Source organism: Roseburia sp. AF20-18LB (assembly GCF_003461185.1).
GTDB lineage: Bacteria > Bacillota > Clostridia > Lachnospirales > Lachnospiraceae > Roseburia_C > Roseburia_C amylophila.
In genome coordinates this window covers 170,068-227,738 of the sequence record NZ_QTWP01000001.1, presented here as the reverse complement: position 1 = coordinate 227,738, position 57,671 = coordinate 170,068, and the positions used below count along the sequence as shown (strand labels likewise).

At 40.7% G+C, this 57,671-nt stretch carries 51 protein-coding genes (1 of these 51 running past the window's edge); 48 read left to right on the top strand and 3 right to left on the bottom strand.

Going from position 1 to position 57,671, the window contains the following annotated elements; translation table 11 throughout:
* On the top strand, positions 1 to 2,061 hold the full coding sequence (gene recG / locus DWX65_RS01140; protein ID WP_118057435.1) for an ATP-dependent DNA helicase RecG: 2,061 nt from the start codon (positions 1 to 3) through the stop codon (positions 2,059 to 2,061).
* Between the two features lie 142 nt (positions 2,062 to 2,203).
* Positions 2,204 to 4,270, top strand: coding sequence for a methyl-accepting chemotaxis protein (locus DWX65_RS01135; protein WP_118057436.1), 2,067 nt, complete (start codon positions 2,204 to 2,206; stop codon positions 4,268 to 4,270).
* Between the two features lie 130 nt (positions 4,271 to 4,400).
* On the opposite strand, the gene DWX65_RS01130 is transcribed toward DWX65_RS01135, so the two are convergent.
* Complete coding sequence (locus DWX65_RS01130; RefSeq protein ID WP_022243767.1) at positions 4,401 to 4,604, bottom strand: alpha/beta-type small acid-soluble spore protein; 204 nt, start codon at positions 4,602 to 4,604, stop codon at positions 4,401 to 4,403.
* 186 nt (positions 4,605 to 4,790) lie between these two features.
* On the opposite strand from DWX65_RS01130, the gene DWX65_RS01125 reads away from it, so the two are divergent.
* From DWX65_RS01125 to DWX65_RS01035, 19 genes are all read left to right on the top strand, one after another.
* Positions 4,791 to 6,173: an isopropylmalate/homocitrate/citramalate synthase gene (locus DWX65_RS01125; protein WP_022243768.1), complete on the top strand. Its 1,383-nt coding sequence runs from the start codon at positions 4,791 to 4,793 to the stop codon at positions 6,171 to 6,173.
* A gap of 17 nt (positions 6,174 to 6,190) precedes the next feature.
* Positions 6,191 to 6,850, top strand: a complete 660-nt coding sequence (locus DWX65_RS01120) for a GntR family transcriptional regulator (RefSeq protein WP_117698399.1) — start codon at positions 6,191 to 6,193, stop codon at positions 6,848 to 6,850.
* A gap of 18 nt (positions 6,851 to 6,868) precedes the next feature.
* Positions 6,869 to 8,077 (top strand): NADP-dependent isocitrate dehydrogenase, encoded by a 1,209-nt coding sequence (locus DWX65_RS01115; protein WP_117841030.1) that lies wholly within the window; start codon positions 6,869 to 6,871, stop codon positions 8,075 to 8,077.
* Between the two features lie 115 nt (positions 8,078 to 8,192).
* A complete protein-coding gene (locus DWX65_RS01110; RefSeq protein ID WP_118057437.1) occupies positions 8,193 to 10,181 on the top strand; it encodes an ABC-F family ATP-binding cassette domain-containing protein in 1,989 nt (662 codons plus the stop codon).
* A gap of 77 nt (positions 10,182 to 10,258) precedes the next feature.
* Complete coding sequence (locus DWX65_RS01105; RefSeq protein ID WP_118172605.1) at positions 10,259 to 10,909, top strand: redox-sensing transcriptional repressor Rex; 651 nt, start codon at positions 10,259 to 10,261, stop codon at positions 10,907 to 10,909.
* Positions 10,910 to 10,921: 12 nt separating this feature from the next.
* Positions 10,922 to 11,575: a hypothetical protein gene (locus DWX65_RS01100; RefSeq protein WP_118172604.1), complete on the top strand. Its 654-nt coding sequence runs from the start codon at positions 10,922 to 10,924 to the stop codon at positions 11,573 to 11,575.
* A 3-nt stretch (positions 11,576 to 11,578) separates the two neighbouring features.
* Positions 11,579 to 13,066, top strand: a complete 1,488-nt coding sequence (locus DWX65_RS01095; RefSeq protein WP_118172603.1) for an NAD(P)H-hydrate dehydratase — start codon at positions 11,579 to 11,581, stop codon at positions 13,064 to 13,066.
* Positions 13,067 to 13,087: 21 nt separating this feature from the next.
* Positions 13,088 to 14,257: an alanine racemase gene (alr, locus tag DWX65_RS01090; protein WP_118172602.1), complete on the top strand. Its 1,170-nt coding sequence runs from the start codon at positions 13,088 to 13,090 to the stop codon at positions 14,255 to 14,257.
* 64 nt (positions 14,258 to 14,321) lie between these two features.
* Positions 14,322 to 14,669, top strand: coding sequence for a type II toxin-antitoxin system PemK/MazF family toxin (locus tag DWX65_RS01085; protein ID WP_022243776.1), 348 nt, complete (start codon positions 14,322 to 14,324; stop codon positions 14,667 to 14,669).
* A 66-nt stretch (positions 14,670 to 14,735) separates the two neighbouring features.
* Complete coding sequence (locus DWX65_RS01080; RefSeq protein ID WP_022243777.1) at positions 14,736 to 15,644, top strand: hemolysin family protein; 909 nt, start codon at positions 14,736 to 14,738, stop codon at positions 15,642 to 15,644.
* A 33-nt stretch (positions 15,645 to 15,677) separates the two neighbouring features.
* The gene (locus DWX65_RS01075; RefSeq protein ID WP_118172601.1) at positions 15,678 to 16,406 is read left to right on the top strand and encodes a YebC/PmpR family DNA-binding transcriptional regulator; all 729 of its coding nucleotides are present in this window, start codon (positions 15,678 to 15,680) and stop codon (positions 16,404 to 16,406) included.
* Between the two features lie 90 nt (positions 16,407 to 16,496).
* Entirely contained in the window at positions 16,497 to 17,780 is a 1,284-nt protein-coding gene (locus DWX65_RS01070; protein WP_118172600.1) for an O-acetylhomoserine aminocarboxypropyltransferase/cysteine synthase family protein, read from the top strand.
* Positions 17,781 to 17,798: 18 nt separating this feature from the next.
* Positions 17,799 to 19,256: a glycogen synthase GlgA gene (glgA, locus tag DWX65_RS01065; protein WP_118172599.1), complete on the top strand. Its 1,458-nt coding sequence runs from the start codon at positions 17,799 to 17,801 to the stop codon at positions 19,254 to 19,256.
* 106 nt (positions 19,257 to 19,362) lie between these two features.
* Complete coding sequence (locus tag DWX65_RS01060; protein WP_118172598.1) at positions 19,363 to 20,190, top strand: ClpP family protease; 828 nt, start codon at positions 19,363 to 19,365, stop codon at positions 20,188 to 20,190.
* A 96-nt stretch (positions 20,191 to 20,286) separates the two neighbouring features.
* Positions 20,287 to 21,159, top strand: coding sequence for an undecaprenyl-diphosphate phosphatase (locus tag DWX65_RS01055; protein WP_197420804.1), 873 nt, complete (start codon positions 20,287 to 20,289; stop codon positions 21,157 to 21,159).
* Positions 21,160 to 21,172: 13 nt separating this feature from the next.
* Positions 21,173 to 23,779 (top strand): DNA translocase FtsK, encoded by a 2,607-nt coding sequence (locus tag DWX65_RS01050; RefSeq protein ID WP_118172597.1) that lies wholly within the window; start codon positions 21,173 to 21,175, stop codon positions 23,777 to 23,779.
* 40 nt (positions 23,780 to 23,819) lie between these two features.
* Entirely contained in the window at positions 23,820 to 25,490 is a 1,671-nt protein-coding gene (locus DWX65_RS01045) for a formate--tetrahydrofolate ligase (RefSeq protein WP_118172596.1), read from the top strand.
* An 8-nt stretch (positions 25,491 to 25,498) separates the two neighbouring features.
* Positions 25,499 to 26,341, top strand: coding sequence for a bifunctional methylenetetrahydrofolate dehydrogenase/methenyltetrahydrofolate cyclohydrolase FolD (gene folD, locus DWX65_RS01040; RefSeq protein WP_118172595.1), 843 nt, complete (start codon positions 25,499 to 25,501; stop codon positions 26,339 to 26,341).
* A gap of 9 nt (positions 26,342 to 26,350) precedes the next feature.
* On the top strand, positions 26,351 to 27,499 hold the full coding sequence (locus DWX65_RS01035) for a chitobiase/beta-hexosaminidase C-terminal domain-containing protein (protein WP_118172594.1): 1,149 nt from the start codon (positions 26,351 to 26,353) through the stop codon (positions 27,497 to 27,499).
* Between the two features lie 68 nt (positions 27,500 to 27,567).
* Here DWX65_RS01035 and DWX65_RS01030 read toward each other — a convergent pair whose 3' ends face one another.
* Positions 27,568 to 28,146 carry a xanthine phosphoribosyltransferase gene (locus DWX65_RS01030; RefSeq protein ID WP_117698389.1) on the bottom strand — a complete coding sequence of 193 codons (579 nt, stop codon included), beginning with the start codon at positions 28,144 to 28,146 and terminating at the stop codon, positions 27,568 to 27,570.
* 46 nt (positions 28,147 to 28,192) lie between these two features.
* Positions 28,193 to 28,672, bottom strand: coding sequence for a hypothetical protein (locus tag DWX65_RS01025; RefSeq protein ID WP_118057445.1), 480 nt, complete (start codon positions 28,670 to 28,672; stop codon positions 28,193 to 28,195).
* A 102-nt stretch (positions 28,673 to 28,774) separates the two neighbouring features.
* On the opposite strand from DWX65_RS01025, the gene rlmH reads away from it, so the two are divergent.
* The 27 genes from rlmH to DWX65_RS00890 all read left to right on the top strand — a co-directional run.
* Positions 28,775 to 29,257 (top strand): 23S rRNA (pseudouridine(1915)-N(3))-methyltransferase RlmH, encoded by a 483-nt coding sequence (gene rlmH, locus DWX65_RS01020; protein ID WP_117841040.1) that lies wholly within the window; start codon positions 28,775 to 28,777, stop codon positions 29,255 to 29,257.
* Between the two features lie 46 nt (positions 29,258 to 29,303).
* The gene (locus DWX65_RS01015) at positions 29,304 to 30,611 is read left to right on the top strand and encodes a pyrimidine-nucleoside phosphorylase (RefSeq protein WP_199535017.1); all 1,308 of its coding nucleotides are present in this window, start codon (positions 29,304 to 29,306) and stop codon (positions 30,609 to 30,611) included.
* A 27-nt stretch (positions 30,612 to 30,638) separates the two neighbouring features.
* Positions 30,639 to 30,929 (top strand): YabP/YqfC family sporulation protein, encoded by a 291-nt coding sequence (locus DWX65_RS01010; protein WP_227700104.1) that lies wholly within the window; start codon positions 30,639 to 30,641, stop codon positions 30,927 to 30,929.
* A 9-nt stretch (positions 30,930 to 30,938) separates the two neighbouring features.
* On the top strand, positions 30,939 to 32,198 hold the full coding sequence (locus tag DWX65_RS01005) for a sporulation protein YqfD (RefSeq protein WP_118172593.1): 1,260 nt from the start codon (positions 30,939 to 30,941) through the stop codon (positions 32,196 to 32,198).
* Positions 32,185 to 33,183 carry a PhoH family protein gene (locus DWX65_RS01000; protein ID WP_022243793.1) on the top strand — a complete coding sequence of 333 codons (999 nt, stop codon included), beginning with the start codon at positions 32,185 to 32,187 and terminating at the stop codon, positions 33,181 to 33,183. The genes DWX65_RS01005 and DWX65_RS01000 overlap by 14 nt, the downstream gene beginning before the upstream one ends.
* On the top strand, positions 33,170 to 34,351 hold the full coding sequence (locus DWX65_RS00995; RefSeq protein ID WP_022243794.1) for a hypothetical protein: 1,182 nt from the start codon (positions 33,170 to 33,172) through the stop codon (positions 34,349 to 34,351). The genes DWX65_RS01000 and DWX65_RS00995 overlap by 14 nt, the downstream gene beginning before the upstream one ends.
* Entirely contained in the window at positions 34,348 to 34,845 is a 498-nt protein-coding gene (gene ybeY / locus DWX65_RS00990) for an rRNA maturation RNase YbeY (protein WP_117946943.1), read from the top strand. The genes DWX65_RS00995 and ybeY overlap by 4 nt, the downstream gene beginning before the upstream one ends.
* 15 nt (positions 34,846 to 34,860) lie before the next feature.
* Entirely contained in the window at positions 34,861 to 35,973 is a 1,113-nt protein-coding gene (locus DWX65_RS00985) for a DUF3048 domain-containing protein (protein WP_117946944.1), read from the top strand.
* Positions 35,974 to 36,002: 29 nt separating this feature from the next.
* On the top strand, positions 36,003 to 37,661 hold the full coding sequence (locus DWX65_RS00980) for a putative polysaccharide biosynthesis protein (RefSeq protein WP_118172592.1): 1,659 nt from the start codon (positions 36,003 to 36,005) through the stop codon (positions 37,659 to 37,661).
* An 85-nt stretch (positions 37,662 to 37,746) separates the two neighbouring features.
* Complete coding sequence (locus DWX65_RS00975) at positions 37,747 to 38,124, top strand: hypothetical protein (protein WP_117841045.1); 378 nt, start codon at positions 37,747 to 37,749, stop codon at positions 38,122 to 38,124.
* Between the two features lie 101 nt (positions 38,125 to 38,225).
* Entirely contained in the window at positions 38,226 to 39,470 is a 1,245-nt protein-coding gene (locus tag DWX65_RS00970) for an NAD(P)/FAD-dependent oxidoreductase (protein WP_118172591.1), read from the top strand.
* Complete coding sequence (locus DWX65_RS00965) at positions 39,467 to 41,074, top strand: NAD(P)/FAD-dependent oxidoreductase (RefSeq protein WP_118172590.1); 1,608 nt, start codon at positions 39,467 to 39,469, stop codon at positions 41,072 to 41,074. The genes DWX65_RS00970 and DWX65_RS00965 overlap by 4 nt, the downstream gene beginning before the upstream one ends.
* A 58-nt stretch (positions 41,075 to 41,132) precedes the next feature.
* Positions 41,133 to 43,757 carry a DNA mismatch repair protein MutS gene (gene mutS / locus DWX65_RS00960; protein ID WP_118172898.1) on the top strand — a complete coding sequence of 875 codons (2,625 nt, stop codon included), beginning with the start codon at positions 41,133 to 41,135 and terminating at the stop codon, positions 43,755 to 43,757.
* Between the two features lie 17 nt (positions 43,758 to 43,774).
* Positions 43,775 to 45,748: a DNA mismatch repair endonuclease MutL gene (mutL, locus tag DWX65_RS00955; protein WP_118172897.1), complete on the top strand. Its 1,974-nt coding sequence runs from the start codon at positions 43,775 to 43,777 to the stop codon at positions 45,746 to 45,748.
* 6 nt (positions 45,749 to 45,754) lie between these two features.
* Positions 45,755 to 46,705 (top strand): tRNA (adenosine(37)-N6)-dimethylallyltransferase MiaA, encoded by a 951-nt coding sequence (miaA, locus tag DWX65_RS00950; RefSeq protein ID WP_118172589.1) that lies wholly within the window; start codon positions 45,755 to 45,757, stop codon positions 46,703 to 46,705.
* Between the two features lie 90 nt (positions 46,706 to 46,795).
* Entirely contained in the window at positions 46,796 to 48,097 is a 1,302-nt protein-coding gene (locus DWX65_RS00945) for a methionine gamma-lyase family protein (protein ID WP_117841050.1), read from the top strand.
* Positions 48,098 to 48,159: 62 nt separating this feature from the next.
* Positions 48,160 to 48,837, top strand: a complete 678-nt coding sequence (radC, locus tag DWX65_RS00940; RefSeq protein WP_117698378.1) for a RadC family protein — start codon at positions 48,160 to 48,162, stop codon at positions 48,835 to 48,837.
* A gap of 19 nt (positions 48,838 to 48,856) precedes the next feature.
* Positions 48,857 to 49,873 (top strand): rod shape-determining protein, encoded by a 1,017-nt coding sequence (locus tag DWX65_RS00935; protein ID WP_022243806.1) that lies wholly within the window; start codon positions 48,857 to 48,859, stop codon positions 49,871 to 49,873.
* Between the two features lie 9 nt (positions 49,874 to 49,882).
* Positions 49,883 to 50,740, top strand: a complete 858-nt coding sequence (mreC, locus tag DWX65_RS00930) for a rod shape-determining protein MreC (protein ID WP_117698377.1) — start codon at positions 49,883 to 49,885, stop codon at positions 50,738 to 50,740.
* A complete protein-coding gene (gene mreD / locus DWX65_RS00925) occupies positions 50,740 to 51,258 on the top strand; it encodes a rod shape-determining protein MreD (RefSeq protein WP_022243808.1) in 519 nt (172 codons plus the stop codon). The genes mreC and mreD overlap by 1 nt, the downstream gene beginning before the upstream one ends.
* A complete protein-coding gene (locus tag DWX65_RS00920; RefSeq protein ID WP_118172588.1) occupies positions 51,251 to 54,112 on the top strand; it encodes a penicillin-binding transpeptidase domain-containing protein in 2,862 nt (953 codons plus the stop codon). The genes mreD and DWX65_RS00920 overlap by 8 nt, the downstream gene beginning before the upstream one ends.
* Positions 54,113 to 54,133: 21 nt before the next feature.
* Positions 54,134 to 54,811 carry a septum site-determining protein MinC gene (gene minC, locus DWX65_RS00915; protein WP_022243810.1) on the top strand — a complete coding sequence of 226 codons (678 nt, stop codon included), beginning with the start codon at positions 54,134 to 54,136 and terminating at the stop codon, positions 54,809 to 54,811.
* Positions 54,812 to 54,833: 22 nt separating this feature from the next.
* Positions 54,834 to 55,625 (top strand): septum site-determining protein MinD, encoded by a 792-nt coding sequence (gene minD, locus DWX65_RS00910; protein ID WP_022243811.1) that lies wholly within the window; start codon positions 54,834 to 54,836, stop codon positions 55,623 to 55,625.
* Between the two features lie 13 nt (positions 55,626 to 55,638).
* A complete protein-coding gene (gene minE, locus DWX65_RS00905) occupies positions 55,639 to 55,914 on the top strand; it encodes a cell division topological specificity factor MinE (protein WP_117698374.1) in 276 nt (91 codons plus the stop codon).
* Positions 55,915 to 55,941: 27 nt separating this feature from the next.
* Positions 55,942 to 57,054 carry an FtsW/RodA/SpoVE family cell cycle protein gene (locus DWX65_RS00900; RefSeq protein WP_118172587.1) on the top strand — a complete coding sequence of 371 codons (1,113 nt, stop codon included), beginning with the start codon at positions 55,942 to 55,944 and terminating at the stop codon, positions 57,052 to 57,054.
* A 4-nt stretch (positions 57,055 to 57,058) separates the two neighbouring features.
* Positions 57,059 to 57,454: a methylglyoxal synthase gene (locus tag DWX65_RS00895; protein ID WP_022243814.1), complete on the top strand. Its 396-nt coding sequence runs from the start codon at positions 57,059 to 57,061 to the stop codon at positions 57,452 to 57,454.
* Positions 57,438 to 57,671 carry the beginning of a D-alanyl-D-alanine carboxypeptidase family protein gene (locus DWX65_RS00890; protein WP_022243815.1) on the top strand. 759 nt of this gene lie beyond the right edge of the window, so the window shows 234 of its 993 coding nt (coding positions 1-234); the start codon lies at positions 57,438 to 57,440; the stop codon falls past the right edge of the window. Before DWX65_RS00895 ends, DWX65_RS00890 begins: the two co-directional genes overlap by 17 nt.

Sequence of the window (57,671 nt, the reverse complement as noted above, 5' to 3'; positions counted from 1 at the left end):
ATGGACAGAAATGCACCCATTCAGGAATTGAATGGAGTTGGACCAAAAACTGAAAAAATATTGCAAAAACTTGGAGTATATACCGTTGGGGATATACTCCTTGCTTTTCCAAGGGATTATAAGCAGATGCCGGAGCCGGAGCATATCAGTGTGGCAGAGCCGGAGAAAGTCTATGCTTTTCATGTACGGCTGTGTTCTTCTCCGGTAACAAGAAGTACCAGAGCCATGCAGATATCTACTGCACAGTTTAGCGATGGAACAGGGAAAGTAGAGGCGGTCTGGTTTCGGATGCCCTATATCTGTAATCAGCTGAACCGGGAACCGGAAGTAATATTATATGGAAAGCTGACCTTAAAAAATAAGAAATATGTCATGGAACAGCCGGCAGTGTGGAAGCCGGATGAATACAGGAAAATGCAGATATCACTTCAGCCGGTATATCCGCTGACTAAGGGCATATCCAGCAAGCAGTTTGGTAAGCTTGTACGTACAGCCCTTGACAGTGTAAAAGAAGATGGTGAATATATTCCGGAAGAAATCTTAGCCCGCCATCAGTTTATGGGATTGAGAGAGGCATTGGAAAAAGTGCATTTTCCAACAGATTTAGAAGAACTGACCGGAGCAAGAAAACGTCTTGCTTTTGACGAATTTTTCTTATTTCTGCTGCAGATACAGCGGTTTAAGGAACATCACGAGCAGACGCCGAATGGATTTCCGGTAGTAAGGGATGAATTTATTGAGGTGGTGGCAGAACAGCTTCCGTTTCCACTGACAAATGCCCAGAAGAAAACACTGGCAGATCTGGAAAAAGATATATACAGTCCTTATGCCATGCAGCGGCTGATACAGGGGGATGTAGGCTCCGGTAAGACTATTCTTGCATTTCTTATTATGGCAAAATTTGCCCATGAAGGTTATCAGACTGCTATTATGGCACCAACCGAGGTTCTGGCAAGACAGCATTATGAGACCTTTCAGGAATGGATTGCTATGTTTGAACTGGACTTTCCTGTTATTCTTCTTACCGGTTCGTTGACCGCAAAGGAAAAACGTGAAGCATATGCGAGAATGGAAACAGAACAGAATGCCATGATAATTGGAACCCATGCATTGATACAGGAAAAGGCACTTTATCAGAAGCTGGCGCTGGTAGTAACGGATGAACAGCATCGTTTTGGGGTAAGACAGAGGGAGACGCTGGCAGATAAGAGCAGCCGGCTGCCACATGTACTGGTTATGAGTGCGACTCCGATTCCGCGGACCCTTGCAATAATTCTTTACGGAGATCTGGACATCTCGGTAGTAGATGAGCTTCCGGCAGAACGTCTTCCGGTCAAAAATTGTGTCGTTGGACCGAAAATGCGGGAGAAATCCTGGAATTTTATTTTAGATGAAGTTCAAAAAGGACATCAGGCATATATCATCTGTCCTCTGGTAGAAGCCAATGAGGAATTGGAATTGCAGGATGTTACTTCATATGTAAAGAAATTAGAACAATATTATGGAGACAGAATCAGCGTAGGATTACTTCATGGAAAAATGCGCCCGGCAGAGAAGAATAAAGTAATGGAAGCCTTTGTCACTGGTGAAATCCAGGTTCTGGTTTCTACAACGGTAGTGGAAGTAGGTGTAAATGTGCCGAATGCCACAGTTATGATGATTGAGGATGCACAGCGTTTCGGGCTGGCACAGCTCCATCAGCTGCGGGGGCGTGTCGGAAGAGGAAATGCACAATCCTATTGTATTCTTATGAATTCTTCCAATGGAAAGAATGCCAAAGAGAGATTGAATATTCTGGCGGGTTCTAATGATGGATTCTATATTGCCAGTGAAGATTTGAAAATGCGTGGACCAGGAGATTTCTTCGGAGTACGTCAGAGTGGTTTGATGGAATTTAAAATTGCAGATGTCTTTTCGGATGCCGATATGCTTTCTATTGCATCCGAAGAAGCAAAAGAATATGTCGAAAAGTGTAACTTAAACGATTGCGAAAAAGACATGAGACTTGAAACAACACTGAAAAATGCGTACAAAATGACAGAATACAACACAAATATTTAGAAAGTTTCGAAAAATTAAGGAATAATTTGTGAAAAGTTTACGAAAATTAACGCAAAATCCCTCGTTTTTATTGCTAAATTGCCTAAATGTTGATACAATAAGTACAAAATTACAATTTAGTGAAGGCGGGGGATATATTTTTATGGCTAAGAAGAAAAAAGGGAAGAAAATTAGCACGAAAATGTTAAGTGCAATGCTCCCGGTACTGATTCTTGGTATGGCTGTATTAGGGGCAGTCAGTGTATTTTCCAGTAAGCAGATTATTGACGATGAGATTGGGAAGGAAATGACGCTGAGTCTGGAAAACGAGAAGACAGAGGTAGAGTCACAGATGCAGTCTGCGGCAAGCCTTGCAAAACATATGGCTGGAATTGTTGGGATTACTTATGAAAATGAGGAACTGCTGGCATATGTTAATTTCTTAAATACCATGATTTATGAGGAGGATTTTATTTATGGTGCCGGAATTTATTTTGCACCGAATAAGTATGACTCCAAACAACGTTTTGTAGGACCTTATGTATACAAGGATGGAGATACGCCGATTCTGACTTATGACAGGAGCCAGTCCTCTTATGATTATGTAAGCAGGGATTTCTACAAGATTGTTTCGAATGGCGAAACAGAATCGAAGTTTACAAAGGCATATCATGATGAGGTTCTAGACTGTGATATGGTAAACTGTTCTGCACCGATGTATAGTGCAGATGGAACTTATATGGGATGCGTAACTGTTGATATTACGCTGGATGAGATTCAGAATCTGGTCAGCCAGATGTCAGTAGGAAAAACAGGAAAAGCATTTCTGATTTCATCGGATGGAACCTATCTTTATACACAGGATTCCGGTAAAATCATGAATGAGAAAATAACGGATTCTAAAAATAGTTCTCTTGCTAAAGTAGGAACAAAAATGTTAGATTCTGATAGTGGAAAAGCCTGCTTTACAGAAGGGATTACCGGATATACGGTATATTATGAGACAATTCCGGATCTGGACTGGAAACTTGGAATTGCGATTGAAAATTCAGAACTGAATGCACCGGTTATCAGCCTTGGGATTAAGTTGGCAATCATTGCGGCAGTGATTCTTATTATTATGATACTTGTGATTTTATCACAGGTAAAATCAGTTTCCAGACAGATTAATAGAGTTAAGAACTTTGCTGTACAGCTGGCAGAGGGTAACTTTAAAGTACAGTCGCTTGAGAGCAGACGCAGTGATGAACTGGGAGCAATGGGACAGTCTTTAAATGAAATGTATGGAAATAATAAGGACATGATTTCAAAAATCAGTGGTCATGCAAAACTTCTGAGTGATTCCAGCATTGAACTGAAGCGTTCGGTAGAGGAATTAAAGAAGGATTATGAGATGATAGAGTCACTGATGAATCAGGTTAATTCCGATATGACTTCCTCTAGCGCAGCGACGGAAGAAGTAAATGCTGCAGTAGAGGAAGTGAATTCCTCTGTTAATATGCTGGCTTCTGAGACAGAAAAGAGTCTGGAACTGGCAGGAGAAATTAAGAAGCGTGCAAATGGAATTGAAGATACCAGCCGCAGTGCTTATGAACTTGCCAATAAGCTTGCAGCGCAGAACAGAGCTGGTCTGGAGAAGAGTATTAAGAATGCAGATGTTGTAAAATCCATTGGCGCATTGGCAGAAGTGATTTCCGAAATCGCAGATCAGATTAACTTACTGTCCTTAAATGCTTCCATTGAGGCCGCCCGGGCAGGAGAACAGGGAAAGGGATTTGCAGTTGTTGCCGGAGAAATTGGCAATCTGGCAGGTGAGACTACAGCTGCAGTTAATAAGATTAAAGAAACAATTGGCGAAGTAGAACATGCCTTTAGCGGAATTGTGGAACAGTCACAGTCTATGTTAAACTTCGTGACAGATACGGTCGCACCGGACTACGATACTTTCGTCAATGTAGCACAGCAGTATGGAGATGATGCCCAGGCAATTGAAAAATTTTCCAATGATATTGCCCGGATGGCAACAAATATTGAGACAATCATTCACGAGGTCAGCCAGGCAGTGTCCAGTGTGGCGGAATCTTCCCAGAATACAGTGGATAATAGTGGACAGATTATGCAGTCTGTAAATTCAGTATCTGCAGTTGTTGGAGAGGTGTCTGAAATGTCTTCCCAGCAGGAAAAGATTGCCGGAGAATTAAAAGAGGTTGTCGGAAAATTCGTATTGTAATAAGTGTTACTGCATGTGTCATGATAGAAAAATGATATAGAAAGAAAAGGGGGAACCTGAGAAAGGGGCTGTTCACCGATTCCGGTGGACAGCCTCTTCTGACATCTAAGTGGGCAATGAAAAAGATGTGTTAACGTTCAGCCATCTGCTTTTCCTGCGCCTCAATCATTTTCTTTACCATATAACCGCCTACGGAACCATTCTGACGGGAAGTTAAATCCCCATTATATCCCTCAGACAGTGGTACACCTAACTCACTTGCAACTTCGAATTTGAAACGGTTTAATGCACTTTGTGCTTCTGGAACAGAAGATTTTTTCGAACGATTAGACATAGTAAATTTCCTCCTTAGCATTTGTATATAACCGAATGGTTACAATACTATTATCTACCGATAAAAAAGGATAATACTAATAAATATTCACTTTTTTGGAATAATCTTGAAAAAGCTCTTGACACATACAAGTATAATTGTATACAATTATTCAAGAATATTTGTGAATCAAAAGGAGTGTGTTCCATGAGAGAAGTCGTTATGAATGAAAAAACTAATCTATTACAGTTGGAAGAGCATTTTTATCAGCTTGTAGATGTTGAGGAACCAAATGTATTCCGCAATCTTTTTCCATATGAGGAAATTCCGAAAATTGCATTTAATGACAGAATCGTTCCGCATAATATGCCGGAGGATATCTGGATTACTGATACAACATTCCGTGATGGTCAGCAGTCAAGAGCACCATATACCACAGAACAGATTGTAACCATCTATGATTACTTACATAAATTAGGCGGACCAAAGGGTAAAATTCGTCAGAGCGAGTTCTTCCTATATAGCAAGAAGGATCGTGATGCCGTATATAAATGCTTAGAGCGTGGTTATAAATTCCCGGAAGTCACCAGCTGGATTCGTGCCAGCAAACAGGATTTCCAGCTGGTAAAAGATTTGGGACTGCGTGAAACCGGTATTTTGGTAAGCTGCTCCGATTATCATATTTTCTATAAAATGAAAATGACCAGAAGCGAAGTTATGAATCTTTACTTAAGTGTGATTCGTGAATGCTTAGAGACTGGAATCAGTCCAAGATGTCATTTGGAGGATATTACACGTTCTGATATTTACGGATTTGTAATTCCGTTCTGCTTAGAGCTGATGAAGTTAATGAAAGAATACAATATTCCGATTAAGATTCGTGCCTGCGATACCATGGGATATGGTGTAAACTTCCCGGGAGCAGTAATTCCGCGAAGTGTACCGGGTATCATTTACGGACTTACCACACATGCAGGAGTTCCTTCTGAATTGATTGAATGGCATGGACACAACGATTTCTATAAAGCAGTCAATAACTCGACCACAGCATGGCTTTACGGTGCATCCGGCGTAAACTGTTCCTTATTTGGTATTGGTGAGAGAACCGGTAACACACCTCTGGAAGCAATGGTATTTGAATATGCGCAGTTAAAGGGTACCCTGGATGGAATGGATACCAGAGTTATCACAGAACTGGCAGAATATTATGAGAAGGAATTGAATTATAAGGTTCCAAGCCGTACACCATTTGTCGGAAGTAATTTTAACGTTACAAGAGCAGGTATCCATGCAGACGGACTTTTGAAAAATGAAGAAATTTATAACATTTTTGATACCGAAAAATTCTTAAATCGTCCGGCACTGGTATCTGTTTCCAATACATCAGGACTTGCTGGAATTGCACACTGGATTAATACCTATTACCGTCTCAGTGATGACCGTAAAGTAGATAAGAATTCGGAACTGGTAAAGACCATCAAACAGTGGGTAGACGAGCAGTATGATGAGGGACGTGTAACTGTAATTACAGATAACGAACTTGTAGTACAGATAACTGACTGTTGTAAAAAACTCGGAATTGTATTATAAATTAAGGAGGCTTTATCGTGGGCGAAGAAGGATATTCTTTAAGCGGAAGAGTATTTCATACGATTCGTGAAAATATCTTATCCGGAAAATACAAGTGCGATGAAGAATTAAAAGAAAAAACCCTGGGTGATGAACTGGGTGTCAGCCGTACTCCGGTAAGAGAAGCCTTAAGGCAGCTTGAACTGGAAGGACTCGTCAGAATCATTCCAAACCGCGGAGCATTCGTAGAGGGAATTACGAAAGAAGACGTAAAAGATATCTATGAAATCCGTGCACGGCTGGAGGGACTTTGCACAAAGTGGGCGGCAGACAGAATTACCAAGGAGCAGATAGCGGAACTGGAAGAAAACATTTTTCTGGTGGAATTTCATGCTAAGAAGGAAAATTATGCACAGATATTGGAGCTGGATAATAAGTTTCATGAGGTGCTTTATGAAGCTTCCGGAAGCAAAATGTTAAAGCATGAATTGTCTGCATTTCATCATTATGTGGAAAGAGTTCGAAAAATCACTTTGTCAATGCCGGATCGTGTGGTAAAATCAAATGATGAACATAAAAAGATTGTAGAAGCATTGAAGCAGCACAATGCAAAAGAAGCAGAACTGCTTGCGACAAGTCATATGTTAAATACTATTGAAAATATGGATAATTATGGCTGGGACAATCTGCTGAAATAGTAAATGGAGGATAGAAAGATGGACAAAATTAAAATGACTACCCCTTTGGTTGAAATGGACGGAGACGAAATGACAAGAATCCTTTGGAAAATGATTAAGGATGAACTGTTATTACCATTTATTGATTTGAACACAGAATATTATGACCTGGGTCTTGAACATCGTAATGAAACGGATGACCAGGTAACTGTAGATTCTGCAAATGCAACAAAGAAATACGGTGTTGCAGTAAAATGTGCTACCATTACACCAAATGCAGCACGTATGACGGAGTACAACTTAAAGGAAATGTGGAAGAGTCCGAATGGAACTATCCGTGCAATGTTAGATGGAACGGTATTCCGTGCACCAATCGTTGTAAAGGGAATTGAGCCATGTGTTAAGAACTGGAAGAAACCGATTACCATTGCAAGACATGCTTACGGTGATGTATACAAGGCTTCTGAAATGAAGATTCCGGGACCGGGAAAATGTGAACTGGTTTATACAGCAGAGGACGGAACGGAAACAAGAGAGCTGATTCATAACTTTACCGGAGCAGGTGTTGTCCAGGGACAGCATAACTTAAATGATTCTATCGAAAGCTTTGCAAGAAGCTGCTTTAGCTATGCACTTTCTACCAGACAGGATTTATGGTTTGCAACCAAGGATACCATTTCCAAAAAATATGACCATACTTTCAAAGATATTTTCCAGGAAATCTTTGATGCGGAATATAAAGAAAAATTCGAAGAAGCAGGAATTACCTACTTCTATACCTTAATCGATGATGCGGTAGCCCGTGTGATGAAAGCAGAGGGCGGCTTTATCTGGGCATGTAAGAACTATGATGGAGATGTTATGAGTGATATGGTATCATCTGCATTTGGTTCCCTTGCCATGATGACTTCCGTACTGGTATCACCGGCAGGATATTATGAATATGAAGCTGCACACGGAACAGTTCAGCGTCACTATTATAAACACCTCAAGGGAGAAGAAACATCCACCAACTCCGTAGCAACTATTTTTGCATGGACCGGAGCACTTCGTAAGAGAGGTGAATTAGATGGCAACCAGGAGTTAAGCACATTTGCCGACAAACTGGAAAAAGCCTGTGTAGATACGATTGAATCCGGAAAGATGACCAAAGACCTTGCACTGATTACTACAATTGAAAATCCGACTGTATTAAACAGTGAAGACTTTATCAAGGCAATCCGTGCTACATTAGAGAAAATGTTATAAATTTTATACTCCGGGAGGGCAGAATAGTGTGCCGTCCCGGAATTTTCAGCTATAAAAAGCCCCTTGTAAAGAATGCTTTACTTATGGGGCGAAGAGAAAAAGTGAGGAGACTTCCATGATTTTAGCCTGTCAGAATATCAGTAAATCCTTTGGGACAGACACCATAATACAGAATGTTTCTTTTCATGTAGAAGATAATGAGAAAACAGCAATTGTCGGCATCAATGGTGCCGGCAAATCTACGTTATTGAAAATTATAGTGGGAGAGCTGGCACCGGACAGTGGCGAGGTAACCGTTGCAAAAGGAAAAACCATCGGTTATCTTGCCCAGTATCAGGATAAAGACAGCAACGAGACCATTTATAATGAAGTGCTTCATGCCTGCGATGCATTAATCGAAAAAGAAGAAAAGCTTCGTAAAATGGAAGAAGACATGCAGCATGTAAGCGCAGATGAATTAGAGAAATATATGGAGCAGTATAACCGTTTCAGCCATGCCTTTGAATTAGAGGGCGGACTGACTTTTCGCAGTGAGATAAACGGTGTGTTAAAGGGACTTGGTTTTTCGGAAAATGATTTCGGAAAGAAAATGTCAGAGTTATCCGGAGGACAGAAGACCAGAGTGGCATTAGGCAGACTTCTGGTAACCAAGCCTGACATTATCATGCTCGACGAGCCGACCAACCACCTTGATATGGCATCGATTGCATGGCTGGAAAACTATCTTTTGAATTATAAAGGAGCCGTAATTATCGTAGCCCATGACCGTTATTTCTTAGACCGGATTGTTACGAAGGTAGTGGAAATATCCCGCCATACGGCAACGGTATTTCCGGGAAATTATACCGCATATGCGAGGCAGAAGGAAATACAGCGGGAAAGTCTTTTGCGACAGTATTATAACCAGCAGCGGGAAATCAAGCACCAGGAAGAAGTAATATCCAAGTTAAAATCCTTTAACCGGGAAAAGTCCATTAAGCGTGCGGAAAGCCGTGAGAAGGCATTGGATAAAATAGAACGTATTGAGAAGCCAATCGATGAAAAAACAGATATGCATATTACATTGGAGCCGGAAATTACCAGTGGAAATGATGTACTTTCGGTGAAAGGTCTTTCAAAATCTTACGAGCATAAACTGTTTTCAAACATTGATTTTCAGATTAAGCGAGGGGAAAAAGTTGCTTTAATCGGAAATAACGGTACCGGGAAAACCACCATTTTAAAGATAATCAATGGAATTGTAGACGCAGATGCCGGGGAGATAAAGCTTGGAAGCAATGTGGAAATCGGATATTACGATCAGGAGCATCAGAACTTAGACCCGGATAAGACGTTATTTGATGAAATTGCAGATGCTTATCCGAATCTGAAGGCAACGAAGATTCGAAATGTGTTAGCAGCATTTTTATTTACGGATGATGATGTGTTTAAGCGGATTCGTGATATCAGTGGTGGAGAAAGAGGCCGTGTTTCACTGGCAAAACTGATGTTATCCAATGCTAACTTCTTAATTTTAGACGAGCCGACCAACCACCTTGATATTATGTCGAAGGAAATTTTAGAGTCAGCCATCAATTCCTATACCGGAACGGTGCTTTATGTATCCCATGACCGTTATTTTATTAATAAAACTGCCAGCAGAATTCTTGATTTAAAGAATGAAACAATTTTAAATTATATTGGAAATTATGATTATTATCTGGAGAAAAAGGAAGTTCAGGAGTTGGCGGCATTTGGCACAGCTACACAGGAACGTGCAGAAAATTCAGCAGCAAAAGGAAATGTCATTGTTTCCGATGGAACTGGAGAAAATAATGGAACAGAGCAGATATCCGGCGGAGGAAAACAGAAGTTAAGCTGGGAAGAAATGAAGAAACAGCAGGCAGCAAAACGTAAGCTGGAAAACGAATTAAAGCGTACAGAAGATGAAATTGCTAAGAGAGAGGCAAAGATAGAAGCATTAAATGATGAACTGTCAAAGCCGGGGGTAGCATCAAATTCCTATGAATTAAACAAAATCCATGAGGAGCAGATGCAGGAAGAGGCAGCGCTGGAAGAACTCTATGCAAAATGGGAAGAATTAAGTTTACAGAAAGATTGTTAAAGTTGTAACACATTGACATCCTTTCGGCAAGAAACTATAATTATTGTAGGGTATTGAGAGCAGGAGGAACTGGCAGAATGAGCAAAGAAATATCACAGGCAGTAATTCGTAGAATGCCAAGATATTACCGATATCTGGGGGAACTTTTAGATGAAGGGGTAGAACGTATTTCATCGAATGAACTGAGTGCAAGAATGAAAGTGACCGCATCGCAGATCAGACAAGATTTAAATAATTTTGGTGGTTTTGGACAGCAGGGATATGGTTACAATGTACAATTTCTGTATGAAGAAATCGGAAAGATTATGGGATTAAATGAACAGCATAATATTATTATTATTGGAGCTGGTAACTTAGGACAGGCACTTGCCAATTATGTGAAGTTTGAAAAACTCGGCTTCGTCATAGTAGGATTGTTTGACGTGAATCCGGAGTTATGCGGAAAATCCATTCGTGGCAATAAAATCGAAATGATTGATAAACTGGAAGAATTTGTAAAGACACATAAGGTAGATATTGCTACACTGACTATGCCGAAAGAAAAGGCAGATGCTGTGGCAAACCAGCTGGTAAGCCTTGGTGTACATGCAATCTGGAATTTTGCCCATGTGGATCTGGAAGTATTGGATGAAAATGTTGTAGTAGAAAATGTACATTTATCAGACAGCCTGATGCAGTTATCCTATAATATGACAAAGAACAAAAGGGAAAAGGAAACGCTGGAATAGAGGTGTTTTTGCATGAAAGATGACAAGGAATTTCTGGAAGCATTAGAAAGCAGAAAAGTACCAATACTTGTATTGGATCAGAAATGGCACAGACTTTTTGCGTTAAGCGGAAAAACCAGTGAAATCAAGCGGCTGGAAGAAAAGGTAAATCAGTTGTTAGAACAGCAGGGAAAGCTTAATAATGATTTGAAAGAGCTGAAAAAGACAAAGAATCAGTTAATGAAAAGCATTGTTGTCAACATGGAAGGAACTCATGAAGAAAATGAGGGGGATCTTTCTTCCAGAAAATTAGATGAAGACAAGAGACTGATTGATGAAGTCAATGTCAAAATGGAAGAAATTGAGGATGAATTAATTGAACTTCCACGAAATATAAACAGTGCAAATCAGGAACTTATGTTAGAAAGCATGCGTTACTGCTATGAGAGACTAAGACAGAACAGCAAAGAAGCAGATGAAATTACGGCCTGGATTGATAAGGTAAGGGTAGAACTTAAGAAAAATATCATCAAAAAACAGAACCGTGAAATCAACAACCGGCAGATTTATTCTTATATGCATGATATTTTTGGTGTGGATATTTTAAATATATTTGATCTGCGGCAGGAAGATGAAGACCGTCTGCAGGGAAAAAAAGCGGTGGAAAATGCGGACGAAAGGAATTAATTTATGGAATATCTTGTAAATTCCCGGGAAATGAAAACATGTGATACCAATACAATCGAACATTTTAAAGTGCCATCCATGGTTCTGATGGAGCGGGCAGCACTTTCTGCGATAGAAGTAATACAGGAAAAAGAAATTTCATGTAACCGCGTGCTGGTAGTGTGTGGAACCGGAAATAACGGCGGCGATGGTATGGCAATTGCAAGATTGTTATACTTATCCCACATTCCGGTTGAAGTATATATCTATGGAAATAAAGCACATTTTTCAAAGCAGGCAAAAGAACAGTATGAAATCTTGACATCATATGGTGTACCATTTATTGATGAAATGGAGGATGCAAATTCCTACAGCCTGATTATTGATGCGTTATTTGGCATAGGATTATCACGAAAATTAGATGATGAACTGGTGCACTTGATGGAACGGCTGAACCAGAGCAGTGCCCACCGGCTGGCGGTGGACATACCATCCGGTATCTCGGCAGATAATGGAGCTGTATTAGGTGGTGCATTCAAAGCAGATGATACCGTAACCTTTGCTTACTGCAAAACCGGAATGGTATTATTTCCTGGTGCAGAATACTGCGGAAATATTACGGTTAAGGATATCGGAATTGGAGAAGAAAGCTGGTTAGATAAAAGACCTGCAGCTTATGCAATCACAAAGGAAGATTTAAATTTTTTAAATAATCGTGCTGCTGATTCGAACAAGGGAACCTTTGGAAAAGTCCTTCTGGTTGCCGGAAGCGTGAATATGGCAGGTGCGGCGGTTCTTGCAGCAAAGGCAGCTTATCGCAGTGGCTGTGGTCTGGTGAGAATATATACACCGGAAGAAAACCGTATTATCTTACAGACAGCAGTGCCGGAGGCAATTCTTACTACCTATTCTGCAAAAAAGGCTGATACACAGCAGCTGATAGAATGCCTGTCCTGGGCAGATGTTATTATTTTAGGACCTGGAATTGGCAAAAGTGATGTGGCACACAGTATTGTAAAGACGGTACTTAAGAATGCGGCAGTACCAATGGTAGTAGATGCCGATGCATTAAATATCATAGCAGAGCAGACCGAACAGCTTCTTCGCCCGCATACGGAACTGGTATTAACGCCACATCTGGGGGAAATGTCCCGGTTAAAACAGCTTGCCATTTCCTATATCAAAGAAAATATTGAACAGGTTGCGGAAGATTTTGCAAGGGAATATAATGTAATCTGCGTTTTAAAAGACAGCAGAACGGTAACGGCAATTCCTTATGGAAAAACATTTATTAACCGGAACGGTAACAGCGGAATGGCTACTGCAGGAAGTGGTGATGTACTGAGCGGAATTATCGGAAGTCTGATGGCACAGGGCTTATCTGCAGAGCAGGCGGCACCGCTTGGGGTATATGTACATGCAGCGGCTGCAGATGAACGGAGCAAAACAGTTTCAAAGCATGGACTGACTGCAGGCGAAATTATAAACGGATTATCCGAAGTGTTGTCATAATAATAATTTGAGGTGAATGAAATGAAAAAATATAGCAGGGTATATGCCAGCGTGAATCTGGATGCGGCCATTGAGAATATGGAGGCAATGCACCGGCTTTTAAAGAAAGATACCAGCATGTTTGCGGTAATTAAAACAGATGGATATGGACATGGTGCAACGGAACTTGCCCGTGTATTAGAGCCGCTTCCGTATCTCCATGGCTTCTGTGTAGCCACAGTGGAAGAGGGCGTAATTTTAAGAAATCATGGAATTAAGAAGCCGATTCTGATACTCGGTTTTGCATTCCCGGATGAATATGAGATTATTGTAGAGCAGAAATTAGAACCTGCCGTATTTACGTATGAGATGGCAGTTGCACTTTCAGAAGCTGCAACAAAGAAAAGTCAGGATGTGGCAATACACATTGCAGTGGATACCGGAATGAGCCGGATTGGTTATCAGGTGGAAAAAGAAAATGCAGGAGAGATAGCGCAAATCAGTAAGCTGCCACATATAATAATGGAGGGGATTTTTACCCACTTTGCAAGGGCAGATGAAAAAGACAAAACGGGTGCCCATAAGCAGCTTGAACTGTTTCAGAAAATGATTGCAATGTGCAAAGAAGAAGGCGTTATTTTCCATCATGCACACTGTTCAAACAGTGCAGGAATTATTGATTTGCCGGAAGCAAATATGGACATTGTAAGAGCGGGAATTACATTATACGGACTCTGGCCATCGGATGAAGTGCAAAAAGACAGACTGCCAATGCACCCGTTAATGGAATTAAAGAGTCATGTTTCTTACGTAAAGACACTGCCGGCTGGAAGGGAAATCAGCTATGGTGGAACCTATACCACAACCAGAGAGACGAAGGTGGCAACGATTCCGGTCGGTTATGGAGACGGTTATCCGAGAACTTTATCTAACAAAGGTTCTGTACTGATTCAGGGAAAAAGAGTACCGATTCTTGGCAGAGTCTGCATGGATCAGTTTATGGTGGATGTTACTGATGTGCCGGATGTTGTTGTTGGAACAGAGGTAACACTTCTTGGCAGAGACGGCGATGAAATCATTACAGCGGAAGAAATCGGGGATTTATCCGGCAGATTCAATTATGAATTTGTCTGCTGTCTTGGCAAACGTATTCCAAGAATCTATTTCGAAAACAACAAAGAAGTAGAACATAAAGATTATTTTCAGGATTAGAACAGTATACACTCGATAAAATTGGTAATACTTTCAGTAAAACCTATTCTATGGAGTGTATATTATGATTATCAGACGAGGAGATATCTATTATGCAGATTTAAGACCGGTAGTAGGCTCGGAACAGGGCGGAATCAGACCGGTTCTGATTATACAGAATGATGTAGGAAACCGGCACAGTCCTACGGTTATCTGTGCCGCAATCACATCACAGATGAATAAAGCGAAGCTGCCGACCCATGTGGAGCTGTCCTGTCATGAATATGACATTGTAAAAGATTCGGTTATTTTATTGGAACAGCTTCGTACCATTGACAAGACACGATTAAAAGATAAGGTGTGTCATCTGGATGGAAAAATTCTGTCGAAAATCGACAAAGCACTGAAGATTAGTCTGGAATTATATACATAACTTGACTATTTTTGCCTAAAATGTTATATTTTTCAGAAATATGTATAAAAAGGAGAGTATTCAAAAATGGATGACGGAGGGAGTCCCAATACAGGATTTTTTAAAAAAATTTTTCATAAACTTCCATTCAAAGATTCCGAGGATGTAACAGAGGAAGAAATTATTTCCATGGTAAATGAAGGCCATGAGCAGGGAGTCCTTCGGGAAAATGAAGCGGAGATGATACATAATATCTTTGAATTTGGTGATAAAGAAGCCGGTGATATTATGACACACCGTAAAAATATTTCTGCACTGGATGGAAATGACATTTTTGAAGATGTAATCACTCTGGTGATAGACAGCCATTATTCGAGAATGCCGGTATACTCTGATACCATAGACAATATTATCGGAGTATTACATATCAAAGAGACCTTATCCTACAGCAGACAACCGGAGCTTTTAAAGAAGCCGATTAAGGAAATTGACGGGTTAATCCGTCCGGTGGATTTCATACCGGAGACACGCAACATCAATGCATTGTTTCAGGAGATGCAGTCGGCAAAAGAGCATATGGTAATTGTTGTGGATGAATATGGTCAGACAGCCGGACTGGTCACCATGGAGGATATCTTAGAGGAAATCGTCGGAAATATTTTAGATGAACATGATGAGGAAGATACCTATATAGAGAAGAAACCGGACGGAACATTTGTAATGAATGGAATGACACCGTTAGAGGAAGTAGGGGAAGCACTGAATCTTGATTTTGAAGATGAGGATTATGACACCTTAAATGGCCTTCTGATTTCGCTTATTGATAAAATTCCATCGGAGCACGAAGTCTTTGAAGTAAAATACAAAGGCTATATTTTCGAAGTACTTTCCGTGGAAGATAAGATGATAAAATATGTACATGTTGTTCCGGAAAGGTCAGAATCTGCCGAGTCTGACACTGCGACTTGTCAGCAGGATGAAAAAATGGTAGAATAATACACGAAATACGGATAGAAAAGAGGATTTATTATGTCAGGACATTCCAAGTTTGCCAATATCAAACATAAGAAAGAGAAAAATGATGCGGCAAAAGGAAAAATATTTACAATTATAGGACGTGAAATTGCAATTGCGGTAAAAGAGGGTGGAGCAGACCCTGCTAACAACAGTAAATTAAGAGACGTAATTGCAAAAGCAAAGGCGAATAATATGCCAAACGATACCATCGAGCGTGGTATTAAAAAAGCAGCCGGAGACGGTGATTCCGTAAATTATGTACAGGTTACTTATGAAGGATACGGTCCAAGCGGAACTGCAATTATTGTAGATGCATTAACCGATAACAAGAACCGTACCGCTGCAAATGTAAGGAATGCATTTACAAAGGGTCAGGGAAATATCGGAACACAGGGCTGTGTATCTTACCTTTTTGACCAGAAGGGTCAGATTATCATTGCCAAGGAAGACTGCAATATGGATGCAGACGATTTGATGATGATGGCATTGGATGCCGGAGCAGAGGATTTCTCAGAAGAGGAAGACAGCTTTGAAGTAATTACAGCACCAGATGATTTCAGTGCAGTACGTGAAGCTTTGGAAGCAGAAAATATTCCAATGGCAAGTGCTGAGGTTACCATGATTCCTCAGACTTATGTTTCTTTAACAGACGAGAAAGATATTACCAATATCCAGAGAATCCTAGATCTTCTGGATGAAGATGATGATGTACAGGAAGTATATCACAACTGGGAGGAATAAAACTGATACCTGCATTTATCAGAGACAATGATAGATAGATGCAGGTATTTTCTAATAATATATTACATATGGTATAAAGGAGAAGGAAAGATGGAAGAGAATTATCAGATTGAGACAAAATGTATTCAGTCTGGCTGGAAACCAACCAAGGGGGAACCGAGAGTATTACCGATTTACCAGAGCACTACATTTAAGTATGATACCAGTGACCAGATGGGACGGTTATTTGATTTAGAGGAAGCCGGATATTTTTATACGAGACTTCAGAATCCGACCAATGATGCAGTAGCTGCAAAGATTGCAGATTTAGAGGGTGGTATAGCAGCAATGCTGACCTCATCCGGACAGGCAGCCAACTATTTTGCAGTATTTAATATCTGTGAAGCAGGAGACCATATTGTGGCATCCAGCTCCTTATATGGTGGAACCTTTAATCTGCTGGGAACCACACTTAAGAAACAGGGAATTTCCTGTACCTTTGTGGATCCGGATGCATCGGAAGAAGAGCTTTCAGCGGCATTTTTACCAAATACCAAGGCGGTGATTGCGGAGACTTTATCTAATCCATCCCTTGTAGTACTTGATATTGAGAAGTTTGCACATGTTGCCCATGCACATGGGGTACCACTTATCGTAGATAATACATTTGCAACACCGATTAACTGCAGACCTTTTGAATGGGGAGCAGATATCGTAACTCATTCTACTACCAAGTATATGGACGGACATGCCATGGCAGTGGGTGGATGTATCGTTGACAGTGGTAATTTTGATTGGGAAAAATATAAGGATAAATATCCGGGGCTGACACAGCCGGATGAATCCTATCATGGAATTATATACACTCAGAAATTTGGTAAGCTGGCTTATATCGAAAAAGCAACAGCACAGCTTATGCGTGACCTTGGTTCCATTCCATCCCCAATGAATTCTTTCTTACTGAATGTCGGGCTGGAAACTTTACATTTAAGAGTGCCAAGACATTGTGAAAATGCCCAGAAGGTAGCAGAATATTTAAATGCAAATGATAAAGTGGCATGGGTAGATTATCCGGGCTTAAGGGATAACAAATATCATGCACTGGCAGAAAAATATATGCCAAATGGCACCTGTGGTGTTATTGCATTTGGCTTAAAGGGTGGTAGGGAAGTATCCGTATCCTTTATGGATCATCTGAAATTAGCTACAATTGTAACACATGTAGCAGATTCCAGAACCTGTGTCCTGCATCCTGCCAGCCATACACATCGTCAGATGACAGATGAGCAGTTAATTGAAGCAGGTGTAGCACCGGATTTAATCCGGCTTTCCGTTGGAACAGAAAATGTAAAAGACATCATTGCAGACCTGGAACAGGCATTGGAGAATGTATAAGCAGAAAGGGGTAGCAAAATGAAGAAAATTCTATTTGCAGCATCAGAATGTGTACCATTTATTAAAACCGGAGGGCTTGCGGACGTGTGTGGTGCACTGCCAAAGGAATTTGACCCTCAGTATTGGGATATTCGTGTGGTAATTCCAAACTATAGTTGTATACCGGAACATTTCCGGAGCCAGTTTGAATATGTAACACATTTTTACATGGGAACAGGTTCTTATATCCCAAGCAAATATGTGGGCGTATTAAAATATGAATTAGATGGAATTACATATTACTTTATTGATAATAAAGAGTATTTTGACTGTTTTTCACCTTATGGAAATATCAGACATGATATCGAAAAATTCTGTTTCTTTGATAAGGCAGTATTATCTATGCTTCCTGTTATCGGCTTCCAGCCGGATATTATCCATTGTCATGACTGGGAAACAGGTCTCATTCCGGTATATCTGAAAAACGAGTTTCAGGGAGATATGTTCTTCTGGGGTATGAAATCTGTTATGACTATTCATAACTTAAAATTCCAGGGTGTATGGGATATTAAGACCATGCAGGGGTTAACCGGACTTCCGGCATCACTTTTTACACCGGATAAGCTGGAATATAAGAAAGATGCTAATATGTTAAAGGGTGGTCTGGTTTATGCAGACTACATTACCACAGTCAGTGATTCTTATGCCAATGAGATTCAGACAGAATATTATGGGGAAGGTTTAAATGGTCTGCTTTCCGCCCGTCATTATGATATGCAGGGAATTGTAAACGGTATCGATTATCAGGTTTACAACCCGGCAACAGATAATAAGATTTACTGTAACTATGATGCTGAGTCATTCCGTAAAAAGAAAGTCAATAACAAGCTGAAATTACAGGAAGACTTAGGACTGACCGTAGATAAGAAAAAATATATGATTGGTCTGATTTCCCGTCTGACTGACCAGAAGGGCTTAGATTTGATTAACTTCGTTATCGACCGTATCGTAGATGACTTTACACAGCTTGTAGTAATCGGAACCGGTGAAGGTCAGTATGAGAATATGTTCCGTTATTATGCATGGAAATATCCGGATCGTGTGTCTGCAAATATCTGTTACTCCGATGACCTGGCGCATAAGTTATATGCATCTGCCGATGCCTTCTTAATGCCATCCCGGTTTGAGCCATGTGGACTGACACAGCTTATTTCATTCCGCTACGGAACAGTGCCAATCGTCCGCGAGACTGGTGGATTAAAAGATACTGTTGTTCCATATAATGAATATGAGAATACCGGAGATGGATTCTCATTCAGTAATTACAATGGGGAGGAAATGCTTTCTGTCATTAATTATTCCAAACACATTTTCTTTGACAAGAAGAAACAGTGGAACCAGATTATTGACCGTGGCATGGCAAAAGACTTCTCCTGGAAGAGTTCTAAGTGCCGTTATGAGAACCTTTACAATTATTTAAAGGGCTGGCCGGTATAAAAAAAGAATATCATGTAGATAATAAGACAGACAGTGTAAAACTGCCTGTCTTATTTTTTCGCGAGTAGCGAGAAATAATCCAGACAGAAAGAAGGGAGCATCCGATATGGAGCAGAAAGAAAACAAAGTGCTGCCAAAGAAAAAAGTCCCAAATGTGGAATTGAAAAATGCAGAAAACAAAAATGCAGAATTACAAAATACAGAATCAAAACTAGAAAAAACAGAAAACAAAGAACGGAAAAAAGATGAATCGAAAAAGGAACAGTTAGACGATCAGGAACTGATCAGGGAATCCGGGCAGATTTCCTTATCTGACAGCCGATGGCATCAGAAGATTCATTTATTATCGGTGATTGGTGAGATTGAAGGTCATGAATGTCTTTCTTCCAATACCAAGACAACGAAATATGAGCATGTACTGCCGAAGCTTGCAGAAATAGAAGATTCTGACCAGGTGGATGGTGTTCTTGTGCTTTTGAATACAGTAGGCGGTGATGTGGAATCCGGACTTGCCATTGCAGAAATGCTATCTTCCTTAAGTAAACCGACAGTGTCCCTTGTCTTAGGCGGAAGTCATTCCATTGGTGTGCCGCTGGCGGTTTCAACGGACTATTCTTTTATTGTGCCATCGGGAACCATGGTCATCCATCCGGTGCGTATGAGCGGGACAGTAATCGGAGCACCGCCGACTTATGATTATTTCCAGCAGATGCAGGATAGGATTATTCATTTTATAGCATTCCACAGCAGAGCAGACGAAAAAAGATTAGAGCAGCTCATGATGAATACCACCATGCTGACAAAGGATCTTGGAACCATTCTCGTAGGAGCGGATGCAGTAAAAGAAGGACTGATTGACGAAGTGGGGGGAATCGACCGGGCACTTCATAAATTGCATGAGATTATAAGAGAACAGAAAAACGAATGCCTGTAATGACAAACGCATCAAAATATGGTATACTAATGCACGGTGTTGATAATTTTATACAAGTAACTGTAGTGAGCGATAAGAGATACCAAGGAGGCAGCTATGTCATTATTACAGTCTGTTTTATTAGGTCTGATACAGGGATTAACCGAATTTCTGCCGGTAAGCAGTTCCGGTCATCTGGCAATATTTAAACAGTTTTTTCAAATAGAAACCGGCGGAATGTTTTTTGATATTCTGCTTCACATCGGAACACTGATTGCCGTATTTATTGTATATTATAAGGATATATTCCGCATGATTAAAGAAGGCTTTGCCATTATTGGTGATTCTTTTGTAAATGTGGCAACCTTTTTTAAACGTGTGATAACAAAAGAAGATTTACCATACCGTAAAATCGTGCATAATAGTTACCGGAAATTTGTGATGCTTGTCATTGTTTCCACGATTCCAACCGGAATTATTGGAATTGCAGCGAAAGATCTGGTGTCTGCGGCAGAGCAGATTTTACTGGTTCCTGGAATCTGCCTTATTATTACGGCAGTACTTTTATTTATTGCAGACCGGATTCCGGATGGCGGCAAGACACCAAAGCAGGTAACTTATACCAATGCATTTTTAATCGGTATCAGTCAGGGAATCGCAACCATGCCGGGCTTATCGCGGTCAGGAACCACAATCACAGCATGTCTTTCTACCGGAATGACCCGCAAATTTGCGGTAAAATATTCTTTTATCATGTCTATTCCGGCAATACTTGGAGCATTGGTAGTAGAGATTAAGGATGTTGAATTTGCAGCATTACAGTCTGCAGATATTTTGAATTACATAGTTGGAACGCTGGTGGCAGCGATAGTCGGTTATATCTGCATTAAGACCATGCTGGTAGTAGTGCGCAAAAAGAAATTCACGATATTTTCCATCTACTGTCTCATAATGGGACTGGTATCAATTGGAGGATATTTCTATATGTAAACGGGAGATTGAAATGGCAACTGGAACTAGAAAAAAGACAACTCAGAAGAAAAAAACAACGGGAACAACAGCATCAAAGGCAAGAAAACAGCGGGAACAGCAGGAATCCTTCCGGAATGAAGTGATTCTTTGGATTGCACTGGCAGTCTGTATTGTTTTGCTGCTTGCTAATTTTGGAATCGGTGGAAAAATCGGAAGCGGAGTCAGTTCCTTTTTCTTTGGAATATTTGGATTAATGGCATATGTATTCCCAATCTGTTTCTTTTTAGCCGTGGTGTTCGCAGTGTCTAACCGGGAAAATAAAGTAGCAGCAGTCAAAATTGTAGCGGCGGTATTATTTGTATCCTTTTTATGCCTGTTTGTGCAGATGGTAACAGACAGCAGCAAGGAAGCAGGAGCAATATCCGCTTTCCGCTATGGCTTTGAAAATAAGGCTGGTGGCGGTATAATCGGTGGATTATTAGAACAGCTTCTGTGTCCGAATTTTGGTGTGCCGGGTACTTATGTCATTGATATTATCGTTTTGATAATTTCCCTTGTGCTGATTACGGAACGTTCTATTATGAAGGGCATGCAAAAAGGCGGAAAAGTCATTTACGATTCTGCCAAGGATGATGCAATCCGCCGAATGGATGCAGCAAAGGAACGCCGGGAGGAGCGGGAGAAAGAAAGAGAAAAAGAGCAGGCAAGACGGCGGATGGAGAAGAAGGTAAGTGGTGTGGCATTGGATACCAAATTACCATCCCCGGATAAAAAGAAAGTTAAATCAGATGATATTAATGAAATTACCTTAAGTGATATCGAAGATATGCCTGTGGTACAGGAAGAAAATAAAGTTGTACTTACGGCAGCCAACGGCAGTCAGGGAGTGGAACCGCCGGTATGGCGGGAGCCGGTAATTCACACACTGAATGAGCCGGTGGCAACCATACATAGAACAGAGGTAAAACCGGTAATTGAGCCTGCATTTGAGCCGGAACCTGTTGCAGAAAAGGCAGAAAGCAATCTGCCAAAAGAACCGGCGCATCCTGTAATGGAAGAAGAAAAGCCAAGGAAAAATAAAAAGCAGGACAAGATGGAAATCGAAGATGAAGTGGCGGCAGTAGAAGAATCCATCGTAAAACAGGAAAGTTCCGGTGGCAGATATGTATTCCCGCCGGTAGATTTGCTGAAAAAAGGAAATACAGGTGCTTCTGGTGATACCAGGGATTATCTGAATCAGACAGCAGCAAAATTAAAAGAGACTCTAAAGAATTTTGGAATTAATATTACAATTACGGCTATCAACTGCGGACCAGCAGTAACGAGATATGAATTCCAGCCGGAAATGGGTGTAAAGGTCAGCAAAATCGTAAATTTGTCCGATGATATCAAGATGAATCTTGCGGCGGCGGATATCCGGATTGAAGCACCGATTCCGGGTAAAGCAGCCATTGGTATCGAGGTGCCGAATAAAGAAAGTATTCCGGTTATGTTCCGTGATTTGGTAGAGTCAGAGGAATTTCATGCCAATAAATCACCGATTGCTTTTGCAGCCGGAAAAGATATTGCCGGAAAAGTCATGATTGCGGACATTGCAAAGATGCCGCATCTATTGATTGCAGGAGCTACCGGTTCCGGTAAATCTGTCTGTATCAATACAATTATTATGAGTATTTTGTACCGGGCAGATCCGGAGGATGTAAAGCTTATCATGATTGACCCGAAGGTGGTTGAGTTAAGTGTATACAATGGAATCCCACATCTGTTTATTCCGGTTGTTACAGATCCGAAGAAGGCGGCAGGTGCATTGCACTGGGCGGTAGCTGAAATGACAGACCGTTATCAGAAATTTGCAGAATACGGTGTCCGTGATCTGAAGGGCTATAACCAGAAAATAGAAGGAATCAAAGATATTGATGACCCGGATAAGCCAAAGAAGATGCCGCAGATTGTAATTATTGTGGACGAGCTGGCGGATTTGATGATGGTTGCACCGGGGGATGTGGAAGATGCTATCTGCCGGTTGGCGCAGCTTGCAAGAGCCGCAGGAATCCATCTTGTCATTGCAACACAGCGTCCTTCCGTAAATGTCATTACCGGACTGATTAAAGCAAATATGCCATCCCGAATCGCATTTTCTGTAACGTCCGGTGTGGATTCAAGAACCATTCTTGATATGAACGGTGCGGAAAAGCTTTTAGGAAAAGGCGATATGCTTTATTATCCACAGGGCTTACAGAAACCGCTTCGTGTACAGGGTGCGTTTGTATCCGATAAAGAGGTATCAGATGTGGTTGAATTCTTAAAGGAACACAATGAGGGGGAAGGCTACAGTAGTGATATTGAAGAGCGGATGAACAATATTTCTGTATCCGCAAGCACTGGTGCTGATGCGGCATCTGGTGATGGAAATGACAGAGATGCTTATTTCTTGGATGCTGCAAAGCTTTTGATTGATAAAGATAAAGGTTCCATTGGAATGATTCAGCGTTATTTTAAAGTTGGTTTTAACCGGGCGGCAAGAATTATGGATCAGCTGGAAGAAGCTGGTGTAGTAGGACCGGATGAAGGGACCAAGCCGCGACAGGTGTTAATGTCTCCGGAACAGCTGGAAGCATTTATTGAAGAGGGTAATTAAGAAAGATTTATAGAATACAATCCATGAGGAGGAAATGAAGATGAAGTCAGATATTGAAATTGCACAGGAAGCAGAACTGGTACATATTAAGGAAGTGGCTGAGAAGCTCGGAATAAACGAGGATGAGCTGGAATTTTACGGAAAATACAAAGCAAAGATTTCCGATGAATTATGGGAGTCTGTAAAAGACAGGGAAGATGGCAAACTGGTTCTTGTAACAGCTATTAACCCGACACCTGCCGGCGAAGGAAAGACCACAACAAGTATCGGACTTGGTGAGGCGATGGCTTTACTTGGTAAAAAAGCGGTACTTGCACTTCGTGAGCCGTCTTTAGGACCGTGCTTTGGAATCAAAGGTGGAGCTGCAGGTGGTGGATATGCGCAGGTAGTTCCGATGGAAGATTTAAATCTGCATTTTACCGGAGATTTCCATGCAATCACATCCGCAAATAACCTGTTGGCAGCATTATTAGATAATCATATCCAGCAGGGCAACCAGCTTGGAATTGACCCACGTCAGGTAGTATGGAAACGTTGTATGGATATGAATGACCGTGCACTTAGAAATATTGTAATCGGTCTTGGAAGCAAGATGGATGGTATGGTACGTGAAGACCATTTCATCATTACAGTGGCATCTGAAATTATGGCTGTTTTATGTCTGGCGGACAATATGGAAGATTTGAAACGCCGTCTGGGCAGAATCATAGTTGCCTATTCCTTTGACGGAAATCCGATTACGGCAGATGATTTACATGCAACCGGTTCCATGGCAGCACTCTTAAAAGATGCCATCAAACCAAATCTGATTCAGACATTAGAGCACAATCCGGCCATTGTTCATGGTGGACCATTTGCAAATATTGCTCATGGATGCAACAGTGTCCGTGCTACAAAGACAGCTTTAAAATTAGGTGATATTGCAATTACAGAGGCCGGTTTTGGTGCTGACCTTGGTGCTGAGAAATTCTTTGATATCAAGTGCCGTAAGGCTGGACTTAAACCGGACGCAGTGGTACTGGTAGCAACCATCCGTGCATTAAAATATAACGGTGGGGTTCCAAAGGCAGACCTTGCAAAAGAAGATTTGGAAAGCTTAAAGAAGGGAATTGTAAACTTAGAGAAACATATCGAGAACCTTCAAAAATTTGGTGTACCGGTAGTAGTTACCTTAAACTCCTTTGTAACCGATACCAAAGAAGAAATTGCATTTGTAGAGAACTTCTGCAAGGAAAGAAACTGTGAATTCGCATTATCTGAAGTATGGGAAAAAGGTGGCGAAGGCGGAATTGAACTTGCAAAGAAAGTACTGGATACTTTAGATCATAAAGAAGCACATTTCAAACCTCTGTATGAGGATGAGATGTCTCTTATGGATAAGATTAAGACGATTGCAACTGAGATTTATGGAGCAGATGATGTAACTTACAGTAAGGCTGCATTAAAAGAATTAAAACATATTGAAGAAATTGGAATGGGCAATTTCCCTGTATGTATGGCAAAGACCCAGTATTCTCTTTCTGATGATGCATCAAAACTTGGCAGACCGACTGGCTTTACCGTAAATGTCCGTGAAGTATATGTATCTGCCGGAGCAGGCTTTGTAGTAGCTATTACCGGCTCTATTATGACCATGCCTGGACTTCCGAAAGTACCGGCTGCAAATAATATTGATGTAACCAATGATGGCGTAATTACAGGATTATTTTAGGAGGTATCATGGCATTATTAATTGATGGAAAAAGAATTTCTGCTGAAATAAAAGATGAATTAAAAGAAGAAGTAGCACAGTTAAAGGAACAGGGAATCACAGGAGCACTTGCTGTAATCCAGGTGGGAAATGACCCTGCATCCAGTGTATATGTCAGAAACAAAAAGCGTGCCTGCGAATATATTGGGATAGATTCTCTTTCTTATGAGCTTCCGGAAGAGACTTCCCAGGATGAATTACTGGCTTTAATCGATAAATTGAATAAAGAAGAACATGTAAAAGGCATTTTGGTACAGCTTCCATTGCCAGAGGGCATTGATGAGGATGCGGTAATCCGTGCCATTTCTCCGAAGAAGGATGTAGATGGTTTCCATCCGGAAAATGTCGGCGCATTGATGATTGGACAGAAAGGATATATTTCCTGCACACCTGCCGGAATCATCCAGCTTCTGAAACGTTCTGACATTGATATTGAGGGAAAACACTGTGTTATCGTTGGAAGAAGCAATATTGTAGGAAAACCGATGGCAATCCTAATGCTACGTGAGAATGCAACTGTTACGGTAACGCATTCAAAAACCCGTGATTTAAAGGAAATCTGTAAAGAGGCAGATATTCTGATTGTTGCAATTGGAAAAAAAGAATTTATTGATGCATCCTATGTAAAAGATGGGGCAGTTGTCATTGATGTTGGAATTCATCGTGATGAGAACAATAAACTTTCCGGTGATGTAAAATTTGATGAAGTTGAGCAGCTTTGTAGTGCGATTACACCGGTTCCGGGCGGAGTCGGACCAATGACCATTGCAATGTTAATGAACAACTGTGTGGAATCGATGAGACATGAATAGGAGAAGACGATGAAGTGTGCAAATTGTGGAGCAGAAATAAAATTAGGCTGTGTGTACTGTTCTGTATGTGGAAAAGAAGCGCAGATTGTTCCGGATTATAATGTGGAAGAGGATATTTTAAAAGAATTATTAGAAGAAGACGATAAACCGAATAAGAATACCTCTTCCAACGGAAAGAAGAAAAAATCATTGAAAAACAGCCAGAAGAAAAAGAAAGAGGCAGAACAGAAAAAGAAACAGAAAAGACTTCTGATTACAGTATCAGTTCTGATTGCTATTGCAATCATTGGTGTTATCATTGTGCTTCTAGTGCAGAACAGCCATAAGAAATCTTTTGATTATCAGTATCAGAAGGGAATCAGTTACACGGAAGAGAAGAATTATACCAAGGCATTGACCTATTTTGAACAGGCTGAGAAATTGCAGCCGGATAATGTGGATGTATTACTGCGGATGGCTGATTTGTACCGTCTCCGAAAAGATGAAACATCAGAAGAAGCGTATTTGTTACAGATACTTACCCTTGATAAGAACAATGAAGAAGCATATCAGATGCTGATTGCCTTATATGATAAGCAAAAGGAATATGATAAACTGCAGGATTTATATGAGCAGTCAGACTCTGATAAGATAAAATCCCTGTTTGATAATTATGAAGTAAAGGCTCCGGAGTTTTCGGAAGAAGCCGGGGAATACAATGATACGATTGAAATTGAACTGATGGCAGACTCAGACTGTACCATTTATTATACGTTAAACGGTGATTCTCCGATTGAAAAGGGAATGGAATATACAGAACCGATTTCTTTAGAGGATGAGAAAGAATATACCATCAAAGCAGTAGCAAAGGACGCAAGAGGCTTTTATAGTGAGATTGCAGAAGCAGATTATGAAATTACTTTTGAAGCTCCGGATTCTGCTAATGTGACACCTGCTGCCGGAACATATTATGATGCACAGAGCATCAGTATACAGGTTCCCGCCGGTTCCACCGCTTACTATACCTGGGATGGTTCAACACCAACACAGGATTCTGATGTATACAGTGAACCACTTGAAATGCCACAGGGCAATAATGTGTTGTCTGTTCTTGTGGTAGATGACCATGGACTGGCAAGCCCGGTGGTAAGATATAATTACATTTATCTGCCGGAATAAGCTATGGCAGATGAACAAAGGCAGATAAGAATGTTTCTTATCTGCCTTCGTTCCGGGGATTTTAAAAATTAGTCTTCTTTTACAAATTCAATGACACCCTTGTCAAGTCTGGATACTCTTGCTAAAGAATAAACATCGATGCCCTGTTCCTCCAATTTTTCACGACCAGGCTGGAATGCTTTTTCGATTAAGACACTGACACCTGCGATGGTGGCATGTGCTTTACGGATTAGGCGGATAGCACCGGTAGCAGCTTCGCCGTTGGCAAGGAAATCATCCACGATAAGAATGTGGTCATTTTCGCTGATGTATTTTGCGGAAATGGTTAATTCATAGCTGGTTCCTTTAGTATAAGAAGTTACAACAGTCTGATATAAATCATGATTTAAAATTTTAGAAGGCTGTTTCTTTAAAATAACAAGTGGAACGCCTAATGCTTCTGCAGCCATAAGAGCCGGAGCAATACCGGAGCTTTCGATGGTAGCAATACGTGTGATACCTTTTCCTTTATAATGTTCTGCAATATCTTTGCCCATTTTCTTCATTAATTCAGGATCCACCTGATGATTAATAAAGCTGTCAACCTTTAAAATGTTTTCGCTTTCTGCGATTCCTTCTGCAAGAATTTTGTCTTCTAATAATTTCATTTTGTTACTCCTTTGATTGTATTATATTTAAGCAGAAATCTGCTGTTTATTCATTGGTGTCTGAATAGTAAGCGGCATAAATCTTTTCTAAGATATGTTCTTCATAATCCTCCGGCAGACCGGCAAATTTAGCATGAAGAAGTGCGGCAATTTTGTCGGAACGGATAAAGTAACGCTGCTCCATGGAAGGCTCGCTGTCAGCACCACTGACATGGTCGATTTCTTCCGCAGTATAGTTTGAAGAGAACCATTCCATAATTTCGCTGGTGCGTCTGCTTTCCATATCTGCATCCGCAGACATCTGGTTGATTTTACGGAAATGTGTAATTCCGATTCCAAGAAAAATAACAAACAGAACAGACATTACAACAATCATAATAACACGCATATAATCAGCCATTGGTAATTTGATGATGTCCAGAGCAAAAAGAATGACAAAAATCAGACCGGCAATTCCAACTCCAAGGAATGTATAAGCGGTAGAACGATTATCTTCCAGCTGGGCATCTTTCTCCTTGTATACCATGTTATGTACCTGACCTTTCGTTATAATAATACTATTATAAGTGATTTTATCCGACGATACAATAACCTTGTCTGTATTTCTGAAATAAGGTATACTGCAAGTATGAAGATAACAATATTATGCGTAGGAAAAATCAAAGAAAAATATTTCAGGGATGCCATTGCCGAGTACGAAAAAAGACTGGGCAGATACTGTAAGCTTGAAATTGTGGAAGTGGCAGATGAGAAAACACCGGATGGAGCATCCGAGGCAGAGGAACAGCAGATTCGTCATAAAGAGGGGGAACGTCTTTTAAAATATTTAGAGGGAAAGAACTGCTACGTCATTGCCCTTGCAATCAACGGGAAAATGCTGGATTCTGTTGCTTTATCGGAAAAAGTCAGTGACTTGATGGTAAAGGGCAACAGCCATATCGTTCTTGTGATTGGAGGCTCCCTTGGAATTGCGGATGAAGTATTAAAACGTGCAGATGAAAAAATAAGCTTTTCGAAGATGACATTTCCGCACCAGCTGATGCGTGTTATTTTATTGGAGCAGTTATACAGGAGCTATCGGATTATTAATCATGAACCGTATCACAAATAAGCAACCGTATCATAAATAGAAGAAACGGATAAAAGGAGGAGATTTTATGAGGATGTACGACCTCATTTTAAAGAAAAAGGAAGGAGCTGCTTTAAGCAAAGAAGAAATCCAGTGGATGATAAATGCATTTACAACCGGTGAAATTCCGGATTATCAGATGTCAGCCATGCTGATGGCAATCTGTTTTCAGGGAATGAATCACGATGAGACACTGGCATTAACACTTGCTATGCGGGATAGCGGAGATGTGCTTGATTTATCCGGTATTAAAGGTGTAAAGGTGGATAAACACAGCACCGGTGGTGTAGGAGATAAGACCTCCCTGATTCTGACACCAATCATTGCTGCACTGGGTGTTCCGGTAGCAAAAATGTCCGGAAGAGGATTGGGTCATACCGGTGGAACCATTGATAAGTTAGAATGCTTTGAAGGATTCAGCACTTCCATATCAGAAGAAGCCTTTTTAAAGCAGGTATCAGAGGTCGGCGTTGCAATTGCTGGACAGACTGCTAATCTTGCACCAGCAGATAAGAAGCTGTATGCACTCCGGGATGTCACTGCTACGGTAGCGGAGAAATCCTTAATTGCCAGCAGCATTATGAGTAAGAAATTAGCCAGCGGATCGGATGCTATTGTCCTTGACGTAAAGACCGGAAACGGTGCATTCATGCAGACTGTGGAAAAGGCAGAGGAACTTGCCCGGATTATGGTGGCCATCGGAAATGGTGCTGGAAAGAAAACTTATGCGGTTATTACAGATATGTCACAGCCCCTTGGCAATACAGTAGGCAATATTGTGGAAGTGCAGGAAGCCATTGAAGCATTGAATGGAAAAGGGCCAAAGGATCTGATGGATGTTGTCTATGCATTAGGGTATCTTATGTTAAAGGCTGCCGGTGTGGCAGAAGATGAAAACGAAGCAAGAACAATGATGGAGAAAGTCATTGCAAGCGGAAAAGCACTGGATAAATTTGCAGACTTTGTAGAAGCACAGGGTGGCAGAAAGGAACAGGTTTATCATCCGCAGTTATTGGCAAAAGCAGCAATTACAGAAACCATCACCGCACCGGAAGATGGATATGTAGAAGCTTTAAATGCTATGGCAATTGGAACTGCCTGCATGAGCCTTGGCGGCGGCAGAGAGACAAAGGAGAGTCAGATTGATTTAACTGCCGGTATCCGCCTTAAGAAAAAAATAGGAGACAGCGTAAAAAAAGGAGAATGTCTGGCCGAATTATATGGTAATGATGCAGCAAAATGCAACGATGCAAAGGAACTGGTTCAAAATGCATTTCTTTTCAGTAAAGAGCCACTGGATGCACCGGAAACAGTTTTAAAATATATTACCGCATAGAAAAGAAAAAAACTCATATAGTTATATATGAGGAAAAACAATAAGAAAGAGTTAAAAAAAGATTTTAAAAATCATATGGTGGAATCCTTAGAACTGCCGAAAGACTTAGTCTACCGGGCAGCAATTGTAACCGTTATGGGTAACAGGGAACTGCTGTTGGAAAATTATAAGGGAATCTTAGAATACGAGAAAGAATATATCAGGATTCAGGCGAAAAGCTGCCGGATTCTTGTTCGTGGGAAAAATCTCAACATTTCCTATTATACGAATGAAGAGATGAAAATAACAGGAATCATCCAAAGTATTGAGTATGAATAGAGGTTTTCTATGACAACACTTTCCCTGTTTAAATATATAGGCGGTTACCTTGAGGTAGTCTTAAGTGGTTATGCCCCGGAACGATTTTTAAATCTGTGTGGCAATCACAATATTTTAATCTGGAATCTTCGAAAAGAGGAAGATGTTTATCGCTTTTTTATCAGCATTCGTGCATTTTGGAGTATCCGTCCGTTCATAAGCAAGACCGGATGCAGGATTCGGATTCTGCGCAAAATAGGATTTCCGTTCTGGATGAACCGTTACCGGAAACGAAAATGCTTCCTGATGGGAGTAATTCTCGCTGCTGGTCTGGTGTGGTTTTTATCACGATTTCTCTGGAATGTGGAGGTAGATGGTAATTCATCTGTTACGACAGAAACCGTTTTAACATTTCTTGATGAGGAGGATTGTGGTTACGGAGACCGGATTCGTACGATTGACTGCGAACAGTTAGAACGGGATCTGCGGGCACAGTTTCCGGAAATCATCTGGGCATCGGTACAGATTTACGGAACGAAAATGACGGTATTAATCAAGGAAAATCTGGTACAGCAGGAAGCAATGGAAGAATTGCCGTATGAAGCTTCAGACCTGATAGCAGAAGAGGATGCGACAGTGGAATCAATTATTACAAGAAATGGAACCCCACTAGTAAAGAACGGCGATGCAGTAAAGGCAGGAGATATATTAGTAAGTGGCAGGATTGATTTGACTAATGACAGCGGGGAACGGTATGCCTATGAATATTGCAATGCAGATGCGGATATCTATCTGCTGACGGAATATTCCTACCATGATAAATTTTCCCTTGTCCATGAAGAAAAAAGAATGACCGGTGCAAAAAAGAAACGGTATGCTATTGATTTCTTTGGAAAAGTAATAACACTTCCGGCATTAAGCGGTGAATTTGAATGTGCAGACAAAACCACGGATTATAAGCAGCTTTGCCTTCATGGGGACTTTTATCTGCCACTCGGAATCTATTATAGTACTTTAAAAGAGTATCGGACAGAACAGGCAATTTATACGAAAGAGCAGGCAGAAGCGGTTGCTACAGAAAATTTTAATATTTATTTGTCACATTTAGCAGAAAAAAATATTCAAATTTTAGAAAAAAATGTTATTATAGATATGGACGATAAAAACTGTATCATGGAAGGAATCATCAAAGTGCGCACAAAAGCTGCTTTAAGGCACGAAACGGAACAGCTTACAGCACCTGATACAGAAGACACAGAGGAAGGGCTAGTATTAAATGAGCTTGAATGAAACAAGAATTGATATACCGGCAGAGCATGTTTCCAATATTTTCGGACAATTTGACCATAATATAAAATTGATTGAACGGACCTTAAATGTTACGGTAGTGCCTCGCAATGAAGGAATCAAAGTCATTGGAGATACCGCAAATGTAGAGGGTGCATGCAAGGTGTTTGCAGAACTTTTACAACTGGCAGAGAGAGGAAACATGATTGATGAGCAGAAGGTTGCATATACACTTTCTCTTTTGGGAGAACATAAAGAAGGCTCGTTGGTAGAAATCGATAAGGACTGCATCTGCCATACGATAAACGGCAAACCGGTGAAACCAAAGACTTTAGGGCAGAAGGCTTATGTGGATGCCATCCGTAAGCAGATGATTGTATTTGGAATCGGGCCTGCCGGAACCGGAAAGACTTATCTTGCCATGGCAATGGCAATTACTGCATTTAAGAATGAAGAAGTAAATCGTATTATTTTAACCCGTCCTGCAATTGAAGCCGGTGAGAAATTAGGATTTCTTCCGGGAGATTTACAGAGCAAGGTAGATCCGTATCTTCGCCCGCTGTATGATGCACTGTATCAGATTATGGGAGCAGAAAGCTTTCAGCGGAATATGGAAAAGGGGCTTATTGAGGTCGCACCATTGGCTTATATGAGAGGCCGTACCTTAGATAATGCATTTATTATCTTGGATGAGGCACAGAATACTACACCGGCACAGATGAAGATGTTTTTAACACGTATTGGATTTGGCTCCAAGGTTGTGGTGACCGGAGATGCTACCCAGAAGGATCTGGCTCCGGGAACGAAGTCGGGACTGGATGTGGCATTACGTGTACTTCGCAATGTAGATGAGATATCCGTCTGTAAATTGACCAGCGCTGACGTAGTAAGACATCCTTTGGTACAGAAGATTGTAAAAGCCTATGACGATTATGAATCAAAAGCAAATAAAAGAACGAAAAGAGTAACGAAAAATGAAGGAAGATAGATTTTCACCCAAAAGAATGATTCGTATGCTGGGAATCCTTATTTCCGTTGCGATTTATTCTGTTTTTCTGGCAATAATCTGCAAGTTTACCATAGACCGTGTACTGGTACTTGTTTTTATAAATGCTTTATATCTGCCATTGCTGATTGCAGTGATTGAAATGGAACGTATCAGAGGGCATCTGAACCGGAATGAAAAAAGTGATTTTCATCAGCTGTTTCTTTGCTTTCTTGCAGCAGCAGCCTGTTATGTGGGTTTCTTTTTTATGCCGGCATATATGGCACCGGTCATGATTCCGGTCATGATTCTTTCCTGTGGCGGAAATGAGCTGATTGGTATTTTAGGCGGAATTTATTTTAATACACTGCTTTGCATGTGTTCCAGCGGCAGTTTTTATGAATATGCGGCATATACTATGCTGACGGTACTTTCCGGAATTCTGCTTATGGTAATCAGCCAGAAAAAATATAAAATTTATGGATGCATCATGACCGTTGCATTGTCGTTTGCTGTTCCGAGTATCTTCTATTACATCAGCAGCTTTGAAATCAATTATCATCAGTACTTATCCGCAGGATGCAGCATGATACTGACTGCAGTTTTTTCGTACTTTTTTGCAGACAGGCTGTATTATTATACGAAGCATGAAAAAGAACGTACTTTAGCTGAAATTATTGCAGAAAATTTTCCGCTGGTACAGGAGATTAAAAACTATTCGGAAATTGATTATGCACATGCCCGTAAAGTTTCGAGTGTGGCAGAAGAATGTGCAAAGGAGCTTGGGGCAGATGATAAAACGGTAGCTGCGGCAGGATTTTACTACCGGATTGGCAAGCTGGAGGGAGAACCGTTTGTAGAAAATGGAGTTCGTCTTGCTGAGATTAACTGTTTCCCGAAAAACGTGGTTAAGATTCTAAGTGAATACAATGGTGAATTAAATGCTATTAGTTCCATAGAGTCCGCAATCGTACATATTGTGGACAGTATTGTTACCAAATTTGAACTTTTGGACAAGGAAACCGTGAAGAACAGCTGGAATCATGATATTATTATTTATCAGACATTAAACGAAAAATCGGCTGCCGGATTATATGATGAAGCGAATCTTGGCATGAACCAGTTTATTAAAATCAGAGAGTTTTTAACGAAAGGAGCGGATTTATTTTGAGCCTTGCGATAGAGAAAGAAGCGGAGGTTACCTTCGATTTTGATTATGAAACACTTGCAAAAGATGTAATATCGTTTACAATGGAACATGAGCATTTTCCTTTTGAAGCAGAAATCAGCCTTACGCTGACAGATAACGAAGGTATCTGGAAGGTTAATAAAGAGTTCCGGGAGATAGACCGCCCGACGGACGTTTTATCCTTTCCAATGTTAGAATATGATGTACCGGGAGATTTTTCCCAGATAGAGAATCAGACGGAGGATTGCTTTAATCCGGATACAGGGGAAATTCTGCTGGGGGATATTATTATTTCTGTGGACAAGGTCAGGGAACAGGCAGAGGAATATGGCCACAGTATGCAAAGAGAATTTGCATTTCTGATTGTACATAGTATGCTGCATCTGTTTGGTTACGACCACATGGAAGAGCAGGAAGCTGCATTGATGGAAGGAAAGCAGCGCGAGATTTTAGAATGCTTAAATATTTTAAGATAAAAATGGAGGAACATCATGAAAAAGAGATTAAGTATTGTTTTATGCATGACACTGATGGCAACCAGTCTTTTAGCTGGATGTAAGAAAAAAGAGGAAGCTCCGGAACCAACAGAAACCGTTTCTGAAGTAGAACCTGAAACCGAAACCAAAACCGGCAAAGATGGTATGGCAAGAAGTTACCTGACCGGTGAATGGATTGATAAAGATTTAGCAAAGAAGAAACCGGTTGCAATCATGATTGGAAATACCAATGATGCATTGCCACAGTATGGACTGTCACAGGCAGACGTACTTTACGAAGCTCCTGCTGAAGGCGGAATTACCCGTCTGATGCCAATTTTCCAGGATTATTCCGGATTAGACAAGATTGGTTCGGTAAGAAGCTGCCGTCACTACTATGCATATTATGCAATGGAATTTGATGCAATTTATATTCATTACGGACAGGCAATTTACGCAACTGAGCTGTTAGAGAGTGGCAAAGTTGAGGACTTAAACGGTTTAGAGGGTGCCATTGATTCTGCTACTTTCTATCGTGACAAGTCAAGAAAGGCTCCACACAATGCATTTGTAAGCACAGATGGTATTGATGCCGGAATTGAATTAAAAGGTTATGATACCGAGCTGCCTTCCGATTATGAAGGACATTATCAGTTTAATGAAGATGATGAAAAAGAAATTGAACTTACAGACGGAGCAGATGCAGCAGTGGTTCAGCCGGGATATTATGTAAACAATCCTTGGTTTGTATATAACAGTGAAGATGGTTTATACTATCGTTTCCAGTATAAAAAAGAGCATATGGATGAAAATACAGGCACACAGCTTGCTTTTAAGAACATTCTGCTTCAGTACTGCGATTATACCAAGTTAGATGATGCACACGGTTATCTGGATGTTGAGAGCACCGGTGAAGGAACCGGAAAATATATTACTAACGGTAAAGTAATAGATGTGACATGGAAGAAAGCAAGCGAAAACGAGCCAACCAGATACTATGACGCTTCCGGAAATGAAATCACATTAAATCAGGGTAAGACCATGGTATGTGTATTGTTAAATGATATGGAGAAGAAATTAAATATCTATGCAACAGAAGATGAGTTTACACCACCTTCCGCAAAATAATTATTTCGAAAATTACTTGAGGTAAATTTATGAGTTCAGGAAAAAAGAGTGACTCCAACTTTTTAGTACAGGGTTCCATTCTTGCAATTGCCTCTATAGTCAGCAGGATAATCGGTCTGCTCTATCGTATCCCGATGACCAATATCATTGGAGATACCGGTAACAGTTATTACAGTGCAGCCTTTGAAATTTATAATATCCTGCTGATTATTTCTGCATACAGCCTGCCATTGGCGGTATCCAAGCTGGTATCTGCCCGTGTCTCGAAGGGGCAAAGAAAAAATGCATATCGAATTGTAAAAGGAGCCCTGCTTTTAGCAACCGGTACCGGACTTACTGCAAGTTTGATTCTTTTCTTTGGTGCGTCATTCTTCACAAACATGCTGAATACGCCCCTTAGTATTTTTGCATTGAAGGTTCTGGCACCGACGATACTGGTAGTTGCTGTATTAGGAGTCTTACGTGGATTTTTCCAGGGACTTGGTACCATGATGCCGAGTGCCATTTCACAGATTATCGAACAGATTGTCAATGCGATTGTCAGTATTGCAGCTGCCTATATCCTCTATGGATATGGGGCAAGAATCGGAGCAGTGCTTGGAAATAAGGAAAAGTATGGTTCTGCTTACGGTGCTGCAGGCGGAACACTGGGTACCAATATGGGAGCAGTGTTTGCACTTTTATTCCTTGGAATGTTGTTTCTGGCATACAAACGTATTTTTAAACGACAGATGCGCCGTGATACCAGCAGCAAAACAGAATCCTATCAGAATGTCTTTCGTGTACTGATTATGACCATTGTTCCGGTACTTTTAAGTACCACAATTTATAATATCAGTGCAATTTTAGATCAGGGTATCTATAAGAACGTAGCGGAACTACAGGGCTATAAGCCGGATGATATTGATGTCTGGTGGGGAATCTTTTCCGGAAAATATAAGACCATTATCAATATTCCGATTTCCATTGCTTCTGCGATGGCGGCTTCCTGTGTACCAAATCTTACCGGTGCGTATGCAAGAAGGGACAGAGAGTCCGTACGAAGCCAGATTAATATTGCAATCCGCTTTATTATGGTAATTGCATTCCCTTGTACCATTGGAATTGCAGTGCTGTCAGGACCGATATTAAAGTTGCTGCATCTTTATGGCAGCACCGGAACTACTGCAGCAACCATGCTTACAACGGGAGCTGTTGCAATTTTGTTCTATTCTCTTTCCACATTATCTAATGGATTGTTACAGGGGATTAACCGGATGAGAGAGCCTGTTAAAAATGCGGCTATCGCATTGGGACTGCATCTGATTGCACTATTAGTGATGATGTTTGGTTTACATCTTGGTATTTATGCAGTGGTATATTCGAATGCTTTATTTGCATTCTTTATGTGCCTCTTTAACGCAATGTCTTTACGGAAATACAGTGGTTATCGTCAGGAAGTTGTGAAAACTTTCTTAATCCCGGTGGCAGCTTCTGCCATTATGGGCGTCGTAGTCTTTGGCGTTTACAAAGGTATTTTTGCTATAATTAAAGTAAATGCGGTTGCAGCCATACTTGCCATTGGAATTGGTGCTGTTGTATATGGTGCAATGCTTTTATTATTAAAAGGTTTAAGCGAGGAAGAACTAAAGAAATTCCCGAAGGGCTACCTTCTCGTCCGCATTGCCAAGAAATTACATTTATTATAAAATGCAATAAAAGGGCAAAACATAGAATTCTTGAAAAAATTGTATAAAAAGAAAAAACCTGCGCATACTGTTTGTGGTGATGAATATGAAAAACACAAAACGTATGCGCACTTTTTTCCTTGGAGCACTGGTATTATCTATCTCTGCATGGATTGGTGGAAGACAGTATTATCTGAAACTGAATGAAAAAGAACAGGAAAAAATAATAGAGATTCAGGAAGCTGAGACGGAGCAATTCGAGGATAGCGTGGAAAGTGCAAACATTCAGAATAAAAAAGCATTTGTTATCCGGGAAGAGGACGGGTACCTGAATGTCTATTTCGGCGAAGAGGATGCCTTATACATGTATACTGGAATTGCATATCAGGGACTGCCGGAAGAATTGAAAAAAGAAATCAGCAATGGAAAAACCTTTGATACACTGGAAGATTTATACCGTTTCTTAGAAAGCTATTCCAGTTAAAAAGTTGATTGTTTCAGACTGTTATGATACAATCTAAAAGGCTGAATAGGTCTGATTGCATAGCAGTCCAAAAGAAATAGAGAGAAGAGTAAATAACTGGCATGAGTAAGCATACAGAACGCATAGGTGTCGTTGTAGTCGGTGGAGGTGCTGCCGGATTGGTGGCAGCCATTATGGCGGCACGAAACGGTGCAAAAGTTCTTATTTTAGAGCACAACGAAGTACCTGGTAAGAAGATTTTAGCAACCGGAAACGGTAAATGTAATTATACAAATAAAGCGCAGGGTGTGGACAAATATTACGGACAGAACCCTGCTTTTGTTGCACCTGTATTTGAGCAGTTTGGACTGGAAGAGACACTGCAGTTCTTTAAAGAACTTGGCATATATCCAAAGGAGCGTAACGGCGGATATTATCCTCAGAGCGAGCAGGCAACTGCAATCAGGGATGTGTTGCTGATGGAATTAAAGAAACAGAACGTTGGAGTTGTCTGTGGCTGTGGCATAAGAGGCATAGAAAAGACCGCAAAGGGCTTCACTTTTCATACCAAGGGCGGTGATTTTTATGCAACAAAATGCATAATGGCAACCGGTGGTAAGACCTTAAAGAAAAGCGGCAGTGATGGAAGTGGTTTCCTATATCTTGAAAGTCTGGGACATCATATCATAGATTTAGTACCGGGGCTTATCGGATTGAAGGGAAAACAGTCATTTTTTGCTGATATTGCAGGAATTCGTGCAGATGCGAAGGTCGATTTATACATAGAAAGCACACATGTATGCAGCGAACGAGGTGAATTACAGCTTACGAATTATGGAATATCCGGCATTCCGGTATTTCAGCTTTCAAGAGTTGCCACAAGAGCGTTATCAGAACAGAAAGAAGTCTATGCGACACTTGATTTTGTGCCATTCTGGGAGAAAGAACAGTGCTTAACCTATTTCAAGGAAAGATTTAAGAAAGCAGATGAAAAACACATCGGGGAAGCCTTAATCGGCTTTTTCCCGGAAAAATTAATTCCGGTATTATTAGAAGAGTCACATATAAAAGCTGCAAAATATGCGAACCGGCTGCAGACAGAAGAATTAGAGAGCTTTATAGATACGGTGCAGGGACTCCGGGTGGATATTACTGACTGGAATACCTTTGATACGGCACAGGTGACTGCCGGTGGCGTAGACACTGATGAAATAGATGCAGAAACCATGGAGTCAAAGCTTTGTCCGGGACTTTATTTTGCCGGAGAAATGGTGGATATTGACGGAATCTGCGGTGGTTATAATTTGCAATGGGCATGGAGCAGCGGCGCAGTAGCCGGGATACATGTGGCAAGGGAGTTATCATGATACGAGTAAATCAGTTAAAGCTTCCGATTGAACATTCGGAAGAGATGTTAAGAAGACAGATTATCAAAACACTTCATCTAAAAAATGAAAAGGATCTGATCCGTTATCAGATTCGAAAGCAATCCATTGATGCAAGAAGAAAAAATGAACTTTCCTTTGTATACACAGTGGATGTGGAATTGAAGCAGGAAGGTATGATTTTACATAAGAATAAAAATTCCAATATCAGTAAAGCAAAGGATATACATTATCATTTCCCGGATGCCGGAGAGAAACAGCTGTCCCACAGACCGGTTATTGTAGGAAGCGGTCCGGCAGGAATGTTCTGTGCCTATGAACTGGCAAAGCATGGCTATTGTCCAATTATTTTGGAGCGTGGAAGCAGTGTGGAAGAGAGGACTGCTGAAGTAGAACGATTCTGGAAGGACGGCATCTTAAATCCAAAGACGAATGTACAGTTTGGCGAAGGCGGAGCAGGTACTTTTTCCGATGGGAAATTAAATACGCTGGTAAAAGATGTGGCAGGAAGAAACCGGGAAGTGTTAGAAATCTTTGTGAAAATGGGTGCTCCGGAAGAAATTATATATATAAATAAGCCTCATATCGGAACTGATATTTTAAAAACAGTCGTAAAAAACATCCGGCTGGAAATTGAAAGAATGGGTGGAACTTACTGCTTTTTCAGCCAGCTTACAGACATTACGCTGAATGGTAAAAAAGATAAAGTAGAAGCCATCCGGATTAACAGAGAAAAGGAAGTAGCAACAGACGTTCTGGTGCTGGCAATCGGACATTCCGCCAGAGATACTTTCCCAATGTTACAGGAAGCGGGACTTATGATGGAAGCCAAAGCATTTGCGGTGGGATTTCGTGTAGAGCATCCGCAGGCGATGATTGATGCATGCCAGTATAACGGACATAAAAATGCCCTGCTGCCTGCTGCATCCTATAAGCTGACCGCAAATCTTGAGAATCACCGCGGGGTATATTCTTTCTGTATGTGTCCGGGTGGTTATGTCGTAAATGCTTCTTCGGAGGAAGGTATGCTGGCAGTCAATGGCATGAGCTATCATGCAAGAGCCGGGCAGAATGCCAACAGTGCCATTATCATATCGGTTCGACCGGATGATTTTGAAGGGGATGGACCGTTAGCTGGAATTGAGTTTCAGCGGAAATTGGAAAAAAATGCTTATCGCATTGGAAACGGAGCAATTCCGCAGCAGCTTTACGGAGATTTTAAAGAGAATCGCATATCCACAGGATATGGGGCTTTTGAAAGTACCACAAAGGGTGCACATACATTTGCAAATCTCAGGGAAATTTTTCCAAAAGAATTAGCAGCATCTTTTCAGGCAGGAATGGAGCTCTTTCCGAAATATATTCCGGACTATAACAGGGAGGATGCCATTTTATCCGGCGTGGAGAGCCGAACTTCCTCTCCGGTGCGGATTACAAGGGATGAATCCTTTGAAAGTAATATTGCAGGCATTTACCCTTGCGGAGAAGGTGCCGGTTATGCCGGCGGTATTATGTCAGCAGCCATGGACGGATTGAAAGTAGCGGAAGCAATTGCAGGAAAATATGCAAGACTTAAAATAGATTAAAACAACAGGTGTTTTGAAACAGAAAAGGAGATACAGAACATTGACGGAATATACACCAATGATGCAGCATTATTTAAAAACACATGAAGAATACAAGGACTGTATTTTATTTTATCGTCTGGGTGACTTTTATGAAATGTTTTTTGATGATGCAAAGGTTGTATCAAAAGAATTAGAGCTTACCTTAACCGGAAAGAGCTGTGGTGCAGAGGAACGGGCACCCATGTGCGGAATCCCATATCATGCAGCAGAGACTTATCTGACCAGACTGGTGAAAAAAGGTTATAAGGTTGCTATCTGTGAGCAGGTGGAAGACCCGAAGCTTGCCAAGGGAATGGTAAAGCGTGAAGTAACAAGAGTTGTAACGCCGGGAACTACCTTAAATGCACAGGCACTGGATGAAACGAAAAATAATTATATCATGTGTATCGCATATATCGGTGACCATTATGGTATTTCTTCTGCAGATATTACCACCGGAGATTACTATGTGACAGAAGTGGATTCGGAACGGAAATTATTGGACGAAGTCAATAAATACCAGCCGACAGAAATCATCTGTAATGAAGCATTTTATATCAGCGGAATTGATATCGATGATATGAAAAACCGTATGGGAATCGTAATTTATTCTCTGGATGCATGGTATTTTTCTGATGAGACAGCACAGATGACTTTAAAGGATCATTTTAAAGTCAGGGATTTAGAAGGACTTGGTCTTGCAGATTATGACAGCGGCGTCGTTGCAGCCGGTGCATTATTAAAATACCTTTACGAGACACAGAAAACAACCCTTTCCAATCTGGTGGCAATTCATCCGTATACCACCGGAAAATTCATGATTATTGACAGTTCTACCAGACGAAACTTAGAGCTGGTTGAAACCCTCCGGGAAAAGCAAAAGCGTGGTTCTCTCCTTTGGGTATTGGATAAGACCAGGACAGCCATGGGAGCAAGAACCTTAAGAAGCTTTGTGGAACAGCCATTAATTGAGCGTACGGAAATAGAAGAACGTTATGATGCCATTGACGAATTTAATACCAATGCCATCACAAGAGAAGAAATCCGGGAATATTTAAATCCGGTCTATGATTTGGAACGGTTGATTACCCGTGTTACTTATCAGACCGCAAATCCAAGGGATTTGATTGCATTTCGCAATTCCATACATATGCTGCCACCGATTAAGACACTGATGAGTGATTTCCAGTCACCACTTTTAAAACGTTTATATGAGCAGCTGGATACGTTGGATGAATTATACGAATTAATCGAACGATCCATTACGGAAGAACCGCCACTTACCCTTCATGACGGTGGCATCTTAAAAGAGGGCTATAACGAAGAGGTGGACCGCCTGCGGAAAGCAAAGACAGATGGAAAGAGCTGGCTTGCTGATTTGGAGGCAAAAGAGCGGGAGAAAACCGGAATCAAGAATCTGAAAATCAAATATAACAAAGTATTTGGCTATTATCTTGAAGTAACCAATTCCTTTAAAGACATGGTGCCGGACTATTTCACCAGAAAGCAGACTCTGGCAAATGCTGAGCGTTTTATCACACCGGAATTAAAAGAATTAGAGGATGTTATCCTAGGTGCGGAAGACAAGCTGATTGTCTTAGAATATGAACTGTTCCGGGAAGTCCGCCAGAAGGTGGCAGATGAAGTGGTCCGTATCCAGAAGACCGCCAAAGCAGTGGCACAGATTGATGTATTTGCATCTCTTGCAACGGTAGCGGAACAGAATAATTACTGCCGTCCGAAATTAAACGAAAAAGGTCTTATCGACATCAAAGACGGCAGACATCCGGTAGTAGAACGGATGATTCAGAATGAAATGTTTGTTGCAAATGATACTTATCTTGATAATGGCAGCAACCGTGTGTCCATTATTACCGGTCCGAATATGGCAGGAAAGTCCACCTATATGCGACAGAGTGCGTTGATTGTACTGATGGCTCAAATCGGAAGCTTTGTTCCGGCAAAATCAGCCAAAATTGGAATTGTAGATCGTATTTTTACCAGAGTAGGGGCTTCTGATGACCTCGCCAGCGGACAGAGTACCTTTATGGTTGAAATGTCAGAAGTGGCAAACATATTACGGAATGCCACTTCCAACAGTCTTTTGATTTTAGATGAAATCGGACGTGGAACCAGTACCTTTGATGGATTGAGTATTGCCTGGGCAGTGGTAGAGCATATCAGTAATCCAAGGCTTCTTGGCGCAAAGACATTATTTGCAACCCATTATCATGAACTGACGGAGCTGGAAGGCAAATTAAACAGCGTAAATAACTACTGCATTGCAGTAAAAGAAAAGGGTGATGATATCGTTTTCCTGCGCAAGATTGTAAAAGGCGGAGCTGATAAGAGTTACGGTATCCAGGTAGCAAAGCTTGCGGGAGTGCCGGATAATGTCATTGAGCGTGCCAAAGAAATTGTAGAAGAATTAAGTAATAATGATATTACGGAAATCGTTCAGAATATCAGTGCGGAGGGAAGCAGTAAACGCAGCAAACCGAAGTTAGACGAGGTGGATTTAGAACAGATTTCACTGCTTGATACCATGGACAACGATACGATATTAAACGAATTAAAAGAACTGGATTTGGGTCAGATGACACCAATCGAAGCAATGAATAAGTTATACGAATTACAGAATAAAGTGAAAAACAGATGGTAAAGGAGGTGGATGGCGTTATGCCACAGATTGCACTGTTAAGTCAGGAAACAATTGATAAAATTGCGGCAGGAGAAGTCATCGAACGACCAAGCTCGGTGGTAAAGGAGTTAGTGGAAAATGCGATAGATGCAGGTTCCAGTGCAGTAACGGTTGAAATCAAAGAAGGTGGAATATCCTTTATCCGTATTTCGGACAATGGTTGCGGAATCGAAAGGGAACAGATTCCTTTGGCATTTTTGCGTCATTCCACCAGTAAGATTAAATCCGTAGAAGATTTGTTTACCGTTACATCCTTAGGGTTCCGAGGTGAAGCATTATCAAGTATCGCAGCAGTAAGTCAGGTGGAACTCATTACAAAGACGAACGGTGATTTTACCGGATCCCGTTATCTCATTGAAGGCTCAAAGGAAGTTTCTTTGGAAGAAATCGGTGCGCCGGATGGAACCACTTTTATTATACGGAATCTTTTTTATAATACACCGGCAAGAAAGAAATTCTTAAAATCCGCCCAGACAGAAGGCACCTATATTCATGAACTGATGCAGCGGATGATTTTATCCCATCCAGACGTAGCTTTCAAATTTATTATGAATAATCAGGTAAAACTGCAGTCATCCGGAAATGGAAATATCAAGGATATTATCTACCATTTATACGGAAGGGATATTACAAAAGCGCTGCTTCCGATTGCACATGAAAGCGAGCTTTTTAAAGTCAGTGGATTTATTGGAAAGCCGATGATTTCCAGAGGAAACCGGGGCTACGAATTATATTTTGTCAATGGCAGATTTATCCGGAGCCAGATTTTATCCAAAGCTATAGAGGATGCCTTTAAACCGTTTCTGATGCAGCATCAGTATCCCTTTACGGTACTTTATTTTGAGATTGACAGCAGTCTTTTGGATGTAAATGTGCATCCCACCAAGATGGAACTTCGCTTTTCCAACCAGCAGGAGCTGTACCGGGAAGTGCAGAGTATTTTATCGGCAGCGCTAGTGCACCGTGATATTATACCGGAAGTTCCGGTGGATACACCAAAGAAAAACGAGATGGAAGTTCCTAAGATAGAGAAGGTAATGCCGGAGCCATTTGAGCAGAAACGTTTGGAAGAAATCCGGAAGGCAGTACGAAAAGACAGTCCTTACGAAATAAAATATCCTGTCAGCAGACCAATGGGAACCGGGTCAGTTAGCTCTGCGGCACAGGAAAAGCTTCTTGATACGATAAAATCAATGCCACCGGAAGATATGATGGAAGAACGGATTCAGAAAGAGCCGCTTCCGGAACAATTGAAAAAAGAAACGGAAAAAGAACTGGCAAAAGAAGCCTATGTCCTCCGGGAGGAAGAAACCTACGGAGCAAAGCCGGAAAGAAGCTATGAACAGGGTTCTTTCTTAAAAGAAGAGGAGATGGCAAAGCAGAAGATTATCGGACAGCTTTTTGATACCTACTGGCTGGTAGAATATAATGACAGACTGTTTATTGTAGACCAGCATGCTGCCCATGAGAAAGTCATGTATGAAAAATTAAAAAAGCAGTTTGAGAAGAAAGAGTTTACTTCTCAGGCTATCAGCCCACCGATTGTCATAACATTATCCATGCGTGAGGCAGAAGTACTGGAGCGATTCAAAGAACAGTTTACGAAGCTAGGTTTCGAAATTGAGCACTTTGGTGGCGCAGAATACAGTATCTGCGGAGTTCCGGGTAATCTTTACCGGCTGAATACCAGGGATGTATTGATTGAAATGTTAGACGAGCTTACCGATGGCATATCCGAGCGGGCAACGACGGATGTTATTTTAGATAAAATCGCATCCATGTCCTGCAAAGCTGCAGTAAAGGGAAGCCAGAGACTGAGCCTGCCGGAAATGGAACAGCTTATGAAAGATTTGATGAAGCTTGATAATCCATATAATTGTCCACATGGAAGACCAACGATTATTGCCATGTCAAAATATGAAATTGAGAAAAAATTCAAGCGGATTGTGTAGGAAAAGATGATGAAGAAACCAATTGTAGTACTGACAGGTCCTACTGCGGTAGGAAAAACAGAATTATCCATTCAGCTTGCAAAGGTCATTGGCGGAGAGATTATCTCCGCCGATTCCATGCAGGTGTATAAACATATGGATGTAGGTTCCGCAAAAATCACACCGGAAGAAATGGATGGTGTACGTCATTATCTGGTGGATGAATTAGAGCCTTTCGATGAATTTCATGTGGTAAAATTTCAGGAATATGCCAAAAAATATTTAAATGAAATATATGCCCACGGAAAGATTCCGATTATTGCCGGCGGCACCGGATTTTATATCCAGGCGCTGTTAAATGATATTGATTTTACGGAACAGGAAAGTGACAGTGCATACCGGAAAGAGTTGGAAGCGCTGGCAGAAGAACATGGCAATCAGTATCTTCATGACCGGTTAAAGGAAGTGGACCCGGAATCTGCCGAAGCCATCCATCCGAATAACAAAAAACGCGTCATCCGTGCGTTGGAATTCTATCAGGAGACCGGTAGAAAGATTTCTGAGCATAATGCAAAAGAGCAGATGCGGACTTCACCTTATAATTTTGCCTATTTTGTATTAAATGATGAGCGCAGCCACTTATACAAAAGAATCGATGCCAGAGTAGATAAAATGATAGAAGATGGACTGGAAGCAGAAGTCCGCCGCTTAAAGGAAATGGGCTGCACCAAAGATATGGTGGCAATGCAGGGAATTGGCTATAAAGAAATGTTATCCTATCTTGATGGCGGTCATTCTTTGGAAGAAGCAGTTTATATTATCAAGCGGGAAACAAGACATTTCGCAAAACGGCAGATTACATGGTTTAAACGGGAACGGGATGTTATCTGGCTTAACAAAAATGAGTTTGATTATAAAAATGAGGCAATTCTTGCATACATGATAAAGATACTTAAGGAAAAAGCTATTATTTCTTAAGTTTTTATTCATACAAAAAGAAAGAGAACATTATATGATAGACTTGCTGTAATTTAGAAAGAAATTACAGCCGGAAAGACGAGGAAAATGATGAGAGAAGAAATGATTGAAAAGAAATATGAAGAAATGGGTATCAGCAAAGAAGTATACCGTTTTGGAAAAAAGATAGAGGATGAATTAAAAGAACGTTTTGCAGCAATTGATGCAACAGCAGAATATAATCAGATGAAAGTAATTGATGCCATGCAGAAAAACAGAGTTTCCGCAGAATGCTTTGCCATGTCCAATGGATATGGATATAACGATCTGGGAAGAGATACACTGGAAAAAGTATACGCAAGCTGTTTCCATGGAGAAGATGCTCTGGTTCGTCCGCAGATTACCTGTGGAACCCATGCACTGGCACTGGCATTGATGTCAAATTTAAGACCGGGGGACGAATTATTATCACCGGTAGGAAAACCGTACGATACCTTAGAGGAAGTTATCGGTATCCGACCATCCAAAGGCTCACTGGCAGAATATGGCATTACTTACCGCCAGGTAGATTTACTTTCCGATGGCAGCTTTGATTATGAGAATATCAAAAAAGCAATCAATGAGAAAACACATCTTGTGACCATTCAGCGTTCCAAGGGATACCAGACAAGACCTACCTTATCCGTAGAGCGGATTGGAGAACTGATTTCCTTTATCAAATCCATAAAACCGGACGTTATCTGTATGGTAGATAACTGCTACGGTGAATTTGTAGAAGAAAGAGAGCCACTGGATGTAGGAGCAGACATGATTGTAGGTTCCTTGATTAAGAATCCGGGGGGCGGACTGGCACCAATCGGCGGCTATATTGTCGGCAAAAAAGAATGTGTGGAAAATGCAGCATACCGCCTTACTTCTCCGGGACTCGGCAAAGAAGTGGGTGCTTCCTTAAATGTAATTTCTTCTTTCTATCAGGGACTGTTTCAGGCACCGGTAGTTACAGCAGGTGCATTAAAGGGTGCAATTTTTGCTGCAAATATCTACGAAAGACTGGGCTTTGCCGTTGTACCGAATGGTACAGAGAGCCGTCACGATATTATTCAGGCAGTTACCTTAAACAGCCCGGAAGGTCTGATTGCATTCTGCAAAGGAATTCAGGCTGCAGCGCCGGTGGACAGCTATGTAACACCGGAGCCATGGGCAATGCCGGGCTATGACAGTGATGTCATTATGGCTGCCGGGGCATTTGTACAGGGTTCCTCCATTGAATTAAGTGCCGATGGTCCGTTAAGAGAGCCGTATGCCGTATATTTTCAGGGTGGACTGACCTGGTATCATGCAAAACTTGGAATCCTGATGTCTTTACAAAAACTTTATGAACAGAAACTTGTTAATGAAGATATGATGTGTTAATATAAAGTATATGCCTTTTTGGAAGAAATGGGTTACCGGTGAGAGTAGAAAGAGGTTATAATATGACGGCAAAAAATCTGCCAGTCTCCGAACAGCCCTATGAAAAGTGCTTGAAATCCGGGGCGGCATCCCTATCGGATGCAGAGCTTTTAGCGGTAATTATCCGCTGTGGCACAAATGGAAGTTCTTCAACAGAAGTAGCAAAGCATGTATTGAGCAAACGCACCGGAAATCTTTTAGGGCTTTATCAGATGAGTCTTAAGGAATTACAGGAGGTTCCGGGTATCGGGAAAGTAAAAGCAATCCAGTTAAAGTGTATTGCAGAGCTTTCAAAACGGATTGCACAGACCGGACGCCAGCAGACAGTTGTAATGCAGAATGCTTTTTCCGTAGCAGACTATTATATGGAACAGCTTCGGCATGAAGAAAAAGAACATCTGATGCTTTGCATGTTTGATACGAAGTGTCATCTGATTGCAGATTCCATTCTTTCAATTGGCACAGTAAATGCCTCACTGATTTCCCCGAGGGAGATTTTCTTGAAAGCATTTGAATATCATGCAGTACATGTGATTTTAGTGCATAATCATCCCAGCGGGAATCCGCTACCAAGCAGGCAGGACATTGAAGTTACCAGAAAGATAGTGGAAGGCGGCAGGCTTCTTGGAATTGAGCTTGCTGATCATATTATTATTGGTGATAAAAAATATTTTAGTTTTAAAGAACAGGAAATGCTATGATTTCCGGAGGGAGAAAGAAATGTCGAATAACATTTATGGAATTGATCTTGGAACCTCTAATATGAAGGTATATTGCAAGGCAACTGGGAAAATACTAAATGAAAAAAATACGATTGCCATCATAAATAAGAATCAGATGTATGCTTATGGTGATGCAGCGTATGCAATGTATGAGAAGGCACCGGAGCAGATTCAGGTTTCTTTTCCGATTATCTGTGGTGTTATTGCAGATTTTAATAATATGCAGACCATGATACAGGAATTTTTAGAAAAACACGCAAAGGGCAAGACCCGTGGTGCAGAATTTATCGTTGCGGTACCAACAGATATTACGGAAGTTGAGAAAAAAGCTTTCTTTGATATCTTTTATAAGAGCAAAATGAAACCGAAGTCTGTCCTTTTATGTGAGAAGCCATTGGCTGATGCTGTTGGTTTGGGACTTGATGTCAATGAGCCGACCGGAGCCATGATTGTAGATATCGGAGCAGATACCACAGAAATTTCAGTAATTTCCCTGGGTGGACTTGTATTAAGTGACTTACTGCATTTTGGTGGAAACCGCATTGATGACTCCATCAGCAGTTACATCAAAAAGAACTTTAATCTTGTGATCGGACGCAAAACTGCTAAGACTTTAAAAGAAGAACTTGGTTCCGGTACACCTGGCATGGAAAAGAGTATGGTTATAGTTGGCCGTGACGTAGTCAGTGGTCTGCCGATTGAGATGGAGATTACTGCAGAAGTCATTTATGCTGCAATTAAGGATAATCTTAATTCTATCTGTAACTCTATTAAAATGATTTTGGAGAAGACTCCGCCTGAACTTGCAAAAGATATTATTCATTCCGGTATTTATATTACCGGTGGCGGTTCTAAAATACATAATCTTGATAAATTATTTACTGAGATTACCAATATAAAGGTAAATTCCTGCGAGAATCCGGAAGAATGTGCAGTTCGAGGATTGAATAAGATTGTTTCAGATGAGAAATATAAACATTTAGGATTCAGTATGAAATCCAAAATATATAAATAGAGGCATAAAATGAGACGTAGACCAAAACATCAAATTCCAACAAAGTATATATTATTGTCCATGACCGCATTATGTATTCTGGCAATGTATGTCAGTTTTTCATTGAATCTTGGTGGTGGACCGTTGAATTCGATTGCCGGTGCAATTTTTGAACCGATGCAGAAAGGAATCAATTATGCTGGTACATGGCTTTCTGACAAGGCAGATAATTTAAAAAATCTGAATGACGTCATGGAAGAAAACGAACAGTTGAAGGGACAGGTAGAAGAACTGACCAACGAATTAAACACCATTAAATTAGAACAGTATGAACTGGATAATTTAAGGGAACTGTTAGCTTTAGACCAGCAGTATTCGGATTACAAGAAAACCGGAGCAAATGTTATCGGAAAGGATCCAGGCAACTGGTTTTCCATCTTCACCATTGACAAAGGCTCCAAAGATGGAATTGAAGTAGATATGAATGTCATTGCCGGAAACGGACTGGTAGGAATTGTTATTGATGTGGGACCACATTATGCAAAGGTGCGTTCTGTGATTGATGATTCTGCCAAGGTATACGGCATGATATTAAATACGTCAGATAACTGTATCATAAATGGTAATCTTCAGAGTATGAATGAAGACCAGGTAATCGAGTTCTCCGGATTAAACGACAGTGAGAACAAGGTTCAGATAGGAGATCAGATTGTAACTTCCAATGTCAGTGACAAATATCTGCAGGGCATTCTGGTTGGATATGTCAGCAGTATTTCGGAAGATTCCAACCACCTGACCAAATCAGGAACCATTACTCCGGCAGTTGACTTTGAACATCTTCAGCAGGTTTTGGTTATACTTGACAAAAAGGAAACGGGGTCTGATTGATGAGAAGAAAAATCACCGTTACATTAATTATTATTGTATGCTTTTTATTGCAAAGCACATTATTTAAGGCGTTATCCTTTGCGTCTATTTCCCCGAATCTTTTGATTGTGGTCTGTGCATCTTTTGGATTTATGCGCGGAAGAAAAGAAGGGATATTTATCGGTTTCTTCAGTGGACTGCTGATAGATATCTTTTTTGGGGAGATGATTGGATTTTATGCCCTTTTATATATGTATGCAGGCTTCTTAAACGGATGCTTTAAGAAGATGTTTTACCCGGACGATATTAAGCTTCCAATGCTTTTGATTGCCGGAAGTGATTTATCTTATAATCTGTTTATCTACTTTTTCCGGTTTTTATTCCGCAAGCAGTTTGCAATTGGATATTATATGTTACACATTATCATACCGGAACTTGTATACACGCTTTTGATTTCTGTAGTTTTATATTTCATTATTTTGAAAATTAACCAGCGGTTAGAGCGTATTGAAAAAAGGAGTGCAGCGAAATTTGTTTGATACACTGAAAGAAATACTTCATAAAGTTGCAAAATCAAGAATATTTGTACTCTGCGTTGTCATGATTCTTTTGTCATCGACTCTGATAGGCAGACTATTTTACCTTCAGATTATCAAAGGTGAAGAGTATCAGGATAATTACAGTTTAAAAATCCAGAAACCACGTATCTTAAATGGTTCCCGTGGCAATATTTATGACCGTAATGGTAATCTTTTAGCCTACAACGAACTGGCAAACAGCGTAACCATTGAGGATAATGGTTCTTATGACAAGACTTCAGAAAAGAATGAGGCTCTTAATACAGAACTTTACAATATTATCAAAGAGCTGGATAAAAACGGCGATGTCATTGAAAATGATTTTGAAATCGGACTGGATGATGACGGGAACTATTATTATACGGTAGAGGGAACCACATTAAAGCGTTTCCTTGCTGACACTTATGGACATTCTTCTGCAGATGATTTAGTCTATAATAAGAAGCTGAAATATAACGAAGCAGAAGCAACCCCAAAGCAGGTAATGGATTATCTTTGCAGATCCAGTGACAAAAATGGCTATGATTTATCGGAAGGTGATTATGCCAGAGAAGACTTATACCGGATTGTGGTATTGCGTTGTGCCATTGCAGAAAACAGCTATCAGAAATATATTTCCACAACCATTGCCCAAAATGTTAGTGATGAAACCGTAGCATATATTACAGAAAATATGAATGCATTGCAGGGTGTGGATATCTCGGAAGATACCATCCGAAAATATGTAGACAGCGAGTATTTTTCCCATATTATCGGATATACCGGAAAGATTTCCCAGGAAGAATATGATGAATTATCTGCTGATAATGATGAGTATTCTTTAAATGATGTCATTGGAAAATCCGGAATTGAGCAGGTTATGGACGAAACACTGCAGGGTAAAAAGGGCAGTGAAACCGTTTATGTCGACAGTCTCGGAAAAGTAATGGAGACAACCGAGCGGATTGAGCCACAGGCTGGAAATGATGTTTACCTTTCTATTGATAAAGATTTGCAGGAAGCGGTTTATAATCTTTTGGAACAGGAAATTGCCGGAATTTTATATTCTAAAATTGTGAATATCAAAGAATATAATACTGCAGCCGGAACAGCGTCCGATATTCTGATTCCAATTGATGATGTGTATTTTGCATTGATTAATAATAATGTATTGGATTTAAACCACTTTAGTACTGAAGATGCTTCCGATGTAGAAAAACAGATTTTCAGTGCCTTTGGAAGTAAACAGCAAACAGTATTAGCCCAGGTGGAAAGCAGCCTTAGCAGTTCAGCAGCAACTCCAGTGGATGAGTTGCCTGAGGAAATGCAGGATTATATGACCTATATTCCGAAAATGCTGGTCAATAATAAAATTTTGCTTACAGATTCCATTGACAAATCGGATGAAACTTATAAAAATTATGCAGGTAATAAAATCAGTGTAAATGAATATTTAAATTATGCTATCAGCCAGAAATGGATTGATATCACGAAGTTTTCCGTAGACGAGAAGTATTCTGATTCTTCCGAAATCTATGATGCACTGGTCAGCTATATTGTAGAAGAGCTGGCATCAGATAAGGGATTTTCAAAAATTATGTATAAGTACATGATTCACGATGACCTGATTAATGGAACGCAGCTTTGTCTTGCACTTTTTGACCAAAAAGTGTTAAACTATGATGACACGGCAGTAAGTGGGTTACAGTCCGGCAGCATCAGTGCCTTTAATTTTATAAAAGAAAAGGTGAAGAATCTTGAGATTACACCGGCACAGCTTGCATTGGATCCTTGTTCCGGCTCCTGTGTCATTACAGATGTAAAGACCGGCGAACTGTTGGCCTGTGTTACTTATCCGGGCTATGATACCAACCGTCTGGCAAATACAGTAGACAGTAATTATTATAATTTGCTGTATCAGGATTTATCAAATCCGTTCTATAATAATGCAACACAGCAGACGACGGCACCTGGTTCTACCTTTAAGATGGTTACTGCAACAGCAGGACTTACTGAGGGTATTATTTCACCTGGTACAACTATTTTGGATAAAGGACAGTTTGAAGAAGTGGCAAATGGACCAAAATGTTGGATTTATCCAAGCAGCCACGGTTCCATCAATGTTTCAGAGGCATTAAGAGATTCCTGTAACTATTTCTTTTATAAAGTTGGTTACGATTTAAGTATGGTAAATGGAACTTATAATGAAGACCATGGTGTGGAAATGATTAATAAATACTCATCCATGTATGGTCTTGATTCTAAAACCGGAATTGAAATTGCAGAAAGTAAACCGAAGCAGACCACAGAGTTCCCGATTACTTCTGCAATCGGACAGAGTAACAACAGTTTTACTACGGTACAGTTATCCCGTTATGTAACCGCAGTTGCAAACAGTGGAACCGTATATAATTATACCCTGTTAAAACAGGTTACAGATTCCGATGGTAACGTATTAGAAACCTATGAACCGACCGTTAAAAACACAATAGACAACATTTCAGAGAGTACCTGGGATGCCATTCATTCCGGTATGAAGATGGTGGTAGAAACCCATGAGCAGTTTGATGGACTTACTGTGGATTCTGCCGGTAAAACGGGTACCGCACAGCAGGTACCAACCAGACCAAACCATGCGTTATATGTAGGATATGCACCATATAATGATCCTGAGATTTCCATTGCAACCCGTATTGCATACGGATATACATCAGCCAATACTGCAGAATTTGCTGCATCAGTATATAAATATTATTTCCATTTGGAGGATACATCTACCTTGTTAGATGGTCAGGCAGAAGATGTTGGAGCTGCTGCCAATGCCTTTAATGATTAAATGTCAGGAGGGAAGAAGTATATGTCGCAACCAGTTGTTTTAAAGAGTAATCCCCATGGAATCAATCTGATTTTAGATGATAGAATTCCATTTCAGGAGCTATTAGACGAGATACTTCATAAATTTAAAGAATCCGACAAATTCTTTAAAAATGCCAGAATTGCCTTGTCTTTTGAGGGCAGGGAATTAAGTCAGGAAGAAGAACTTGCAATCGTTGATTTGATCAGTCGAAATACCAGCATTGATGTGGTATGTATTTTAGATAATAATTCCCTGCGGGATGAAATCTGTGCCCGAAAGATTCAGGAATTTGATGAAAGTCAGTCTGGAAGAACCGGTGAATTCTATAAGGGAACACTGCGAAGTGGACAGGTCATTGAATGTAAGACAAGCATTGTTGTACTTGGCGATGTGAACCCAGGTGCAAAAATTATTGCAAAAGGAAATATTGTGGTATTAGGCTCGCTTCGTGGCAATGCCTATGCTGGAGCGGCAGGAGATGAGCATACCTTTGTAGCTGCCCTTGATATGGACCCGGTACAGATTAAAATAGGTAATGTAATTGGAAGAAGCTCTGACCGCGGACCACTGAGTGCTATTAAGAACCGGCGGAAGACTTTAGAACCGCAGGTAGCTGTTGTTATGGATGATTCCATACTAATCGAACCGATTACAAGTGGATTATTAATGAATATATAAGATTTAGGAGGAAGAATAAATCATGAGCGAAGTAATTGTTATTACATCAGGAAAAGGCGGTGTTGGTAAGACAACAACTACTGCAAATGTAGGAACCGGTCTTGCACAGTTAAATAAAAAAGTAGTATTGATTGATACCGATATCGGATTACGTAACCTTGATGTAGTTATGGGTCTTGAGAACCGTATTGTATACAATCTGGTAGATGTTGTAGAAGGCAACTGCAGAATCAAACAGGCATTAATCAAAGATAAGAAATATCCGAACCTTTTCTTATTACCGTCTGCCCAGACCAGAGATAAAACCTCTGTTACACCGGAGCAGATGCAGAAATTAGTAGAAGAATTAAGAGAAGAATTTGATTACATATTATTAGACTGCCCGGCTGGAATCGAGCAGGGATTTAAAAATGCAATTGCAGGAGCAGACCGTGCACTGGTTGTTACCACACCGGAGGTATCTGCAATCCGTGATGCAGACCGTATCATTGGTCTTTTAGAGGCAAATGAGATTAAGAAAATCGAGTTAATCGTAAATCGACTGCGTATGGATATGGTAAAACGTGGCGATATGATGTCCATTGAAGATGTTCATGAGATTCTTGCTATCGATTTAATCGGTGCAGTTCCGGATGACGAACAGATTGTAATCTCAACCAACCAGGGTGAGCCGTTAGTAGGATCTGACAGCCTTGCAGGACAGGCATATTTAAATATCTGTAAACGTATCATGGGAGAAGAAGTACCGCTTCTTGACTTAGAGTCTAAAAATGGCGTATGGTCTAAATTCGTAAGTTTATTTAAGAAAAACTAGGGGGATAATAATTATGGGATTCATGGATTTTTTCAAGAAAAAGAATTCCGGTAATGTAGCGAAAGACCGTCTGAAATTATTGTTGATTTCAGACCGTGCTGACTGCTCACCGGATGTAATGGAAAATATCAAAAACGATATTATCCAGGTAATATCAAAGTATATGGAAATTGATGCGGAAGGGCTTGATATTCAGATTACCCAGACCGAATCAGATGGTAATAACGGAGCTGTTCCGGCATTGTTTGCAAATATTCCGATTAAGGATTTGAAGCATTCCGGAAAATAATAGACTTCAGATTGGAAGTAGTGATTTATGTTAAAACAATACCGCTTAAGAGACTACCGTTTCCGACTGGTATTTTATGTGGTGGCACTGACCATCATTGGAATTATGGTAGTTGGCAGTGCAAAGCCTTCCGTACAGAATAAGCAGATTGCAGGATTAATCTTAGGTCTGATTGTAATGGTTGGTATATCGCTGATTGATTACAATTTTATATTGAAATTCAGTTGGATATTCTATTTTGTTAATGTGGCTTTATTGGCAGCTATCTTTGTCATTGGAGAAAAGACAAAAGGAGCGCGCCGCTGGCTGAAGCTTGGAATCCGCTTTCAGCCTTCCGAATTAGGCAAAATCCTGTTAGTTTTGTTTTTTGCCTATTATCTAAGCAAAAATAAAGATAAACTGAATAATATCCGGACGCTGTTTTGCTCGCTGGTATTGGCAGCCGTACCGCTTCTTCTGATTTTTAAGGAGCCGGATCTTTCTACCACAATTGTTACTGCATTAATTTTTGTATCCCTCTTGTTTATTGCCGGATTAAGTTATAAAATAGTAATGGGTGTGCTGGCAGTGGCAGTTCCGTCACTGGTTGTGGTCTTAACGCTGGTATTACAGCCGGGGCAGAAACTTTTGACAGGAAATCAGGCACTTCGTATTTTAGGCTGGCTGGAACCCGATAAATATCCTAACATTGCATATCAGCAGCAGAACTCGATTATGGCAGTGGGCTCCGGACAACTCTGGGGCAAGGGACTTAATAATACGAATATTGTTTCTGTTAAAAACGGTAACTTTATATCAGAACCACAGACAGACTTTATTTTTTCTATAGTAGGTGAAGAGATGGGCTTTATCGGCAGTGTTATTATTATCGTATTACTGTTTCTTATTACCATAGAATGTCTGTTGGTTGCAAGACGTGCAAAAGACATGGCAGGCCGGTTGATTGCCAGCGGAATTGCTGCATTGATTGGTTTCCAGAGTTTTGTAAATATATGCGTTGTCACAGGCTTGATGCCAAATACCGGACTTCCACTTCCTTTTGTAAGCTATGGATTAACATCGTTAGTCACGCTGTTTGCGGGAATTGGTCTGGTACTGAATGTAGGGCTTCAGCCTAGAAAATATGGACAGGGGGACTAAACGAATGAATATCGGTTTGATTGCACACGACGCGAAGAAAAAGCTTATGCAGAATTTTTGTATTGCATATCGGGGAATTCTTTGTAAAAATGAACTTTTTGCAACGGGAACTACAGGAAGACTAATTGAGGAAGTAGCAAATCTGAATGTCCACAAATATCTCGCAGGTCATTTAGGCGGTGCACAGCAGCTTGGTGCACAGATTGAGCATAACGAGATTGACCTTGTGATTTTCCTGCGTGATCCATTATCACAGAAGTCACATGAGCCGGATGTAAACAGTGTAGTTCGTTTATGCGATATACACAATATTCCGCTGGCAACAAATCTTGCTACTGCAGAGCTTTTGATTAAATCATTAGACAGAGGAGACCTTGAGTGGCGTGAAATGTATAAATAAACGTGTACTGGCAGGTCTGCTTGTTGTATGTGTGTTCGTATCTGTAACGGGTTGTGGAAAAGCCAAAAGCGTTGTAGAGAATGGCTATCCGGTATATGGAGAAAGCAGCAGCGTAAATGTGCTATCTGGTGCAGAGGATACGGTCAGCTCTTATTTTGGTGCCAATTTATGTGTTGGCGGAACTGAAAATATCGGGCAGGAATCCGTAGAACATAAC

Coding starts and splice junctions, on each gene's coding strand:
- recG (WP_118057435.1), top strand. CDS start 1: ATGGACAGAAATGCACCCATTCAGGAATTGAATGGAGTTGGACCAAAA.
- DWX65_RS01135 (WP_118057436.1), top strand. CDS start 2,204: ATGGCTAAGAAGAAAAAAGGGAAGAAAATTAGCACGAAAATGTTAAGT.
- DWX65_RS01130 (WP_022243767.1), bottom strand. CDS start 4,604: ATGTCTAATCGTTCGAAAAAATCTTCTGTTCCAGAAGCACAAAGTGCA.
- DWX65_RS01125 (WP_022243768.1), top strand. CDS start 4,791: ATGAGAGAAGTCGTTATGAATGAAAAAACTAATCTATTACAGTTGGAA.
- DWX65_RS01115 (WP_117841030.1), top strand. CDS start 6,869: ATGGACAAAATTAAAATGACTACCCCTTTGGTTGAAATGGACGGAGAC.
- DWX65_RS01110 (WP_118057437.1), top strand. CDS start 8,193: ATGATTTTAGCCTGTCAGAATATCAGTAAATCCTTTGGGACAGACACC.
- DWX65_RS01105 (WP_118172605.1), top strand. CDS start 10,259: ATGAGCAAAGAAATATCACAGGCAGTAATTCGTAGAATGCCAAGATAT.
- DWX65_RS01100 (WP_118172604.1), top strand. CDS start 10,922: ATGAAAGATGACAAGGAATTTCTGGAAGCATTAGAAAGCAGAAAAGTA.
- DWX65_RS01095 (WP_118172603.1), top strand. CDS start 11,579: ATGGAATATCTTGTAAATTCCCGGGAAATGAAAACATGTGATACCAAT.
- alr (WP_118172602.1), top strand. CDS start 13,088: ATGAAAAAATATAGCAGGGTATATGCCAGCGTGAATCTGGATGCGGCC.
- DWX65_RS01085 (WP_022243776.1), top strand. CDS start 14,322: ATGATTATCAGACGAGGAGATATCTATTATGCAGATTTAAGACCGGTA.
- DWX65_RS01080 (WP_022243777.1), top strand. CDS start 14,736: ATGGATGACGGAGGGAGTCCCAATACAGGATTTTTTAAAAAAATTTTT.
- DWX65_RS01075 (WP_118172601.1), top strand. CDS start 15,678: ATGTCAGGACATTCCAAGTTTGCCAATATCAAACATAAGAAAGAGAAA.
- DWX65_RS01070 (WP_118172600.1), top strand. CDS start 16,497: ATGGAAGAGAATTATCAGATTGAGACAAAATGTATTCAGTCTGGCTGG.
- glgA (WP_118172599.1), top strand. CDS start 17,799: ATGAAGAAAATTCTATTTGCAGCATCAGAATGTGTACCATTTATTAAA.
- DWX65_RS01060 (WP_118172598.1), top strand. CDS start 19,363: ATGGAGCAGAAAGAAAACAAAGTGCTGCCAAAGAAAAAAGTCCCAAAT.
- DWX65_RS01055 (WP_197420804.1), top strand. CDS start 20,287: ATGTCATTATTACAGTCTGTTTTATTAGGTCTGATACAGGGATTAACC.
- DWX65_RS01050 (WP_118172597.1), top strand. CDS start 21,173: ATGGCAACTGGAACTAGAAAAAAGACAACTCAGAAGAAAAAAACAACG.
- DWX65_RS01045 (WP_118172596.1), top strand. CDS start 23,820: ATGAAGTCAGATATTGAAATTGCACAGGAAGCAGAACTGGTACATATT.
- folD (WP_118172595.1), top strand. CDS start 25,499: ATGGCATTATTAATTGATGGAAAAAGAATTTCTGCTGAAATAAAAGAT.
- DWX65_RS01035 (WP_118172594.1), top strand. CDS start 26,351: ATGAAGTGTGCAAATTGTGGAGCAGAAATAAAATTAGGCTGTGTGTAC.
- DWX65_RS01030 (WP_117698389.1), bottom strand. CDS start 28,146: ATGAAATTATTAGAAGACAAAATTCTTGCAGAAGGAATCGCAGAAAGC.
- DWX65_RS01025 (WP_118057445.1), bottom strand. CDS start 28,672: ATGGTATACAAGGAGAAAGATGCCCAGCTGGAAGATAATCGTTCTACC.
- rlmH (WP_117841040.1), top strand. CDS start 28,775: ATGAAGATAACAATATTATGCGTAGGAAAAATCAAAGAAAAATATTTC.
- DWX65_RS01015 (WP_199535017.1), top strand. CDS start 29,304: ATGAGGATGTACGACCTCATTTTAAAGAAAAAGGAAGGAGCTGCTTTA.
- DWX65_RS01010 (WP_227700104.1), top strand. CDS start 30,639: ATGAGGAAAAACAATAAGAAAGAGTTAAAAAAAGATTTTAAAAATCAT.
- DWX65_RS01005 (WP_118172593.1), top strand. CDS start 30,939: ATGACAACACTTTCCCTGTTTAAATATATAGGCGGTTACCTTGAGGTA.
- DWX65_RS01000 (WP_022243793.1), top strand. CDS start 32,185: ATGAGCTTGAATGAAACAAGAATTGATATACCGGCAGAGCATGTTTCC.
- DWX65_RS00995 (WP_022243794.1), top strand. CDS start 33,170: ATGAAGGAAGATAGATTTTCACCCAAAAGAATGATTCGTATGCTGGGA.
- DWX65_RS00985 (WP_117946944.1), top strand. CDS start 34,861: ATGAAAAAGAGATTAAGTATTGTTTTATGCATGACACTGATGGCAACC.
- DWX65_RS00980 (WP_118172592.1), top strand. CDS start 36,003: ATGAGTTCAGGAAAAAAGAGTGACTCCAACTTTTTAGTACAGGGTTCC.
- DWX65_RS00975 (WP_117841045.1), top strand. CDS start 37,747: ATGAAAAACACAAAACGTATGCGCACTTTTTTCCTTGGAGCACTGGTA.
- DWX65_RS00970 (WP_118172591.1), top strand. CDS start 38,226: ATGAGTAAGCATACAGAACGCATAGGTGTCGTTGTAGTCGGTGGAGGT.
- DWX65_RS00965 (WP_118172590.1), top strand. CDS start 39,467: ATGATACGAGTAAATCAGTTAAAGCTTCCGATTGAACATTCGGAAGAG.
- mutS (WP_118172898.1), top strand. CDS start 41,133: ATGATGCAGCATTATTTAAAAACACATGAAGAATACAAGGACTGTATT.
- mutL (WP_118172897.1), top strand. CDS start 43,775: ATGCCACAGATTGCACTGTTAAGTCAGGAAACAATTGATAAAATTGCG.
- miaA (WP_118172589.1), top strand. CDS start 45,755: ATGATGAAGAAACCAATTGTAGTACTGACAGGTCCTACTGCGGTAGGA.
- DWX65_RS00945 (WP_117841050.1), top strand. CDS start 46,796: ATGAGAGAAGAAATGATTGAAAAGAAATATGAAGAAATGGGTATCAGC.
- radC (WP_117698378.1), top strand. CDS start 48,160: ATGACGGCAAAAAATCTGCCAGTCTCCGAACAGCCCTATGAAAAGTGC.
- DWX65_RS00935 (WP_022243806.1), top strand. CDS start 48,857: ATGTCGAATAACATTTATGGAATTGATCTTGGAACCTCTAATATGAAG.
- mreC (WP_117698377.1), top strand. CDS start 49,883: ATGAGACGTAGACCAAAACATCAAATTCCAACAAAGTATATATTATTG.
- mreD (WP_022243808.1), top strand. CDS start 50,740: ATGAGAAGAAAAATCACCGTTACATTAATTATTATTGTATGCTTTTTA.
- minC (WP_022243810.1), top strand. CDS start 54,134: ATGTCGCAACCAGTTGTTTTAAAGAGTAATCCCCATGGAATCAATCTG.
- minD (WP_022243811.1), top strand. CDS start 54,834: ATGAGCGAAGTAATTGTTATTACATCAGGAAAAGGCGGTGTTGGTAAG.
- minE (WP_117698374.1), top strand. CDS start 55,639: ATGGGATTCATGGATTTTTTCAAGAAAAAGAATTCCGGTAATGTAGCG.
- DWX65_RS00900 (WP_118172587.1), top strand. CDS start 55,942: ATGTTAAAACAATACCGCTTAAGAGACTACCGTTTCCGACTGGTATTT.
- DWX65_RS00895 (WP_022243814.1), top strand. CDS start 57,059: ATGAATATCGGTTTGATTGCACACGACGCGAAGAAAAAGCTTATGCAG.